This is a genomic window from Microbulbifer sp. 2205BS26-8 (assembly GCF_030731025.1).
In the GTDB taxonomy this organism is placed as follows: Bacteria; Pseudomonadota; Gammaproteobacteria; order Pseudomonadales; family Cellvibrionaceae; genus Microbulbifer; species Microbulbifer spongiae.
This window is the reverse complement of sequence record NZ_JAVAMR010000009.1, coordinates 1-57,671: the sequence shown is the minus strand read 5'-3', so window position 1 is coordinate 57,671 and position 57,671 is coordinate 1. Positions and strand designations below refer to the sequence as shown.

The following is a 57,671-nucleotide window of genomic DNA, read 5'->3' as shown; positions in this document are numbered from 1 at the left end:
GTCTGGACAGGCGTTCTCTCTTTCGGGGAAACCGGTTCCCAAATAATCAACAACTGGTTTAGTCAGCACCTGCTCTTTTCAAAAGTGGGCACACAGTGGACGCCTCTGGCATGGTTGATCGGCGCAGTAAAAATTGTGATTGCGATCGGACTCGGCCAGCGCAATCGGCACAGCAGGAGTTATCAATGGTCTGCACTGGTCGCTTTTATACTGCTGATTGCTCCCACCACGTTTCTCCTGACAAACCCGGTGTGGGTAGCGTCCTACGGCGGTTTCCCGTTTATTGGTTCGGGCCAGGGGATCATAAAGTACTTCTCCATGGCTGGTGTGGCCCTGTATTTGTACGCCTCCAGTACGTCTTCACAAGTGTGTCGGCGCATTGCCATTGGGCTGTGTATTTTTGGCGTCGCCATTGTGATGGGGTGGATTGGCGCAATGAAATTCACTGCCTATGAGGCGCAGGGTATTTTTCCCCTGATGAGTACCAATATCTTTTTTTCCTGGACTTACATTGTTTGGGGCACCCAGGGAGCCTCAAATTTCATTGGCATCGTCGAGTTAATTTTTCTAGTATCGCTGCTACTTGCACCGGTATCCAAGCGCATTGGATTGTTCGGCTTGGCCGGTATCCTGGCCACAGCGATCGGAACAACCACTTTTCTTTTCAATACTCCCGGGTATGATCTCTTTATTCTCGATCTGAATACAACTGGTCAGTTCATTATCAAAGACTGGCTTCTGTTTGCAGCCGCATTAATCTTCTACAGTGCTGTGACACGTCGGCAAGAATCCACCACCTAACGGAAGTATGCAATGGGCAGAGCCCCTTGGGGCTCACTGCAGTTTTATTGCATTTTTTGCCCGCAAAGCAATCAAGGGCCGCCAATTGAGGCGGCCACCCCTTAACGATTTGGCTCGAGAGCACTCTATTACCGATCAGAAAAGTGACCGGGCTCGGGGATCAATCGTTTTGTGAAAACGCTCCGCCGTCGACACCTGTGGTCAAATTACCCTATGTGGCTACCCAGTATTTCCCCGAGTCTTACACACCGAAAAAATCTGCCTGTGCAGCGGATAATTTTATGCTGCAGCAACTGTTTTCCAGTGCAGCATCCTGGAAATAAGGATTGTTACCCAATCTGGCAACATCACCCGCACAACCGCCTAACCCAATAGCAGCCAGGCTGTACCTGCAATAATCAACGATGCCGTTACACTCAGCACCGCACCCTCACGCACCATATCCTGCATACGCACTTTTCCGGTGCCGTAAGCGATTGCATTGGGTGCCGTGGCCACCGGTAACATAAAAGCACAGCTGGCACTCATGGCAGCGGGTATCATCAACACCATCGGATCAAAACCTGCAGAAGTGGCCGCCACTGCAAGTATCGGCATCAGTAGCGTGGCTGTAGCGGTATTACTGGTAATTTCCGTGAAGAAGGTGACACTGAGACAAAGCAATAGCAACATTACCCACAGGGGCATGGCAGTCAGAAAGGAAAGCCCGCTGCCCAACATACTGCTCAGGCCCGAGACGGAAAAGCCTTTGGCCAGGGCGAGACCACCAGCGAAGAGCAGCAACATGCCCCAGGGGATTGTCTCTGCAGTCTGCCAGTCGAGCAAGCGGCCACCTTTTCCATCGGGAATCATAAACATGGCCACCACAGCGGCAATAGCCACTGTGCTGTCTCCTGCAGATGCAATACCCAGCCACCCGCTCCAGCCGCCAAAGGGTGCATTGCGAGTAACCCAAAAGCCTATGGCAAGGCCAAACACCAGGAGTGTGCGCTTTTCCTCCGCACGCCAAACGCCAACCGCCGGCGGTTGAATTGCATTTTTAAGATGAACGCTGCGAGTAAGCCAGAGTGCCATAATCGGCAGAGTAGCCAACACAACAGGAAGACCGATCTTCATCCAGCCCACGAAGCTGAATGTCCGACCGGTTAACTCCTCATAAATCCCCATAAAAATCACATTCGGAGGCGTACCCAGCGGCGTACCCACACCCCCGAGACTGGCGGCATAAGCGATCCCCAAAATCAGCGCAATGCTCAATCGTTGATTTTGAATACGGGAGAGAATTGCCAGGGCAATGGGCAGCATCATCAGGGTTGTGGCGGTATTCGAGATCCACATACTGAGAAAACCGGAGGCCAGCATAAACCCAAGAACCAACCGCCGACCAGAGGAGATGCCAACGATGCGCAGCATATACAAGGCCAGGCGTTCATGGGCCCCACTCTTTTCCAAGGCCTTAGACAAAATAAAGGCTCCCATAAGCAGCATTATCACATGACTTCCCAGCGATGCCGCCACTATTTTGTAATCGGCCACCCCGAACAAGGGGAGAAGTATAAAAGGTACCAGAGAAGTTGCCGGAATAGGCAGTGCCTCAGTAATCCACCAGATCACTGTCAGCAATGTAATAGCCGCAGTGACTGCAGGCAAATATGCCATATCCAGCACACGCAAAAACACATAAAAAAGAACGGCCAGTAACGGCCCAAAAACGATAAAGCGCCGACGCGCAATCGACATACTCACCCCCCAACAGGCTAGCCCCCAGGCCCTATGAGTACCGGAGGAAAATGTATTCTTTTTCTGCAACCAAAGCGCCGGTCACTGCCAATCCAGATTTAAGGTTCCCTCACAACCAAACCCCCCAATCATAAGCCCCCTAAAACACCGTCCTAATCAGGCGAAGAGACTCTCGTTTAGAGGATTTGCGGCCCGTAGTGCCATAGTATTTTCCTGTCTCAGGACACCCCGTCCCGATCTGGAAAATTCACCCACACGAGCATTGTGTGCAAAGAAACCCCAGAAAATGCAAAAGCAGTATAGCCAATAGGGGTAAAATCTGGAAATAACAATGCCCGATGAATGACGCCAGCAAATACAGCCACCTCTGCATGCCGAGCGGCGATGGGGAATCTCTACGAAGCAAGGTTACTGGCGTTTGTCCAGTTTCTCATCTCATTTTTTCCGGTCGATTGGATGAATCTTATCGGATTAAGCAGGACAGTGTCGCGCTGACCCCAAAGAAAAGTTTACGGATATCCTGCCACCTGAAGAGCAAATCTGCAGTTGTACCATTCGGCAGATAGCCTGCACCCGGCCATCTATTTAAAAGCACGAGTAGCGTTTTGTACTCCCGCCTGGCCTTGAGCTGGTAAGGATACTATCAGTGAGAGACAAGCGGAACTACTTTTGTCAAATCAATCGAACATCCTGCAAAAGCAATATCAGACATCCCTCTCCCGGCATCATCACAACAGGTAAGAGCAGCGGACTGCCGTTGCTGTACAAAACCATTGATTGGAACAAGACTCCACTGACGACTCTATAAATGTAAGGCACACCCCTTATAATTAACCGATGTGTTAATCTGGCACCTTCACCGTTAAATTATTTTTATGGGCATAATCTGGGTCACCACCAAGCCGTTTATTGCCATTCAGGCCGTTGATTTCCCTGATTTCACTATTGCTCAAACTAAATCCTGTCAGTAAGAAATTGCTACGCATGTTATCCAGCTTTTCCGCCTTGGGAATCACAATTCGATGCTGTTGTACATTCCACTTCAAAATTACTTGTGCCGGAGATACAGAGTGACTTTCTGCGATTTTCACAATCAGTGGGTCCACTATCGGTTTTTGGCTTTGTGACACGCCACTCCAGGAGGATCCGGTACCCAGAGGGGACCAGCAGCTGATGGCAATTTTGTGAAACTGGCAGTAATCCACCAGTGGCTGCTGGGTGAAATAAGGGTGCAATTCAATTTGATTACAGACCGGGCGCACCTCGGCGAATGTGGCAATTTGTTCGATATCCGCCTTGCGAAAATTCGATAAACCCAGGGCCCGTACCTTCTTCTGCTGATACAGCACCTCCATAGCTTCCCAGGTTTCCCGGGTATAGGCAGGCACCGGCCAGTGAATCAGGTAGAGATCCAGATATTCCAGTTGCAAACGTTCCAGACTGCGCGCAAAAGCATCGTGGGTTTTGCTGCGCCCCTGCTCAGTATCCCAGAGTTTACTGGTTATAAAGAACGTTTCCCGCGGCAGGCCTGATTCCCTGATTGCCCGCCCCAGGGCACGCTCATTGCCATACACAGAAGCCGTATCAAACTGTCTATAACCGATCGATATGGCCTTTAAAATGGTGTCGGTGACATATTCGTTATCTTGCTGCCAGCCACCTACAGCAGCCAGCCCCATGCCAACCTGAGGAATCTGCACGCCGTTATTTAACTCGATAAAATACATGATCGAAATCCCTTCCAACTGCTGCAATATGCACTGAAAACCCTCTGTCGTGGCCACGGCTATCCGGCCTGGGGGTCACCAAGCATCAGAGATAAGCCCTATTTCTCCGAAAATCCTACTGTGTGCCGGCAAAACTGTGTCATTTTTTCATTCGCAAGACACTAAAATCCCCTTCCGAACTGGCTTCCTTTGCGTATGAGTTCAGATTTTATTTGGGCGGTAGAGAACCAGCAAATTGTACGCCGCGGTTTACCCAACTGTCGAGGTCTTCGGCAACGGCATCCTCCTCGACATACACCATCCCCTTCAGGGGACGTCCGGTATAATCCATTGGCCGGGTATACCGCTCCGCCAGTGCTTCCTGATAGTGATCAGGCCCCACCCTAACCATCAGTTCTTCGCCGATGACACCACAGGCCATGTTGCCATTTAACATAAACGCCAGGCCCCCAAACATCTGCTTCTCACTGAGCCCCTGGTTTTCCTGTAACAGATTGCGCACCTTTTCTGCCAGGGTTTTGTTATACGCCATAACAATCTCCTTAATTCCTTTTACTAAGCGGTATGACTCATCTTCACAATCGCTGCATACCGCACAAATGCAACCTTGAAAAGAGCAATCTCTGCTGAAGACAATTCGCTGGAATAATCCTCCTCCTTGGGCCACTTCAGCAGGTAATAAACAAATCCCAAATGGAGAGAGTCGATATCCCCCCGTGAAGAAAACACAACGATTCCCAATCCTGACAGCTTGCAAATAGACCTTTACAGAATCGCGGCCTGCCACCACAACTGATAGGGTCTTGAAAGACGGAAACTCTTCCCATACCCTGTATAAGTAGCTGCATCCCGATAAAAAAATTTATAATGAACGATCCTTCAAGTGTAGCAGGTAATGGCAACACTTTTTAATGGGTTGTCAACACAAGAGAAGCACCGCAACAGTAAAAGTGAATTTTAACGACAAGTGCCTTTTGAATACACCGCCAAGTCAGTGCGTCATTCAGAACTTTTTTAAAAGGCTATAACGGGGATTGTGGCAGTCGAGAATTTCCTGTAATTACCTGGCTGTATCCAACCTTGTCAGCCTTAACATACCTTTTACCCGGATTATTGTCAGTAACTCAAAACCACGCTTTCGGCACTTTTGGCAATACCTGGATTTTCCGGACGGCAACTTATTGGTAGAATATCCATACATTTCACATAAGGATATGTGGTTATTATTGGGTTGGATTAAGTCCATTTTGCGTTCAGTGCTTATTTGAAAACAAAAAGCACCGAAAGGTGACATTTATGATCTGGGCCTGGGCCGACAGAACCTCTACTGAACACGCAATGCCTTTTCGCACTCGTGGTATATTGCAACTGCTACGCCCCAATCCATATCTGGTAATACCTTGTCACAGCGCTCTTCCCTTCAATCAAAGTGATCGAGGGTTTCCACTGTAATTCGGCGTTTGGCGGTAGCGAATGCCCCTGTGTGGCCGCAACGCCTTTTTGTCAAAAGATTTCGTGCAGCGGACAATAGGGTCTGATCTGTTACCGGAATCAAACATCACAGACAGGGGATTGGAAATCTGATTGGTCCCGCTGATACCAGTGCAACTTCTCGTGTAAGCTGACAACACCTCCAATGATGGTCAAAGTCGGTGCCCGAACGGCCTTTTCCTTCGCAAGGGTCGGCAGTGTCTTGAGGTCACCCACAATAACCCGCTGTGCCGGCGTTGTACCCTTTTCAATCAATGCCGCTGGCGTTTCCGCCGGGAGGCCGTGGCGGGCAAGTTCGGTGCAAATAGTCTCCAGGCCAGTCAAGCCCATATAGAAAACTAGGGTCTGGCCATCAGAGGCCAATTCGCCCCACGGCAAATCGAGGCTGCCTTCCTGTAAGTGCCCGGTAATAAACCGCACCGACTGGGCATAATCACGGTGCGTCAAAGGAATACCTGCGTAACTGGCACATCCAGACGCAGCGGTAATACCCGGCACCACTTGAAACGGAATTCCGTGTTCGGCCAGTTTGTCGATTTCTTCACCACCCCGGCCAAAAATAAAGGGGTCCCCCCCCTTCAGGCGCAGAACTTTTTTGCCTTTGCTGGCTAAATCCACCAACAACTGATTGATATCGCCCTGGGGAACCGAATGAAACGCTTTTTTCTTGCCAACATAAATGCGCTCGGCATCCCTGCGCACCAGATCCAGAACTGCCGGGGATACCAGGCGATCATAGAGCACGGCATCGGCCTGCTGCATCAGACGCAGGGCGCGAAAGGTCAGCAGATCGGGATCTCCCGGTCCGCCGCCCACCAGGTATACCTCACCAGTGGGCGGGGACCTACCCGCCCAGTCCTGCAGGGCATTGAGCAACGCGCTTTCCCCCTCCGCCAGCTTCCCCGCCTCCACACGGCTGGCGACCGGCCCCGAGAAAACCCACTCCCAAAAGCCTCTGCGTTGGGCTTCGGGCAGTGCGGCTTTTACCCTGCTGCGCACACGAGCGGCGAGCACCACCAGGCTGGCGAGCCCGGGGGACAGCAATGCTTCGATCTGAGCGCGGATACGCCGGGCGAGCACCGGCGCAGCACCACCGCTGTTGATACCAATCGCCAGATCGCCGCGTTCCACCATTGCGGGAAAAATAAACGTGCACAGTTGCGGCGCATCCACCACATTGACCGGCAGATGCCGGGCGCGCGCATCGGCAGAGACCTGCGCATTCACCTTCGCATTATCGGATGCCGCGATCACCAGTTCGGCGCGGTGCAGATAATCGGCGCAGTAGGTTGCTTCAAACAGGGCCCCGTTTGAATCGTTCACCAGTTGCTTAAGTTCAGCGACAATCGCCGGGGAAACCACCCACAAGCGGGCACCCGCCCTGTAGAGCAGGCGGGCTTTACGCGTGGCAACAGCACCTCCACCCACGATCAGGCAAGGGCGGTTTTGGACATCAAACGCGATTGGGAGATAGCGCAACGTCTTCTTCCATTCCGCGGCAGGCGGGGGACAGCTTTCCTCCAAGAAACCAAGGGGTGGTTATCCGGCTGCCATCCAGACTGCCGTATCAACATTACGGCAGGGAAGCCTCAATCACTTCCCTGCCGCCCATATAAGGGTGCAACACGGTGGGAATTTTCACACTCCCGTCTTCGCACTGGTAGTTCTCCAGAACCGCGACCAGGGCTCGGCCCACCGCGAGACCGGAGCCATTCAGGGTGTGCACCAGTTCCGGTTTGCCGGATTCCGGATTGCGCCAGCGGGCCTTCATCCGGCGCGCCTGGAAGTCACCCACCAGGGAGCAGGAGGAAATTTCCCGGTACCGGTCCTGAGACGGAATCCAGACCTCAATATCGTAGGTCTTGCGCGCGGCAAAGCCTATGTCGCCACCACAGAGCGCCACAATCCGGTACGGCAGCTGCAATTTTTGCAGAATGGTCTCTGCATGCTGCGTCAGGGCTTCCAGTGCTTCTTCAGACTGGTCCGGGCGGGTCACCCACACCAGTTCCACTTTTTCAAACTGGTGTTGGCGAATCATGCCGCGGGTGTCGCGGCCGTGGGAGCCGGCCTCGGAGCGGAAACAGGGTGTGTGGGCAACCAGTTTGTGTGGCAGCGACTGGCTGTCTTCAACAATATGGTCGCGGTACAGATTCGTAAGTGGCACTTCTGCGGTCGGAATCAGATAGAAGCCACGCTCGTCATTCAGTTTGAACAGGTCTTCCTCAAACTTCGGCAGCTGCGAAGTGCCATAGAGGGATTCCCCATTGGCAATAAACGGCACATTGGCCTCTGTGTAGCCGTGCTCTTCGGTGTGAATGTCCAGCATAAACTGAGCCAACGCACGGTGCAGTCGCGCTACCGCTGCGGTCATTACGGCAAAGCGCGAACCTGTGAGCTTTGCCGCCATTTCAAAGTCGAGACCCCCAAGCCCAGTACCCAGATCGACGTGGTCCTTGATGGCAAACTCAAAAGAGCGCGGTTGCCCCCAGCGCCGGATTTCAACATTATCGTCCTCGCTCTCGCCCTCCGGTACCGACGCATCCAGCAGGTTCGGGATCGCAGACAGAATAGCAGCCAGTTCCTGCTGCAGTTCAGCCAGCGCCTGCTTGGCACTATGTAACTCGCCGCCCAGGGACTCCACCGCTGTCAGCAGCGGGGCGATATCTTCTCCAGCAGCCTTTGCACGCCCGATATTCTTCGACTTTCTGGTGCGCTCATTTTGCAGATGCTCCGTGTGGACCTGCAGCGCCTTGCGGCGCGCCTCAAGCGCCTTCAGTTTGACCGTATCCAGTGCCACACCACGCTTTTTCAACACCGCAGCTACCTGGTCCATATCCGTGCGAATCAGTTTGGGATCGAGCATTGTCTCCAGTTCGCCTGCACCCAGGCGCCTACCACAAAATATTGAATGGATTCCGTTTAAAAATAACGTGCCGCTAGGGCGACAGCAGCTCCCGTGGCAGCCAGGCAGCAGACAAGGCTGCCGAGAATATAGCCAATAGCCACGAAAGGTTGGCCATTGTGCCACAGTATCAGGCTTTCCAGGGAGAAAGTGGAGAAGGTTGTAAGCGCACCAAACAGGCCCGTCATAAGCAGGAGCCGCCACTCCTCCCCCAGCATGGCGCGGTGGGCGATCAGTATGTAAGCAATTCCAATTAGAAAGGATCCGAGCACATTGACAATCAGTGTACCCAGGGGAAACTTACCGCTGAAAACCGGGTAACTCCAGACGGTGATCAGGTGGCGAAGCATTGCCCCCAAAGCGCCACCCAGGGCAATTGCCAGCCACTGCATTTCGCTTCCCCCACAGCTCAGGTGTTATCTGTGTAACGCTGAACGGCACTGCTGCGGTTCAGGCGGCGCAGTGTCTCCAGTTTCTCTGCAATTTTCAGTTCCAATCCGCGCGATACCGGATGGTAGTATTGCCGATCGGCAATGGCCTCGGGAAAATAATTTTCCCCTGCGGCAAAAGCATCGGGCTCATCGTGCGCATAGCGATACTCGGTGCCATGGGAAAGGCTTTTGGCCAGCTTGGTGGGCGCATTGCGCAAATGGATGGGCACCTCGTAACTGGGGTCGCGACGGACATCCGCCACCGCGCGCTTGTAGGCGCTGTACACCGCGTTGCTTTTGGCCGCCACCGCCAGGTAGAGAATCGCCTGGGCGACGGCCAGCTCCCCTTCCGGGCTGCCGAGCCGCTCCTGCACATCCCAGGCATTGAGCGCCAGCTGCAGTGCGCGGGGGTCCGCATTGCCGATGTCCTCACTGGCCATACGCACCACCCGGCGCGCGATATACAGGGGGTCGCAGCCGCCATCAAGCATACGCACAAACCAGTAGAGCGCCGCATCGGGATCGGAACCCCGCACGGATTTGTGCAATGCCGAGATTTGATCGTAAAAATAGTCACCACCCTTGTCGAAGCGCCGCACATCGGCGCTGAGCACCTCGGCGAGTACAGCTTCGTCGACCTGCAGCGCACCGCCCTCCCCTGTGGCCATGTCACAGGCAACTTCGAGCAGGTTCAGGGCACTGCGCGCATCCCCATCAGCGGCGCGCGCAATCTTTAGCAGCACCGCTTCTGACACCCGGACATTGCGATCCGCCAGTGCGTTGTCGGTTTGCAAGGCGCGCTGCAGCAAGGCCTGTAAATCCGCCTCGGAAATACTGCGCAGCAGGTAGACCCGGCAGCGGGACAGCAGGGCGTTATTCAGCTCAAAGGCCGGATTTTCCGTGGTGGCGCCAACGAAGGTTACCGTGCCCTCCTCGACATAGGGCAAAAAGGCGTCCTGCTGGGCCTTGTTGAAGCGGTGCACTTCGTCCACAAACAGAATGGTGCCGCAACCGGATTGCACACGGCCCTGCTCAGCCTCCGCAACGGCCTGACGGATATCCTTGACCCCGGCCAAAACCGCGGAAAGTGTCGCGAAACGGGCCTCGCACGCCTGTGCGAGAAGCCGGGCAAAAGTGGTTTTGCCAACCCCCGGCGGTCCCCACAAAATCATCGAGTGCAACTGGCCGCGCTCCACTGCTTCGCGCAGCGGTTTCCCCTCCCCCAATAAATGTGACTGGCCCACATAACCGACCAGGGAGCTGGGCCGCATCCGGGCAGCCAGGGGCTGGTAATTGCGGGGGGACTGAAACAGATCACTCATCTCTAATAACGTCAGTGCCCGCGGGTGGTTTGAAGTTGAATACCGAGGCGGGAAGCTCGGGATTGGCCTGAATGTCACTGAAAGTGATCTCGGTGGTCTGGCCCATATTGTCGCGCACCGTGATCGCTGCGGGCAGCCCATTTTTGGCAAAGCGTATTTCCATGGCTTTAAAGGGCGCCGAGGGATTTTTTGGAGCCAGGTGATAGACTCCGTCTTTCAGGCTGACATTAAACGCATTGCGGATCTCTTCCACCCTGCCGCCGAGCAGGAGTGCCGGAGTCTCCTGGATGCGCTTGTCCACCGGTCGCACCGTCACCTGTTCCAGATCCGGATCGTAAAGCCACAGGGTTTTATTGTTGGTCACCAATAGCTGGGCGTAGGGGTCCCCAGTTTTCCAGCGCAGCTTACCGGGTCGCTGCACAGAGAAGCTGCCACTGCTCTTCTGGGTCACCTTGCCGCGCTCATCAAGCAAGGTCTGCTGAAAATTCCCTGACAGCGCAGCGAGGGGCTTAAGCCGCTTGCTGAGATCATCGGTGGCATCGGCCCAGGCCCCTGCGGCGGCAAGACTCACCAGAATCAGCAGGCTGTGCAGAATGCTTTTCATAATTGGGTTCCAGTAGGTTATGTTCCCGAAGCATAGTGGTGGGCCGGTGAACAGGCGCTTAACCCTCTCCCTACCCGTCCGATGGCGCGCTCATTCAAGGGGGTGGGGGCGCCAATACCTCACGGTTGCCGTTGTGTCCGGCCGGGGACACAACCCCTGCGGCTTCCAAGGCATCAATAATACGTGCGGCGCGATTGTAACCAATACGCAACTGGCGCTGTACAGAGGAGATGGAAGCCTTGCGCGATTTCGTTACAAAGGCCACGGCCTCATCGTAGAGGGCATCCGCTTCCGGATCCTCGCCCTCCCCTTCATCGGACTGCAGCCCGGGCACCGGTATACTGTTGTTACTGTCGTCGACAATACCATCAATGTACTCCGGTGCACCGCGGCGGCACCAGTCGGCCACGACCTTGTGTACCTCGTGATCATCCACAAAGGCCCCATGCACCCGCACCGGCACTCCGCTGCCCGGCGGCAGGTAGAGCATATCGCCATGACCCAGCAGCTGCTCTGCCCCACCCTGATCGAGAATGGTGCGGGAGTCCACCTTTGAGGAGACCTGGAAACCGATACGGGTGGGCACATTGGCTTTGATCAAGCCGGTGATGACATCCACCGAGGGGCGCTGGGTGGCCAGCAGCAAGTGAATGCCCGCCGCGCGGGCTTTTTGCGCGATCCGCGCGATCAGCTGCTCCACCTTCTTGCCGACAATCATCATCATGTCGGCAAACTCATCGATTACCACCACGATGGCCGGCAGCTTGTGCAATGCCGGAGCGGTTTGTTCCCCTTCCGGGATGCTGGACATGGGGTCCGGCTGCCAAAGCGGGTCGACAATGGGCTCTCCGGCCCCATCGGCTTCCTCCACCTTGCGGTTAAAGCCCGCCAGGTTGCGCACTCCCAGTGCGGCCATCAGCTTATAGCGGCGCTCCATCTCCCCGACACACCAGCGCAGGCCGTTGGCTGCGTCGTTCATATCCGTAATGACCGGCGTCAGCAAATGGGGGATACCCTCGTAGACCGACAGCTCCAGCATCTTCGGGTCCACCAGAATCAGGCGCACCGCTTCGGGTGTCGATTTGTACAGCAGGCTGAGCAACATTACGTTGATGCCCACGGATTTACCGGAGCCCGTGGTGCCCGCCACCAGCAGGTGTGGCATTTTGGCCAAATCCGCCACCACTGGCTGGCCGGAGATATCGTGCCCCAAGGCCAGGGTCAGGGGGGATTTGGCATTTTCGTAAATATCGGCAGACAGTACCTCACTCAGGCGGACAATCTGGCGGTTCTCGTTGGGGATCTCAATCCCCACCACCGATTTACCCGGGATGACCTCGACAACACGGACACTGATCACCGCCAGTGAGCGCGCCAGATCCTTGGCCAGATTGGAAATTTTGCTGACTTTAACTCCGGGTGCCGGCTGAATTTCAAAACGGGTGACCACCGGACCAGGCAGGACAGAAACCACCTCTGCCACCACACCGAAGTCCTTGAGTTTCAGCTCCAGCAGACGGGACAACCCCTCCAGGGATTCCCGTGAAAAACCCGCCTTTTTATTCTGGTCCGCCGGGTCCAGCAGGCCCAGCGGTGGCAGGGCGCCGGTGACCGGGCCGATTTTGAACAGCTCTCCCTGCTTTTCTTTGCTCGCACGGGGACTCTGTTTTGGTTTTGGCGCCAGCGCTTCGATCTTCGGTGGCATTCTCTCCTCGCTGCGCCGCCTCTCCTCCTCTAGAGCGGCTTTGCGCACCACAATGGCCTCCCGTGCCACACGCTGTTCGGCGCGTTTCTGGCGCCGGTGTTTGTAAAACCGGGCGAACAGGGCGAAAAACCCGAGCGCGATACAACCAATGGACTCCGCCAGCCTGAGCCAGGACAGCCCGGTAAACACGGTGATACCGATGGCAAAAATTGCCAGCAGTAAAATGGTTGCCCCTACATAGCCAAGACTGGCACCCGCGGCACCGGAGAGGGCCGCACCGACAATACCGCCATTGGAGAAGGGCAGTAAAGTCTCTGTCGGCGCAAAACAGAGGGTTGCCAGCGAGGCCCCGCTGGCGAGCACCAGCAGCAGGCCAAACACCCGCAGCAGGAATAGGGGCCCGTGAAAACGGGCACTGCGATTGCGCAGAATACGATAGGCACGCCAACCGATCAGCAGGGGCAACAGGTAGGCCATCCAGCCCAGCAGGGACAGGCCTACATCGGCAAGCCAGGCCCCGGTGGGCCCAATCGCATTTTGGAACTGATCGGTTTGCCCCACATGGGACCAGCCGGGGTCCTGTGCATCGTAACTCAGTAGGCTGATCGCCAGTAGCAATGCCCCCGCCAGCAGGGCGATTAGGGCCCCCTCCCTGATTAAGCGGGAGATCAGCGGGTCCGGCTGGGTATCGCTGTTGGCAGCAGTTTCCTCGGTGGCACTCTCGACCTTCAATGACTTTCCTCAATACAGTGTTGTTGTTGCCAATTAACCCCACAACCGGATCGGTTGCGGGGTTAATCATAAAAGAATTTAGTCTCCAGCGGGTATGCCTCCCCCCTTAGGCACCCTGTCGGAGTGGACAATTTGGTACAGCAGCGGCAAAACAAACAACGTCAGCAGTGTCGAAGAGATAATGCCGCCGATCACCACCGTCGCCAGCGGTCGCTGCACCTCGGCGCCGGTGCCGGTATTCAGTGCCATGGGAACAAAGCCAAGGCTCGCCACCAGTGCGGTCATGAGTACCGGGCGCAGGCGAATCAATGCACCATCGACAATGGCCATTTGCAGTGCGCCACCCGCCTGGCGCAGCTGGCGGATAAAGGACAGCATAACCAGGCCATTGAGAACCGCCACACCGGATAGGGCAATAAAACCCACCCCTGCAGAGATAGACAGCGGCATTGCGCGAAACCACAGAGCCAGCACACCCCCGGTGAGTGCCAGGGGCACGCCGGTGAAAATGATCAGTGCATCCCTGAGTGTGCCAAAAGCCATCACCAACAGACCGAGAATCATCATTAGCGTCAAAGGTACAACGACCAAGAGGCGCTGGCTAGCGGATTCCAGTTGCTCAAAAGTACCGCCGTATACCAGCCAGTAGCCCGGTGGCAAGGGCACTTCCCGCTCGACCCGCGCACGCGCTTCCTTCACAAAGGAGCCGAGATCCCGGTTGCGCACATTGGCGGTAACCACGACCCGTCGCTTGCCATTTTCCCGGCTGATCTGGTTGGGGGCCGGGCTCATTTCCAGCCTGGCCACTTCAGACAGGGGGACATAGGTGCCCAGCGGGCTGCCAGGGGGCAGGGGTACAGGGAGATCCCCCAGTTTTTCATAGTCTCGGCGCAGGTTCTCCGGCAGGCGCACCACCAGAGGAAAACGGCGATCGCCTTCATAAATCAGGCCGGCCTCCTCTCCGCCAATGGCCGTAGCCACCAGATCCTGCAGTGTTCGCAGGTCGATACCGTAGCCTGCCAGGGCCAATCGTTCCGGCACCACCGACAGTACCGGCAACCCTTCCAGCTGTTGCACGCGGGCATCGGCCACCCCATCAATGCCGTTCAATACCCGTAAAATTGCATTGGACGAGGCCTCCAATTGTTCCAGATTATCGCCAAACACCTTGATTCCCAAGTCTGCCCGCACTCCGGAAATCAATTCATTAAAGCGCATCTGGATTGGCTGGGTAAATTCGTAGTTGTTACCCGGCAACTGCCGCACGGCCTTTTCGATATCCGCCACCAGTGCTTTCTGAGGCAGTTTCGGGTTGGGCCACTGATCCCGCGGTTTCAAAATAACAAAATTGTCGGCCACATTCGGCGGCATCGGGTCGGTTGCCACCTCCGGCGTACCGATTTTTGCAAAGACCTTGTCCACCTGGGGGAACTCCCCGATACGCGCCTCCAGCAGGCGCTGCATTGCCACCGACTGCGCCAGTCCGGTGCCGGGGATACGCAGGGCATGCAGGGCAATGTCCCCCTCGTTGAGCTGCGGAATAAATTCAGACCCGAGGGTGGTTGCCAGCCAGCCGCAAAACAACACCAGTGCCACGGCCCCACTAAGCACCCACCAGCGCACCTGCAAGGCAGCCAGCAACAGCGGTCTGTAGAGCGACTTGGTAGCGACAATCATCCGGTTCTCCCGCGCACTGATCCTGCCGGTCAAAAACACCGCCACCGCGGCGGGTACCACGGTCAAGGAGAGCACCAGTGCTGCCAGCAAGGCCATCACCACCGTGGCCGCCATAGGGTGGAACATCTTGCCTTCCACCCCCGTGAGGCTGAACAGCGGTATGTAAACCACAGTGATGATCAGTACACCAAACAGACTCGGGCGAATCACTTCATTGGTAGCCAGAAATACCAGTTCCAGGCGCTCCTTGAGCGGCAGCTTGCCACCATTGCGATGCTGGGCCTCTGCCAGGCGGCGAATGGCGTTTTCCACAATGATCACCGCGCCATCGACAATCAGGCCAAAGTCCAGCGCACCCAGACTCATCAGGTTGGCGGACACTCCCACCTGTACCATGCCGGTAATGGTGGCGAGCATGGAGAGGGGAATCACCGCTGCAGTAATAACGGCGGCACGGATATTTCCCAATAAAAGAAACAGAACCCCGATCACCAGAAGCGCCCCTTCAACAAGGTTCCTGCGCACCGTGGAAATGGCTTTATCCACCAGCGAGGTACGATCGTAGACTGCTTCTACCTTGATACCTTCAGGCACGGTGGATTGCACCCGCTCCAGGGCCTGTGCCATATTGCGTGCGACCTCGCGGGAATTCGCCCCCACCAGCATCATGGCGGTACCCAGCACGGTCTCGCGCCCATCGCGGGTGGCGGCACCGGTGCGCAGCTCCTTCCCGATCGCCACCTCCGCCACATTGGAAATTTTGACCGGCACCCCCGCGCGACTGGTGATCACCACATCCTCGATATCGGCAATAGTGGCCAGCTGTCCCGGAGAGCGCACCAGCAACTGACGGCCGTTATTTTCCAGATAGCCGGCACCGCGATTCTCGTTGTTGCGCTCAAGGGCTGCGACAATATCCTGCATGGACACGGCAAAATTGAGCATCTTGCGCGGATCGGGCGTGACGTGGTACTGCTTGTTATAACCGCCGATGGTATTCAACTCGGTGACACCGGGTACCAGGGACAACTGCGGTTTAATAATCCAGTCCTGGATTTCCCGCAATGCCGTGATGTCGTAGGGTTGCCCATTTGGCTGGGTAGCACCGGGCAGGGCCTCCACCGTATAAGTGAAGATCTCCCCTAATCCGGTGGCAATAGGCCCCATCTCCGGTGCGAGACCGGGGGGCAGTGCACTCTCAATTGCGCCAAGGCGGCTGTCGATCAGGTTGCGGGCAAAGTAGAGATCGGTGCCTTCTTGAAATATCACCGTCACCTGCGACAGACCGTAGCGCGACAGAGAGCGGGTGTAGGCCAGGTTCGGCAATCCGGACAGAGCGGTTTCCACCGGATAGGTGATCCGCTGTTCCGCTTCCAGAGGGGAATAGCCCGGCGCCTCGGTATTGATCTGTACCTGGACATTGGTGATATCTGGCACCGCGTCAATCGGCAGTTTCTGATAACTCCAGACACCCAGGCCCACCAGTACAAAAACCAAAGACAATACAAAGTAGCGCCGCTCAATGGAGAAGCGCAGGATGCTCTCAATCATCTCATGGCCTCACTCAGTGGCTGTGCGCAGCTCCGGACCTTTCAAGATCCGCTTTGATCAGATAGCTGTTTTCTGTGACATAGCGCTCACCCACAGTGAGGCCGCTAAGCACCTCTGTTACAACGCCATCGCTGCGGCCCAAGGCCAGCGGGCGAGCCTCATAGGTTTCCCCGACTTTGACAAACACCACCGTAGTATCGCGCAGCAGTTGCAGTGCGCGGTTCTCCACCACCAGGGGAACCCGGTTTTCACTGATCACCACCTGGCCCTGTACCATCAGATCGGTGGTCCACAGGTTGTCGGGATTCTCAATCCGCGCACGGGCTATGGCAAAAGGTTGGCCGTTGCCCCCGGGAGCGAGACTGGCGATGGTGGAATCCACAGTGCGCTCCCCGGCGATGATGAACACCCTCTGCCCGCGGCTGATCTTGCCGCGACGCCCGGGGAAGACCCTCAGTTCCGCCCACAGGCGGCTGTAGTTGGCAATGGTAAACAGCACCCGCTCCCCGCTGAACTCGCCGAGGCTGACCTGTTTGTCGATAACCTGTCCGGGAATTGGCGCCACTAAAGGATAAACTTGCAGGCTGTCATTGGATTCAATAGCCGCGAGCTTTTGCCCTTTTTCCACCAAATCCCCAAGCCCTTTCTCGATGGCCACAAGGGTCCCTGGATAGCGTGCACGCACATGGCTGATACTGCGGTGATCAATCGCGGTTTTACCGTACAAGGTGATACTCTCCTCAATGGTGCCGGGGCCTGCAAGAGTCGTTCTGATACCCGCTTTGTACGCGGTTTTATCCGCAATCTGTACGCGGTCTTCACGGAATTCATGCGCCCCGTGAGCCCGCTCGCCGAGGTGCGACACCTTTTCGCGAGCGTGGCTTTCGTAAAGGGTTTGCTCTGCTTCTGAGGTATGGTTCTGACCTGCGACCGAGAGCCCCGGAAAAAGAAGCGGGAGTATCAATAGCATCCGCTGAAAGAGTTTCTTTGTTCTATACATTGCTCAATCCAAAATTATTGACGGCTTTCCAAGCCCAGAGGCCCAAGCGGCCTCGCGGTCAGTTGTTCGATCTCCGCACCGAACAGCAGCACGGATCGCGCTGCCTCAATCCGGGAGCGCTCCGCATTGAGCAGCATCTCCCGCGCGGCAATCAGATCGGTATAGGAATCTCGCCCGCGGCGGTAGGCGCGTTCCACCTCCGCCAGTGCCTGGCGAAGATTTGGGATGACGGAATCCTGCAGCATGGATACGGTGCCGAGGGCCTGCTTGCGGCCGGTAACGGCGAGGTAAAGTTGTGGATAGAGTTGCAACAGCGCGGCTTTTCGACGCAGTGCCACGGCTTCCAGTTCCGCCTCAGCACCAATCAGGGCACCCTGGTTGCGGTTGGCGCTAAACAAAGGCAGGTTAAAGCCCGCCAGTGCCGTTGTTTCGTCCACCGCCCTGTTGATTAGAATACCGGCGTACCAGCCCAGATCAGGGCTGGATTTGGCCTGGACCAGGCGCAGTTGCGATGCCTGCAGTCGCTCCTCGGAAGCGAAGCGGGCAATCGCCGGGTTCTCCTGTGCATGGGCATACAGTTCCTCAAAGCTGGCACCGGGTGCAAAGCGGTATAGCGCGCGGGTGTCCACCGCGAATGCCTGCTCCGGTTGCCCCCAAAGCGCAGACAGTGCGTACTTGCGGTAAACCAGCATGTTCCGCTCGGACTGCTCGGCCATAATTGCTTTGGCCAGCGTGGCCTCTGCGCGCATGCGCTCTGAAGCAGGACTGGCTGCAGCAAGTACCCGCTCACTGACCATCTTCAGTGTGTCCCGTACCAACGAGACTCTCTCTTTGGCGAGTACCACCAGTTCCTCGGCAGCGAGCACCTGCGCGTAGCGTCGGATCACTTCGCCGAGCAGATCCAGTGCCCTGGCCTGTTCTTCGGCAATCAACACATCGAGCTGGGCACTGACCACATCGACACGCATCTGGCGCTTGCCGCCCAGCTCAATCACCGAAGACAACGCCACCACCAGCTCCAGCTCATTTGCGGCGGCGTCCTCGGGATCGGGCGCCTCATCCGGTTCATCACCGCCGAAATGCTTGCGTTCTGTCTCAAACCTGAAGTCGAAGGCAGGGCGCAAGTCCGCCATTCGCGCGTCGCCAGCCAGTTTTTTTCTCTGTAATGGAAATACGGCGAGTTCCGGATTTTGCGCCAGCATCCGCGCAATCGCATCCGGCAGTGTCAGCAATTCCCCCTTTTGCGCAAGCACAGCCTGCGCAGGCAAGTACAAAATGCCCACTACGAGCGGCCAGGCGACTCGGCGGCAGGTCACGCCCGCAAAGAGCGCGTGGAAAAAATCCATGCATATCTCCCAAATCACATCCCGGTTGGCGCGAGCAGGCCTTTCGGTGCTCTGTTCCCGCGCAGCAATACAGCAATCAGACTTGGGTTATAGGTGGGCGCAGAAGGGGTGCAAAGTAACCACTGGGCACAGCGACGCGTGCTAACTCGCGATAAATAATGCCGCCAGGGCGTATTGGTAGAAAGGACTGCCCCAGCAACCCGGTAAAGGCATTTCCGTGGCAGTGACAACAGTGATTGCAAAAATCCATAAGAGGCCCTGAGCGATCGGGCTCACCGGCAGTGGACACACCCCCTAATTGGGCATGGATGTGGGCACTGCCCGGTTGATCCACAGAGGACTCAGAGGATCCATCCATCGGGTTCTGGTGGTGCAGGGAAGAATGGCTGGAAACAGCCCGCAAGACCTCGTGACTGTCATAGAAAGAGACTGCCGTCTGTAGGACCAGAAGCGCAACCAGCAAAAATGACCATCGGGCAACGTACATGAAGACAGCAGATCATAAGACTCTTACGCTGGACTCTAGCAAACAAGTCCGGACAGCTCAAACAAACCCGCCATCAGCCGATAGCCTCAATGAATAAAATGCCAAGTCGGCCACCAGCAATCCCACGGCTATACCCGCCTACCAACCCTTTGCAGCCACCTTTCAGGCATCAATTCACCACCACTTGGGAAAATCTTCTACAGCGCTTTGTAACAAGGGTATTTCGAATGTCTGTCACCGTGGGATTGGCGGGGGTACTGCAGAAACTGAATAAATGGGATGTTTTCAGAATCAGCCGCTCTGAATAGGCAGACTATTTTTTGGTGTCCTCAGGCCCGCCTTTCACATAGGATTTACTGATTCGACGCAGTATTTTCAATTGTTTGCCAAAATTCCGGCATGGTGTGCACATCGCCAAATGCAACCCGAGCCGGGCCTGCTCACGCACTTTCAGGCTGCGTTCCTGAGATTCAGACATCAGCCGTGTGGCTTCCCGACACGATTTCATGACACTCAACCCTCCACGCCAAACCAGTTATCTTCAAGACATTCGCGCAAACGCAATCGAGCGCGATGGAGTGTCACGTTCAGGTTGCTCACGGAAATTTCTGCCGAAGCACATATTTCGTGGCTCTCCAGTTCTATGAACTCCCGCATCATAAAAATCTGTGCCTGGCGTGCGGGAAGATGGCTGAGACAAGCTTCAAAGATTCGCCAGAAATGCTTGTCATATATTGCCGACTCGGGATCAACCCATTTTTTCGGGCGCTCGCTCTTTTGCCAGTGGTCAGTCTGATCAAACAGTTCATCGTGATTGTGCGCCTCCCTATCCCCCCGTACCAGCTGGTCTGCATCGACAAAGCGCCGGCGCTGTCGCAAGATATCCGCAATCTTGTTCTTAAGGATCGCAAATACCCAGGTCTTCAGTGCCGAATAGCCGCTAAAGCTGCGGGAGTTCTTCAAAGCCCCCATCAAAGCCTCCTGCACAGCATCTTCCGCCAGTTGGACGTCTTGCAGTTGCAGGCGGGCAAATCGCAGCATCTGCTGGCGTAAATCCACAAGGAACTGTGAACTTTGCAGGGATGCTTGCGCACTTGATCCAGAAGAGGTGTCAGGGGTAAGGTGGTCGCTCAATTACGTTCCCTCATAATCTCAATGCGGAATCTGAGGATAGTAACCAAAAAACCAGAATTATCTAATAAACGGCCTCAACTGGCATCAAAAGGCAACTTTTCCCTTTTGACAGACACAATGAGTTAGTCGTGTAAACACTGCGATTGTTACAGACGCTAGGCAAGGGCATCAGGACGCGCACCGGGGCGCACTGCTGCCCAATACAATCACTCCGGGAAAGGTATGGATTGATGCACGAAATTGTACAGGATTACTACGGACGCCAACTGAAAGGCACCTCGGACCTGAAAACCGATGCCTGCTGCGATGCCAGTGCCGTACCCGCCTGGCTCAAACCACTGCTGGCAAACATTCACCCGGATGTTCTGTCACGCTACTACGGCTGTGGACTTGTGTGCCCGCCTTTGTTGGAAGGCTGTCGGGTGTTGGATCTGGGTTGTGGTTCCGGTCGCGATGTGTACCTGCTGTCGCAATTGGTGGGGGCTTCCGGAGAAGTGGTTGGCGTAGACATGACCGATGAACAACTGGACATAGCCCAGCGCTATTGTGCGCACCACGCCGAAACTTTCGGTTACAGCAACGTCGCTTTCCTGCACGGGTACATCGAACAGCTGGCGGATCTCGACCTGTCCCCCGGCAGTTTCGACGTCATCGTATCCAATTGCGTCGTGAACCTGTCCACCGACAAAGGCGCAGTGCTGCGCGGTTTGTACCGGCTGCTGAAAGAAGGGGGCGAATTTTATTTCTCTGATGTCTATGCAGACCGGCGGGTACCCGCCACTCTGCGCTCGGATCCGGAGCTCTTTGGTGAGTGCCTAGGCGGTGCCCTCTATTGGAATGACTTCCTGACCCTGGCGCAGGATAGTGGCTTCCGGGATAGCCGACTGGTGGAGAGCCGCCCACTGGCAGCAACCAACCCCGCCCTCTCCGAGCGCTGTGGCTCTGTGGGCTTCTACTCCGCCACCTATCGCCTGTTTAAGCTGGCACAGCTCGAGAAGGACTGCGAGGACTATGGCCAGGCGGTGATCTACAGAGGCACTATCGCCACCAGCCCAGACAAATTCACCCTTGACGAGCACCATATTATCGAGAAAGGCAGGGTTTTTCCCGTGTGTGGCAATACATGGAGGATGCTGGCCGAGACGCGACTGGCCCCGCACTTTGATTTTATCGGCGACTTTTCCCAACACTACGGGATCTTCCCCGGGTGCGGTCGCGACATGCCATTTGGCAGCAGAGGCAATCAGGACGCCGGGTCAGGGAGCCAGTGCTGCTGAGGTGCTGCGGGGCCAAAAGACACCGGCAAAAACCCCGCTTTGCCCAGATTGGCGGTTTTCATTGATTTGCCCGCCGATCAGCAGCTTTGCCAGGGTAGACCCAGTAGTCATTAGCGCAGCCTTACACGGGGATTCCCCCCGATCACCGAACAGAGGAAGCGGGGGATCGTCTCTTCGAGCCAGTAGGTTGGTTGCCACAGACTGCCACTGACAAAGCCCACATGTCCTCCCCGCTCCGACACCTCAAGTCGCACCGCCGAACTGACCTCCCGCTGGGAGGGGATGGCCGAAGGGCATACAAAGGGATCATCAATTGCGTTGATGATCAGTGTCGGTACGCGAATATCTCTCAACAGGGGCTTGCTGGAGGCCTGGGTATAATAGTCATCCACACTGCGGAACCCGTGCAGAGGCGCGGTAAACACATGATCAAAACGCCGGAAATTGACGAAACTGGCTCCGTCATCCACATTCGGCAGGGCCGCTGCCATACCGGGGTCCGCCGCCTTCTGCCTGAGGGTCATCCGCAGACAGCCCAGCAGGTGGCGCTGGTATAATTTCGACAACCCGGTATTGATCCGGCGGCTGCAGGCGTGCAGGTCCATCGGTGAAGACACCGCTACCGCAGCGACAATTCTGCTGCAGGCCCCATCCTCCCCCAGCATCTTGAGCAGCACATTGCCACCCAGGGAATAGCCGACAACCATAATGGGTGTGGAGGGAAACGCTTCCTGCAATTGGTCAACTAACCAGCGCGGGTCTTCACTGTCCCCACTGTGGTAAGCCCGGGGCAAACGGTTGGGGATCCCGCCACAGCCGCGGAAATGCATCACCGCAACCTGGAACTGACGCTCCAGCAGAGATGCCATCAAGCCCTGGACATAAGGCGACGCAACTGACCCTTCCAATCCGTGCAGTACCAATACCAATGGGGAGGAGGGGTCATCTTCCAGAAGGTGGGGGGCGTGCAGTGCAAGGCAGTCGCCGTCGGGGGTTTCATACCACCGACAGTCGGTGCCTATCCAGGGGGAGGGGCGGTGGAACCGGCCAAAAACTGTTTGCAGATGGCAATTGCCGAGGCCTGCGGCGGGTGAAAACTTCTCCGTCATATATCCGGCCCAACTGGAGCTTGGGTCTCCCGTATATCCGTCAGATGGCACCATCGGCAGTGCGCTTGGGAACCTGTTGCATAGACGCAGATTCAAACACCGACCCATAATGCAGAATGACTGAGCAGAACAGATTTCGCATATTTCCGGGCACTCCGGTTGTCCCTCAAACCATATACGAGCGCATTGAGTATATAACGAACGCACCCCGGCTGCCGCAGGTTGGCCTGCAACTGGCTTGATATAATCAATCAGTACCCCAACGGGCACCGAGGTACAGCGGTGCCCACCAATGATATTGGCGCAACAGCAAAGACCTGCGTTGATCTTCAGGGCTCTGTGATGTACCACCGGCACTGCCTATCTACCCTGGTTCGCTTAGGCTTAGGTTAATCTCATCCGGCAGGCCTGGTTAGGCACTGCCGAGCCAACGCGCCAGGGTTTCACGCAGCAGGTCTTTGTTGAGGGGTTTGGTCAGATAATCATCCATTCCAGCCAGTAGGCAACGACCTTCAAACTGCTCTTCCGTCGTACTGGTGAGCGCGACGATAGGCAGGCGATCGTTCGGCCTGTGTTCTGATTCCCAGCGCCGAAGCACCTCGATGATCTCTGCACTGTGGTCCGTATTCTGCTGACAGTCCACGAGCACCAGGTCATAGTAACTATCGGAAAGGCGTATCAGCGCCTCTTCGACATTGACAGCGACATTCACTTCATAGCCCAGCGCCTGCAGCATATCCTCTGTCACCCACTGGTGCGGACGGGATTCCTCCACCAGCAGCAGGGAAAACTGGCGCGGCTGGTCAGCACTACCAGCTAGAATGCGGTTGCGGGCCTTTTTCTCGCCACCGAACAGGCACGCCACCACAGTGTCGTGTAACTCCTTGCGGGTGGCTGGGCGCCCCAGGCCCTGGGCAGATGGCAGCACCGCTTGCAAGCGGGCAAACGCCGTCTTCTGGCCAGAGCCCATCAGGCACACCAGAGGGCATGTCTTTCGCTCGGCACTAACTTTTGTGAAGAAACGGGTCAACGAATCCAACAGGTGGGTGTCTTCCATCGTGGGTGCCAAAACAACCAACCGGTTACGCTCAATAGCCTGTTCCAATAGCTGGTATAAATCATTTTCATAGCCAGTACACCAGCGCCAGGACGTCACTTCCATGCCAAAGGAGCGGAACATCTGTGCGAGACCAATAATAAACAGCCCTTTTTGGTGGAGCAGTAGCGCTTCTCCGTCCTGTAAACGCCGATCCGGTGTGAGGTAAGTCCGCTGGTTTGGCTCCACGGTGAACTTGATGATCACCTGATAGCGGTTGCCATCCGGGGTTGAATTTAACTGCAGATAGCCGCCCATGGCCTCGGCCAGGCCTTTGGCAATCGACAGGCCCAGGCCTGTGGTCACCTGGGTGGTATCCACACGGGAAAAAGCGCCGAAGAGTTCACTCTCGTCAGGAAGAATCTCACCCCGTCCGTCGTCCATCAGGGAAATACTCAACTGTCCCTCAGCTGCGGTGATCGGGGTGAAACTCACTTCACCCCAAAGCTCGCCACGCTGGGCGATGCCGATTGCGGAGTCCACCAGGTTGCGGATCAACTGGGCGGTTTTGCGGTTATCCCCGGTCACCAACACAGGCAGGTTGTCATCGATCTGGAAATTGAACTCCAGATTGTGGCCGTGGGCAGCACGGGCAGCAAACTTGAAGGATTTCTCCAGGGTTTTGACCAGATTAAACGGCCCCTCGCGCAAGCGGATATGCTTGCGCGCCACACGGGTGAACAAACCCACATTGTCCACCAGCTTGAGCTGATGGCTGCCGGCGCTCTTGGCCAGTTTCACCCACTCGCGCTGACGCTCGTTCAGGGGTTCTGCCTCCAGCAGTGCCAGTGCTCCCAGGGCCTCCGATAACTGGCTGCGAAACTCCTGACCGATATTGGCGATAAACTCATTGGTCAGCTCTACCGCCGCCTCGGAATGCGTGCGTGCCACGGCGAGTTTGCTGGCGCGCTGCTGCAGTTCCTGCATGGCAGACAGCCCTTCCCAATAGTATTTCGATTGACCCCGCGCCTGGTGGGCAGAAAGCCATATAAAGGTGAGTGTGAGAGCACCGTAAATGGTGCCCAGAAATAATCCGGAAAAAAGTGCCACCAATGAAGCGGGCAACAGGGCGCCTGCGGTAATCCAGGTGAAGACCCGGTGGTAGGGAGAGAAGACCGGGAACACACTGGAGAAAAGGATAACGCTGTAAAGCCAGAGAAAGTGTGTTTCAGGCGCAAACCCCATCAAGTACACATAGCAAACCAGTATCAGTCCCCACCAGCAGGTAGCGAGAATGGTGATAACGAAGTAGCGCTGGCGCCAGCGGCTCGGCCCGGCACTGTAGAGGCGGTCGAAACCGAATACAAACCAGCCCCGCATTATCGTAAATACCATCAGCACAATCCCCAGGAACAATAGCAACTGGGGGTGCTCCAGGCGCATATCACCAATCATGGCAGCGATCACAAAGGCGCTCAGCGTAAGGATGATGCCTCGCCGGCTGTACTTTGCAATCCGCGCGTCGGTGGCGCGACAGAGACGCCGGTCCTTTTGCACCTTGAGTTCAGGGCGATCAATAATAGGCATAGCAACCTTCCCTGGAATTCTGTGTATACCGTGGCATAACAGTCACTTAACCTATTCCAAGTACTTCGACCAGTACCGTTTTTATAATAAATCCCAGCAGCCCAAGACCCAGCGCCAAAAATAGAATAAAGGTCCCAAACCTTCCCGCCTTGGAGTCCTTGGCCAGGCTCCAGACGATAAACGCCATAAACAGGATGAGTGCCCCGATCCCCAACCAGAGAGAATAGTGTTCAAACTGCTCAAATGTCATGCGGACTTCCGCCTGAAAAGTGGCGCGCATTGTACAGTGCTTGAAAACCACTGGTAAGACTTTTCAGAATACAGTCGAGCAAGGCCGTCAATACTCATGACCAATAATTCACACTTCCCGATGACAGTCGCCCTTTTCCTGGGCCTCTGTACCACAGCGCAGGCGGCGCACTTCCTTCTCGCGGTAACGACTGTCATGCCAGCACCTGGGCAGAGGTTCGCCGGACAGAAAACACAGTTCCGTTTTGTCAAATACCTCGGGGTCCTGCACCTCTTCACCCCAAAGATAGCGGCCCACCACCGTCAATTCATAGGGGTTTGACAGGGTTACAACATCCGCCACCTCTACCAAGTGCCTGGTGGTTACGTCTTTGAACAGCATAGTGGCACCTTTTTCCACTTTCTGGTTTCAGTATAGGGTTTCAGGTGGCGATTCCGGATAACTATGCCGATATCCTCTGGCATGAGGCCATTGCCCACGGTGCCTGCCCTCGGAAACTGACCCATGGTTTTCCAGTAAAAAAAGGTAGAAGGGACTGGAGGCCTGTGGGAACCGTCCCGAATGACAGCAAGTGGCGTACAAAACCGCGATCAGCCCTCGACAGTCAGGCGCGCAGAGACCATGCCCTGTTCCGGGAGAGCGTCCATATTGATGGTGCGCACAGTGAGTTGTGCCTGTATCAGCTGATTTATCCAGGGCTGAAGATCCTGGTAGCGAGCCTCCTCGATCCACAGGCGGATGCGGTTGTCTCCTTCCGGCTCGAAACGCTTGATGGTGACCTGGTGCTGTTTGGCAGCGCCGGTCACCCGTTGCAGCAGGGTGCCCGATGCCCTGGTGCCGGTGCCGGCGGGTTTGATACGTTCCAGTACCGGGCGCTGAGACTGCATCCAGCGGATCAACTCCCGGGATTCCTGCGCGCGGACGCGGGCTTCATCGAAGAAACCCTTGGCCGGAGCGAACAGGCCAAAGACGATAAATAGTGTGCCTGCAAAAAAGCCGAGAATGCTTAGGGCACGCTGGTCACTGGGAGACAGTGTCCGCCATTTCTGCTGCCACTGTTGGATCTGTTCTTTCATTTTGCACTACTGCCAAGCATGTTCTGTATTCCGGCAAGTTACCCGGTTATCCACCGGCAGCCGAGGTTTGCCGGATGCATTAAAGATCAACGCAAACGCACGCGACCGGATACCCCATCCTTCAGTTCATTGGCCCCGAGTAGATCGGCACGCAGGCCATTGCCGGACAAACTGCTGACAAAGGTATCCAGATCCGACAGGGTGGACGCCTGCAGTTGTAGTACCATCTCACCGCGCTGCCCGTCAAAGCGCAGGGACTGCAATTTGAGTTCTTTACCCCTGTGCTGAGTCCATACCGTGCTCAGTTGCTGCATCTGCGTAGAAAAGGCACCACCCTGGTTACCGGCATTCTTGAGCAATCCCTCGAGTTGTCGGCGCAGTTGCGCCGTGGGGCGGGTATTGGGGAGCAACTCCGTGAACAGGGCACGGGCTTGGCTTTCAGCCTGCCCTGCCTGCCACTGATAGTAGGCGCCGGCACCCACAAAGAAGAGCAGTTGGGCGGCAAAGCAGAAAGCGGCCACCTTGGCCGGTTTCAGCCACCAGATACGCTCCGCCTCACTACCCGACAGTTGGTATTCCCCGCTCAGAAGATTGCCGAGTCTGCCCGGTAGAAAACGCTGCAGAAAAACCGCTTCCGGCGCTGTGTGGTTGCACTGTAAACGGTCGCCGAGGAGGGATTCCAGTTCAGCCACAATAAGACCATCATCCTCCCCGGCACCCAGCAGCACCAGGTTCTTCTCTCCCGACTCCCCGTTGGTCTCCCCTTGTTCCTGCTCCGGGGCGCTGTCGTCCAGAATCGAGCCGAGCAGTGGTTGCAGATATTCTCGACGGAGTGTCAACCCCTGGCCACTGTGCTGCCAGAGATGGACCTGTTCATCCTCGAGCCACAGGACCAGGTCAACCCCGAGCAGATCCAGCACCTGATATTCCGCCACAGCCGCTACCAGCGGCCATTCCAGTCGCTCCACCTGCGTGTGCAACGCGGCCATTTTGTCCCTGCCAACCGCAGAGATACTGCATTGGTCCCCCTCTCTGGGGACACAGGTAAAGTGCAGGTTCTCCACCTCCTCGGCCAGTCGCTCCTCCACCATATAGCCGATTGCATTGGCCTGACGCCGCGCGGCCCTGGGTATTGTCTCGACACCGCTCCAGACCCAGTTTCCAGGCAACAGCAGTAGTGCCTTTGCACCGTCGGGAATACTCAGCGGAGCCATCGCTTCGGGCGTGTCTGTGACTTCATAGCCGGGGTTGAACGCTGAAATAAAAACTGCATCGAGCGCCACCTGCTCCCAGGCACCGTCTTGCCATTGGAACAGTTTCAGGCTTTTGTCCGCGTCCTCGGTGAGCCGCAGCAGAACCAGAGAGGGTCCCGGCGGGGTGGCAGGCGTGCCGATTTCATTCAGGCTTTTCTTTTTAAACATACGATCTTACGGGCTATCCACTCTCTTCATTCTCGGGTGTCATCGCCGTCGAGCAGCTCCTGCATCATTGCTAGGGAAAAAGTCCGGCGCTGGCGCTGGAGCACTTTGGCCTTTCCATCGGAGTCATCCAGCCACAGGGCCGTCTCCCAGTACTGACGGTAATCGCCGGTATCTCCCAGTTGGACAGCAATACGGGCGATAAAGTACTGGCTGTGAACGTCAAAACGGTTGGCATTTGTGCGGATATTGTACAAGGGCAGGTCTCCGGTGCTGCGCAGTATATCTCCGGATTCACGCGACTGCTCCAGCTTGCTCCAATTTACCGCCGGCTCTACCGCCTCGATCAGTTCCCGCGGGGCCAGGTTGATATTGATCAGAGTGTCGCTCTTGGGCAGTGCACAGAGGAAAGGGGCCAGTTTCTGCCAGTCCTCCGCTTCCATTCCCTGCACCACAGACAACTCGGATATATCACTGATCAAGGTATCCGGGGTGCGGTGGGCTATTTCCCGCCCGAGGTAGCCATCATCTTCGGTGCCCGTGGAGAGAGGGATGTCCCCAGTGTCAATCCAGTCGGCGATAGCCCTGGCCAAATCCGACTTGCCGGTAACATTGCGTACCAACCGCTGGAAGATTTTAAACTCAGCTGAATTGGGGTTGCTGCTGTCGCGCAGAGTATTGACGTTAAAACATGAATTCAAGTCCTTGATATTGATACGGATTTTCCCATTATCGGGATTGAATTGCAGCGCCGGTGCAGCCCAGGCCTCCAGTGCGTGGTCCGCGGCATCCGTCGCAGCTTTGTCTTCTTCGAAGTCCTTTTCCAGGGCGACTCTGGCCCAGGCTTCGGCGCCCGCCACGAACTCGGCCAACTGGGTGTTGGCGAGCAGCGCGCCACTGCGGGTGATGGCGATCTGGTCGCGGGTGATGGCGTGGGTGACTGCAGCAATGGCAATCACCATCACCAGCAGCACTGTGATCAGGGCGACGCCCCTCTGGTGGCAGAAAACATTCACTGTGTTAACCCTTTTTGTCGCCATCGCTTCTACCTGGGCCGCTCCCATCACCAGAATTGTTTCCCCCACCAGAGCCGCCCCCACCAGAGCCGCCCCCTTGAGCAGCGGGTTCGGCAGTAGCCAGGGGGAAGATCCTGCGGATTTCACCATTCTGGCGGGTGAGGAGCACAAACTCGATGGCCTTTGGCAGGCGGGTATCGGCGGCGGATAAGTTGGGAGGGTTGGGGGAGCCCACCGGTGGCCACTGGGTAACCCAGGCATCACTGGCGGGATCGAAATAGCGCAGTGACAGGCTCTCCACTCCCATCATCAGAGGCTCCACCAGCGGTTCCGAGTCCGGGGCTCTGTCCAAAACCTGCCAGCGGCTGCGCAGCAGCAGGGCACCCGAGTCCTCCTCCTTCGAAAAGGCACTGCGCTCATCGGCTTCCGGATAGCCAATACTGTAGGCGAGGCGCTGTAACTCACCCCGTGGTTCAGCGGTGAGATTTGCCGCACCCAGCCGGGTAAACTCGAACTCATCTTCATCCCCACGCAACGCCGGTTTATAGCCGCTATAGGCATCTTTGACCGGTCTCGCGGTCAACTGGCGCAGGTCGTCTTCAAGGCGATACAGGGCCATGGAGAACCGGCGCAGCGCTTCCACACGCTGTTCAACCAACCGGTCGGTACTGTTAAAAATGTCCAGCAGTGCGAAGGAGCCGACACTGATAATGGCCACCAGTACCAACACCACGAGTACCTCGACCAGGGTAAAGCCGGACTGGCGTTTGCATAAGGGGGAATGCGTCACACCAGCTACTCCCTTGCCGCCCAGGCATCCAGGGTGAGGACCGGGTTTTCCGCATCGGGATGACCCACCTGGATAATGATATGGCGCAAACGCTCTTCGCTGGTGTCCTCCACCCGCGCAGCCACCGCCCACTCGCGCAGAGCAAAAGTGACTTCTTCTGTCTGCTCACCCACTGGGGGCCAGGGGGTCTGTAAACGTATTTGGGACAGCACCTGTTGCGCCACCCAGTTGGCGGCGAGGCGCTCTTCCATTACGCGCTGCTGGCGCACACTGCGCTGCGTTGCCTGCAGTACGCTGGCGGCGATAACACCAAAGATCACTACAGCAACCAGTACCTCGACCAGGGTAAAACCACCCTGGGGCGCACAATGCCTGCGATTAAAATGCATCGGCCTGCCACTCCAGCTGCAAGCCGTACAGGCTGTTGTAGGAAATCGTGGCCCCCCGGACAAAGTCGCCGTCCTCCACCAGGTAAACCGCCAGCTCCATCGGCAGGACCTCTCCGCTGGAGAGGGCCACAAACTGGGGCCTAGCGCTCGCCGCCTCGTCACTCTCCTCCTCGGCAAATTCCGTCGACTCCACTGCGGGGAGTTCCGCCTCCGCAATGACTTCCAGGCGCACATTGGGGGGAAATTCATGCGCTACAAAACGCGTTGCACGGGCACCGGCCAGGACGCTATCCGGGTCCTGCCAGGCCATTGTGGCGGGATCAAAACGCACCACGCGGTAGGACTCGGCCTCGAGGACCACGCCGTAGTGAGCCTTGTCGATCAGGGCGCGATCCGCGACCAGTTGCAGCAGTGCGGAAAGGCGCTGGACCTCGCCGGTCCAGACCCGCGCACCGGAACTCCCCAGGGAGAGAATGGCCATCCCCGCCAGTGTGGCAATGATTACGATCACCACCAGTATCTCCACCAAGGTAAACCCGCGGCCGTGAGCGGGTTCTGTTCGACCGCGAGCACTCAACATGCGCAACTGTCCGAGCTTTGTCTACAGATCAGCGACAAAGACATCGGCGGCTTCACCCTCGCCACCAGGCTTGCCATCGGCACCCAGGCTGAAGAGATCAAAGGCGCCGGCACTGCCGGGACTGATATACTGGTATTCGTTGCCCCAGGGGTCCTTGGGGGCTTTTTTCAGATAGGGTTCGGTCCAGTTCTTGGCCTCCGGGAAGCCCGACGGGCGGGCAACCAGTGCTTCCAGCCCTTGGTCGGAGCTTGGATAGACGAAATTATCCATACGGTACAGATCCAGGGCCGTTTCGATTGCGCGCAGGTCTACCCGGGCCGCCTTCATGCGGGCCTCTCCGGTTTTGTTGAGCACATTGGGTACCACCAGGGCACCGAGAATGCCGAGAATCACGATAACCACCATGATCTCAATCAGAGTAAAACCGCCGCTTCTACGTACACTGTTCATTATCTTCTCCTCTTCGCCCGGGTTCAGGGTGGCCGTGGTTAAACAACCAGTTCATTCATGCTTAATATCGGCATCATAATGGCCATCACGATAAATAGTACGATACCGGCCATCACCAGCAACATGATCGGTTCGAACAGGCTCACAAAAGCGGTCACCGCCCCCTGTAAATCCTGCTCCTGGGATTCTGCCGCGCGGTGCAGCATCTCATCCAGGGTACCGGATGACTCACCGCTGGCAATCATATAGATCATCATTGGCGGAAAATACCCGACATCTTCCAGGGCCCGCCGCAGACTGCCTCCCTCGCGCACTGTCTTTTGAGCGGCCTGTAAGCGCTCCTTGAGAAAATCATTGGTCATCACGCCGCCGGCAATGCCCATCGCCTGCACCAAAGGCACACTGCTGCCGGTGAGGATGGCCAGGGTGCCCACATAGCGCGCGCTCTGACCACCGCGCACGATCCAACCAATCACAGGCAAATCCAGCAGGCGGTGATGAAAGCGGTACCGCACTGCCGGGCGGCGCAACATCAGGACAACTCCACCTGCAACCACCCCCAGTGCGGGCGGCACCAGCCAGCCCCAGGCGGAGATAAAATCACTTAGTGCAACCAGAATACGGGTTGCAAATGGCAGCACCTGACCGGTCCCGGTAAATACCTCGATCACGTCCGGCACCACATACACCATCAGCCCAGTCACCACCAGCACACAGATAACAACCAATACTACCGGGTAGATCAACGCCAATTGTACCTTCTGGCGAAACTGCTGCTGTCCCTCGGTATAGTCACCGAGGCGCTCGAGGACAGTGTCCAGGTGCCCCGAATGCTCACCGGCCTCCACCGTAGCGCGGTAGAGTTTGGGAAAAGCACGGGGAAAACTGCCCAGTGCCTGGGCAAAGCTGTGCCCCTCCAGCACTTTGCCGCGCACTGCCAGCACCACCCGGCGAATCTTCTGATTGCGGCTCTGGTTGGCGATGGCTCCCAGTGTCTCTTCCAGGGGAATACCCGCACGCAGCAGGGTGGCAATCTGACGGGTCAACAGAGCCAGGTTTTTGATACTGAGGCCGGGACTGCCGGACAAAAAACTGCTTGCCCCCTTTTCAGTCCGTTCAGTGGCCGGGGCCACCTCCAGAGGCACCATACCCTTTGCGCGCAACTGCTGGCGCGCGGCGCGGGCGCTGTCCGCTTCCAGGGTGCCCCGGCTTTTGCGTCCGGAAGCTGCGAGGGCGGTGTATTCAAACGCGGCCACGGTCAGGACTCCTGGGTGACTCGCAGCACTTCCTCTAGGGAAGTCCTGCCCGCCAGAACCTTGGCGATACCATCATCGCGAATACTCGGCCCCAGCTTGCGCGCCTCCACTACCAGCTTGCTTTCCGAAGCGCGGTCATGGATCAGCTGGCGCATGGTCTCATTGAGGGGCACCAGCTCATAAATACCGATCCGCCCCACATACCCACTGTGGCTGCAGGCTTCACAGCCGTTCGGGCGATAAATGATCGTTTCCGCTTGCGCATCGACACCGAGCACCTTCTGCTCGCTCTCATCGGCCCTATGGGGCTGCCTGCACTGCGGGCAAAGCACCCGCACGAGGCGCTGGGCGAGCACACCAATCAGGCTCGAGGACAGCAGGAAAGGCTCGATGCCCATATCCACCAGGCGAGTCACCGCCCCCAGGGCGGTATTGGTATGCAAGGTGGAGAGGACCAGGTGGCCGGTCAGGCTGGCTTGGATGGCGATCTGCATGGTTTCCAAATCGCGAATCTCACCGACCATCACCACATCTGGGTCCTGTCGCAGGATGGCGCGCAGGCCGCGGGCAAACGTCATATCCGCCTTGGTGTTGACCTGGGTCTGGCCTATCCCTTCCAGGTTGTATTCCACCGGGTCCTCTACGGTGAGAATATTTTTCTCGCGGCTGTTGATACTGCCGAGGCCCGCGTACAGGGTGGTGGTTTTGCCGGAGCCTGTGGGCCCGGTCACCAGAATAATTCCGTGGGGATGGGCGAGCAGATCGGTCATGACGCGCAGGTCCTCTGCCGCCATGCCCAGCTTGGCCAAGTCCATCTTGCCTGCCTGCTTGTCGAGCAGACGCATCACTACCCGCTCCCCCGCGGAGGAGGGCATGGTGGAGACCCGCACATCCACTTCGCGCCCCGCCATCAACAGGGAGATTCGCCCATCTTGGGGGATGCGCTTCTCGGCGATATCCAGTTTGGCCATCACCTTGATACGGGAGGCCAGCAGCGGCGCCAGTGCGCGCCGGGGCTGGAGGACCTCGCGCAGTACGCCATCGACCCTGAAACGCACCACCAGGCGCTTTTCAAAAGTCTCGATATGGATATCAGAGGCACCCTGTTTCAGCGACTCGGCAAAAATCGCGTTGATCAGTTTGACGATGGGTGCATCGTCTTCCTGCTCCAGCAGGTCTTCGGTCTCCGGCAGGGCATCGGCCACTGCGGCTAAATCCAGGTCCTCACCGAGACCCTCGACCTCGGAGAGATTACCCCCCTCACGGTTCTCGTAGAGGCGCTGCAGTGCCACTTGAAAGGCCTCGTCCGCAACTGCCTGTAGGCTGACAGGGCCGCCAAAAACGCGCTGAACCTCGGCAACTGCCGCGGGGTTCGCCGGCGCCACATACTGGCACAGGGGCTGCCCCTCCTGCTCCACCAGCAGCACCCGGTGGCGCTTGGCGAAAGCGTAGGGCAGGCGGCGCACGGATGGAACCTCCAGTGCTGTTTCAACCGTCATTTCCCCTCCTCGATCTCCAGCACCTCAACCGGCACCTCGTCCAGTAATTCCACAGCCCCACCATCAATGGAACCATCCACGGGCGCGGGGCTTTCGTTGTAGGTACCCGTTGGCGGCATCAGGTCGGGCAGTGCATCGCCCCGGTGCCAGTCCCACAACAGGCTGGTCCTGTCTTTGAGGAAAATCTGCTTCTGCTGCATATCCATATAGTATTTGCGGGTTTCCTCATAACCGGCCACCTGGGTACTCAGGATCTTGGGGCGCAGGAACACCATCAGGTTGGTTTTGTCGACTCTTTTTGTATTGTTACGGAAAAGGCGACCGATACCGGGTATGTCCCCCAGTAAAGGCACCTTCTGGATGCTATCGGTCACTTTGTCTCGCATCAGCCCGCCCAGCACCAGGATTGCACCGTCATCAATCAACACCTTGGTGCGGATTTCGCGCTTGCTGGTGATAATATCCGAAGCTCCAGTTTCTTCTTCAGCTTCAGCAGGTAGCACATCTTCCACCTTCTGTTCAATTTCCAGTGTCACAGAATTGTTGTTATTCACCCTCGGGGTAACTTTCAGGCTGGTCCCCACGTCTTGGCGCTGAATGGTGGTGAAGGGGTCATCATTGCTGCCGGAGAGCAGTTGCTCCCCGGTAATAAAAGGCACATTTTCCCCAACAAGGATTTCCGCCTCCTCATTGTCCAGTGCCATAATCGTCGGGGTAGACAGGATATTCGCATTGGCTTCCGTGGCCAGTGCGTTAATGGCCAAGCGGATATCCGTGCCGCTCAAATATCCCAGGTGCAAAGCATTTAGCCCGGTAAGACTGCTAATAGGCAGCGAGAAGGGGTTCGGGTTGCCCTCAGCATCTACACCTGCAGTATTGTTCCACCCCGCAACCACATTGTCGTCGGCACCGGCAATCCAGCTTATACCCAGTTCATTGGTAGTGCCCTCGGTCACTTCGACGATCAATGCCTCAATCAATACCTGGGCACGGCGCACATCAAGCTTCGCAATCACCCCCTTCATGGTTTCCAGCAGCGCTGGCGGCGCGGTCAGTACCAGGGAATTGAGGGATTCGTTCACCTGAATGCTCACCTCGACATCGGCAGCCTGCTGATCCTTTTCCGCATTCTGGATACTGCCGCTCATGCCCTCGAGAATCGGTTTCAGGTCCGCAGCATTGGCGTACTGCACATAGACCACAGCGGTGTTGCCATCGCCGTCCAGTGGCTGGTCCAAACGGCCGATCACGGTCTTGATCTGCTGGCGGGTTACCGGGTCGCCGGTCAGGAGAATGCTGTTGGAACGCTCATCCACGGCGATACGCAGCGGCTGTACTTCTCTACCTGCCTGCTTGCCGCCACCGGACTGCAGCAGCTCATTGAGCACCTGTTTCACCTCTTTGGCAGAGGCAAACAACAGTGGTACCACTTCAATGTCGATGGCGCCGGCGCGGTCCAACTGCCGCACCAGACGTACGATCTGATCGATGTTCGCCGCACGGTCGGCAATGATCAGGGTATTGGTATCGGCATAGGCGGCCAAATGACCGGTCTGTGGGATAAGCGGCCGCAGCATGGCGATTAACTGGGCCGCGGAAATATTTTCAACCCGCACAGTGCGTACAACCAGGGATTCGGCGGGGGCTAAGGTATTTTCGTCGGCCACAGGAATCGCTTGCTGCTTGGCAAGCGCATCGGGCACCACTTTCCAGGTACCGCCTTGCTCTACCAGGCTGAAACCATTCACCTGAAGCACCGACATAAACACATCGAAGGCCTCATCGTGGGTCATGGGATCACCGGCAACCACCGTCACCTTTCCCTTGACATTAGGGTGAACAATAATATTTTTTCCAGTGAAGTCCGCCGCCCAGTTAATTAAATCGCGAATATCTGCGTTGTCGAGAGAGAGCGTCACCCTTTCGGGGCCCTGAGCCAGCACTGCAGTAGATACCAAAAAACTCAATCCGACCACAATCAGCCGTCGATACAACATTTTAATCATTATTTATGGGGCTCTAGTAAATGTAAAAAAACCAAATCGATCAGTTTGGCAGGCTCATTGAGGCTGAAGCTGAGCGCGGCGCTCGCGGGCCAGTTCGCGCAATTTTTCCATCCGCTCCCGAATGCTCTGTTGGTTTTCCGCTCTTCTTACAGTGCTCCTGGCACTATTTTGGCTGGCCCTGCGTGCCAGGTTGGAGTAATTTCTTATGGGAACATCCGGACGCCCATCCACTTCCGGATAGGTCAATTTCTCCATCCTGCCATTGCGACGAAGAACCACGTGATCCACCTCAACAGAATACAGCTCCGCCCCGCCCGGCAGGGCATCCCCCACATACAGGCGCTTTGCCGGTTTGCCCTTCTCGGCCACCAGGGCGCTGGCATTGCCCTTATTGCTACTGTCCAGCACACCGGAAAGCACAATATTCAGTTGGGTGGCAGGCAGGTTGGCGAGGTCAACTTCAGGGACAACCTCTTTTTTCTTGGTTTCCGCGAGACCAAAGAAAGGGGTATTCGGAATAGAGGCCGGCTGGGATACGTTCGCGTCGCGGGGTGTGCGTTCCGCCAACAGGGACACTTGCGGTTTGGCAGGCATGAACAGGGCGCCATAGGCAAACAGATTGCCGGACAGCCACAACAGGCCCACAGCGGAGGCTGCCATGGTACTTCTGGACAATGCCTTGCGCGGCCCACCCTGGCGAAACCTGGTGCCAATTGAGCCAACCGCTCGCGGTAACGGGAACATGGATATACCCACTTTCAAATCCAACTTTCTGAAGTAATTGGTTTTTGGCGTCTATTTTCTTGCTTCAGCCCGGTAAAGGCAACGCTCTCGCCCGATTAAACACGGAAAACACCCCACTCCTCCCACCCTGATAGCACGCTAGTTCCACCTAAAAACGGAAAAGGCGGCTTATCGCCGCCTTTTCCATGATTGGTCAGTATGGTCGTTAAGGATTACAGTTTTGCTTCAAGCTCGGGAACCGCTTCAAACAAATCCGCCACCAGGCCGTAGTCCGCAACAGAGAATATAGGTGCTTCCTCATCCTTGTTGATGGCTACAATCACCTTGGAGTCCTTCATACCCGCCAAATGCTGGATGGCGCCGGAAATACCGACGGCAATATAGAGATCAGGAGCGACGATCTTACCGGTTTGACCCACCTGCATATCGTTGGGCACAAAACCGGCATCTACTGCAGCGCGGGAAGCACCGACCGCCCCACCGAGCTTGTCGGCCAGCTTGTACAGCATCTCGAAATTTTCGCCATTTTGCATTCCACGCCCACCAGAGATGACCACACGGGCCGCAGTAAGTTCCGGACGGTCGGACTTGGCGAGTTCTTCGCCAATAAAAGAGGAAACACCCGCGTCATCAGCCCTGTCAATGGACTCAATGGGGGCGCTACCCCCCTCAGTGGCCACGGCTTCGAAGGCAGTGGCACGGACCGACAGCACTTTGATGGTATCGCTGCTCTGTACAGTTGCAACAACATTGCCGGCGTAAATCGGGCGCTTGAAGGTATCTGCGCTCTCAACGGCAATAATGTCGGAAATCGGCTGCACATCCAGTAGTGCAGCGGCGCGTGGCAGCATATTTTTGCCCGTAGTGGTGGCAGAAGCCAGGATGTGACTAAAGTCTCTGCCCAGGTCGACAACGAGCCTGGCAGTATTTTCAGCCAACTGATGCTCGTAAGCGGCATTATCTGCCAACAACACCTTGGAAACGCCGTCTACTTTCGCTGCCGCGTCTGCAACGGCGGCACAACCAGCACCGGCAACCAATACCGCAATATCCCCACCGATGGCCTTGGCCGCGGCAACGGTATTGCATGTTGCCCCCTTCAACTCGGCATTATCGTGTTCTGCAATAACCAGGATGCTCATCAGATTACCTTCGCCTCGTTCTTAAGTTTCTCTACCAGCTCGGCCACATCGGCCACTTTCACCCCGGCCTGACGTTCCGCCGGCGGCTCAACCTTTAGAGTTTTGGTGCGCGGAGCAATATCCACACCCAGCGCGTCCGGTGTGGTGATATCGAGAGGCTTTTTCTTCGCCTTCATGATATTGGGCAGGGATGCGTAGCGCGGTTCATTCAGGCGCAGATCCGTCGTTACAATGGCCGGCAGTGTTAACTCGACAGTTTGCAGGCCGCCATCAATCTCACGGGTAACCCGGACGATATCCTCCTCTACAACGACCTCCGAAGCGAAAGTGCCCTGCCCCATACCGGTCAGTGCCCCCAGCATCTGACCAGTCTGGTTGTTGTCTCCATCAATAGACTGTTTACCCAGAATCACCAACTGCGGCTCTTCCTTTTCAACAATGGCTTTCAGGCATTTGGCCACCGCCAGGGGTTGCAGCTCGGCATCAGTTTCCACCAGGATACCGCGGTCGGCCCCCAGTGCCAGCGCGGTACGAATTTGTTCCTGGCACGACTTGGGACCCATGGAAACGGCAACTATCTCGCTGACAACACCTTTTTCCTTCAGGCGCACCGCCTCTTCCACTGCAATTTCGCAGAAGGGGTTGATAGACATTTTGACATTGGCAATATCAACGTCAGAGCCATCCGCCTTGGGGCGAACCTTGACGTTGTAGTCGACAACGCGTTTCACAGCTACAAGAACTTTCATGGAAATCCCGTCTCAAATATGCGTTTTAACAGCCGCGACTGACGATTCACATCGCGAACGGATATGGCGTTCCGGTCAAACAAGTGTTTGAACGGCGTGTATGGTGGCGGTTCTATAGCGTAAAATCAATAGCCAAATAGAAGTCGCGCCTGCCATTCATAAAATCTATTTCCCAGGATAAAAACTCTTGCTCCCTCTCCCCAACCCCTTGAAATACAGCGTATTTGCCATAGCAAATGAGTAGTCATGCAATTGGTAGGGATGATTAAACGCCTATATAATCTGCCATCAATAGCATGGCCAAGTGGCCGTAAAAGTGGACTACAACCGCCGAGGAGAGTGCCGTGGAACGGGAGTCAATGGAATACGATGTAGTGATCGTGGGTGCCGGTCCCGCCGGACTGGCCTCAGCCTGCCGTATCCGCCAGCTCAACGAGGAAATCTCTGTCTGTGTAGTGGAAAAGGGCTCCGAGGTGGGCGCCCATATTCTCTCAGGGGCAGTCTTTGAGCCAACCGCGTTAAATGAACTTTTTCCCGACTGGAAAGCGCGCGGGGCCCCCCTCAATACCGAGGTCACAGGCGACGATATTTACGTGTTGCGCAGTGACGAAACCTCCATCAAGGTCCCCAACCTGTTTGTACCCAGCACCATGCACAACGAGGGCAACTACATTATCAGCCTGGGCAACCTGTGCCGCTGGCTGGCCGAGCAAGCGGAAAACCTGGGGGTAGAAATTTTTCCCGGCTTTGCCGCTGCTGAAATTCTCTACAATGCGGAGGGTGCCGTAAAAGGGATTGCCACCGGTGATATGGGCATTGGCATCAATGGCGAGCACAAAGAGGCCTATATGCCGGGTATGGAACTGCACGCCAAGTACATCCTCTTCGCCGAGGGTTGCCGCGGCCACCTGGGCAAGCAATTGATTGAGCACTTTAAGCTGGATGCTGGCGCCGATCCACAGCACTATGGCATCGGCATCAAGGAAATCTGGAAAGTGCCCACGGATAGGCATCAGCCGGGTCTGGTAGTGCACAGTGCTGGCTGGCCCTTGAACCAGAGCGGCACTCACGGCGGCGGCTTCCTCTATCATTTGGAGGACAACCAGGTTGTGGTCGGCCTGATTACCGACTTGGCCTACAGCAATCCGCACGTCGACCCATATGGGGAGTTCCAGCGCTACAAACACCACCCGGTGATCAGGCAATATCTGGATGGTGGACAGCGCATGGCCTACGGCGCACGCGCCATTGTCAAAGGTGGCCTGCAGTCCCTGCCCAAAATGACCTTCCCCGGCGGCCTGCTGATCGGCGACAACGCCGGCACCCTGAACTTCGCCAAAATCAAGGGTAATCACACAGCGATGAAATCCGGCATGATCGCCGCTGAAAGTGTGGCGGAAGCCATTGCCGCTGGGCGTAACAATGCAGAGCTGACCAATTACAGCACCAAATACCGTAATAGCTGGGCCTGGAAGGAGCTGCACATGCAGCGCAACTTCGGCCCGGCCCAGCACAAGTGGGGTAATATCCTCGGCTCTGCATACGCATTTGTGGATATTAACCTTTTCAGAGGTAAACTGCCCTGGACACTACACGACGCCAAGGCCGATCACGCCCAGTTGAAACCGGCAGCGGACTGTAAAAAGATCAATTACCCAAAACCCGATGGCATTCTCAGCTTCGACAAGTTGTCTTCCGTGTTTATCTCAAACACCAACCACGAAGAAGACCAGCCCTGCCACCTGATTTTGAAAGATGCCGAGGTTCCGCTAAATCACAATCTGCCGATCTACGACGAGCCGGCGCAACGCTACTGCCCTGCCGGTGTGTATGAAGTGGTTGAAGATGCCGGAGGGAAACGTTTCCAGATCAACGCGCAGAACTGTGTGCACTGCAAAACCTGCGACATCAAAGACCCCACCCAGAATATTGTATGGGTAGCACCGGAAGGCGGCGGCGGGCCCAATTATCCGAATATGTAGCCTGTGTTGTTCATAGAAAAATGGCGCATATAAATACTGCGCCATTTTTAGTTGAGATCAGTACTCAAAAAGGCATAAACAGCTCAACAACCTTAACCTTCTGCGGGACAATCAAATTTAAATCTTATTGGCAATAAATTACTTAGCAAAGCTGACCTTTGGCAAAGTATAAAAATGCTGCAAAAGATAAATCCTGTCCCAGTTTGGCAAAGTCTGATAATGATAAAGTCAGATACGCATTAGAATTTGTACTCTACATTGAGTGCAAAATTTTGCCCAGGCGCTCGCTCAAATACGATCACCCCATCCCGCTCAATCTCTACCGACTGGTCAAGCAAGTTTTGCATTTTTAGCTTAACTGTCACTTCTTCAGTGGGATACCAGAAATAAGTCATGTCTAAGGAGTGAAAAGGCTGCTCAAAAGCATCGGGAGAACCCAGTCGACCCGCAAGGTATAAGCGTTCACCAAACACATTATAACCCATAGTTGCAGAATGATTACCATCTGGAGAATCAAATCCTACCAGTATATTAACCACATAATCTGATGCTCCAGCCATAGATCGAACATCGTTGGTAGGTGAATCCGCTTCAACACCTGCAACCAGTTCAGCATCTTGTACCGTAACGTTACCTTGCAGGAAGAAACCATCCATGGTCTCCCCAAGGAAACCCATGGTCTTCAAGCCCTCAAGCTCAACACCTATAAGTTCGCCAGACTCTGCGTTTATGATCTCACGCCCAATATCTGTATCACTCGTTGCCTTCTCAAAGAACTCAATTGGGTCAGTGATTTCTTTGTAGAAAGTAGAAACTGTCAGGCTGTCTCCGCTACCGAAGAACCATTCGGCACGGATATCAAAGCTGGTTACTTCGGATGGGCGAACGCTAGAATTGCCACTAACGCGTTCACCGGTAATAGGATCAAGGTATACGGCATCGGTGATCTCGCGCAGATCTGGACGAATCGCTGTTTGCGATGCCGCGAGACGCAGCTGGAAAGTCTCAGCCCAAAAATCACTCGTATACGTAAGAGAGAGAGCCGGGTAAATTTTATCTTCTCTAAATACAGAGTTGACCAGCTCTTCAGGGTCAGTAGTGACCTGAGGTTCTTGTATAGTGTAACCATAGGGGTTCCAGTCCAGCGCGACCTGATTATAATCCTCCCAGCGTGCACCTGCAGATACGCGCCAGACTTCATTATAGGTCCAGTCAACTTTACCGAAGACTGCGTCGGTAGTCGTAGCGGCGATATAGCTCCTATTGTCAATACCCGCACGCACAAGGCTGTAGTTATTTTCGGGATTCAGTATGTTTTCATCACTGAAAACCGCATCAAGAGGACCTTTTAGTATTGCATCATCAGAAACTTCTAAAATACCCAAACCAAAGCGAGTCTCTTTATACATTCGACCTTTTTCTCTGTAGGCATAACCGCCACTTAACTCGAGCACAGAAGCACTGAACTCGATGGGTAGAGTTGCAGACCAGCCATAGCTGCGGACCTCATCTTCAAGTTCAGTAAAACGAAAGCTCGCACTACCGTTATTCATGCGTATAGAAGAATCGAGAACCTCCCCGGTAGTCGGGTCATTGTCTGTAAAAGCCTGAACAACCACTTCGTTAGGAATATCTGTAGTTGCTGTCGAATCAGAGAAATACCAGTCTAATACCAAATCCTCAGGCACCCAGTTCAACATATTGCCAAACAAGGACTTGGTTTCCTCACCAATTGAGTGGGTGCCTTTTAGTTGATTAACAAAGAGCTCCCGTTCTTCATATCGTATTGAGTAATCTCTAAACCCAGCGCCATCCGACTTGGAAGAGTTCTCATTGAAGAAATCTTTTATATATGTCGTATCATCAGTATTTCGCAGAAATAAACTGGTCAGTCCAATAGTGTGCTCAGCAGAGTAACTCACGCCGACATTCAAGCTGCCTGTGATATCAACTGTTGATGTAGATTCAATCTTAATACCGTACTGTTCTTTCGGATCACCGTAGATACGCTGGGTGGTTTCCCCCTCTCGCCACCTGCTCTTATAAGAACCACTGGCTAGGAATCCCAGCTCCCACTTGTCATCAATATTAAAGCGATTGCCTACGCTCGCCCTAATGTCTGAGTCAGGGTTAGTGGATTCCTCTTCAATCGCGATATCCCGATTCAACTCTAGCGCTAGATTTCGATTCAAACTCTCTGCCGCTGCACGAGCCTCTCGTGGAGATGAATATACATTTCCCTCCGTAATCAGAGTGTTGCGAATACTGTTGACATCTAAACGTCCCAAGAAGCGATCAAGCGCTGCACTGAGTTCTTTAGGCATAGCCCGAGAGCTATCATCGGTACCGAACACATCGTCACCCCCACCAGAATAACTCAGAGCTTCTCCATCAGTTTCACTATTAAAGCCAATGCCAACTTCCAGTGAATATGTAAGTTGATCTGGAATATCCTTAGTACGGATATCCACGTTACCTCCACCAAAGCTCGCAGGCTTATCCGCTGAATAGCTTTTTTGCACAACGAGAGAGTCAACCACTGAAGTTGGGAAAATATCTAAAGGAATAACGTTTCGCGTCAAATCTGGTGACGGAACCGCTGCACCATTCAGAGTGGTACTAGAATATCTCTCTCCTAAGCCCCGAACATACACAAACTTGTTATTTACTAATGACAATCCCGGAATTCGTCTTAGAGCCGCAGCCACAGTAGAGTCGCCGACACGGCTAATCATTTCCGAACCCAACATATCGGTCAGAACTTCTTCTTCAAGCCTCTCATTGAGTAGTGTCTGTGCAGAATCTTGCAGACGCCCTTGAATGAGTACTTCCTCGATTGCCGGAATACTAATGTGCGGTTCTGAAGCGGTAGGAATGTTATGCTGTTCTTCCTGTGCATAGGCATTAGAGACAAACGAAGAGACCGCGGCAATAGCCAGTACCAGCGGCGCTCTTCGAAATATTTCATTTTTAATCATTACTCAGTCTCTTACAGTTTCTGACTAATAAGGTAGTACAATGAAATAGGACGCCGACTCCATCAGCGAAGGCGGCGCTCAAAGAAATCAGGGTGTAATCCTACTGCATCACCTATCTTAATTGGCGATCCAAAGATTTTTATCCAATCCTACAGCCCAACCTCGGGTCCAATCGAGATTCGCCTCGCTCTCACTCAGAGCACCCAAGTACGCACGATTGCCTTTTGGAGTAATGGTAATCGGAACATCATTTACCACCATGTCCGAAATGTTCACACTAAAGATTGGCAGAGTTGCACCTTGAAGAACTTGCAGGTCAGTACTTGCATTTGTAGTTGGGTCAACCGCACCCGTAACATCTGCAAAAATATTTTCGTTGGCAACAGCCCACGCTTGAATAGTTTGACCACCCGGAAGTGCATCACCATTAGTCTTTTCTTCACAAACAAAGATATTCGACTCAAGAACAATATCACCATCCTCTGCACCCTGCAGAGTCTCTTCATTATCTATGCGCAAGCAGTAGTTATCGTTCAAAGATTTGGTGTCTGCAGCAATGAAAGTAGCCACAACCATAGAGTTTATTACAGTTGGGAAAATGGCCTCACGGAAACGCCAGCCTGCACCCGGATCGTCAGAACCATCAACCGGAGAAATAATACAGGTTAAGCCATCGATTGTTGGGCGGCTATTGAGGCCGCGAGCAATGAAGTCTTGGATAGTATCGTCGTCTTTACTTGAATAGCTACCAATACCATCAGACTCGATACAGTTTGCACCTTCTGACTGGCCCTGAATGACCAGAGAGTTGGTAATAGTGCCACGATAACCTTCATCAATATCGATACTGTCATCGTTAACAAACATGGCAACATAGTTAGTCATGTTTACAGCGCCACCGAAAAACTCAACCCCATCATCTTGAGTAGAGTAGGCTTGAATATTTTCCAGAACTGTACCGGAGCCAACAGCACCAAAAGTAATACCATTCAGTTCATTACCTGGCACTACATCAAACCCTGTGTGTTTTACACGAAAATAACTCAGCTTGCCTGAGTTATCAGCATTATTCTCTCCACCATAATTTGATACGGCATCACCAATGAGGCCCTCTACGTCAACATTACACTCACCGTCAGCCATTGCCAGATCACCATCATCTACAGATCCAGTGTATTCACATTTATTAGTGACACCGAAACCATTGACAACCATCCCACCCCACTCACCAACGGCTTCCGGATCAGAGATCTCACCGTTCACATCAGATAACGAGGTAACAGTAATTGGCGCGCTTGAAGTACCCACCGCAAAAATCTGAGAGCCGCGGTTAATCACCAGTGATTCCGCGGCGGAGTTAAATGCCACTGTAACACCTGGCTCAATAGTCAGTTTGGCACCATCACCGCCCTGGGTGATACCAGCTGCTTGCATATCAGCGTGGGAATCGTAGTTTTGACCAATTACTAAACTCCCAATAAATACATGAGCTCCGCCGTCAGCCAAAGTGGCCAAAGTGATATCGTGCATCAAAGGGTTGCCAGCATCTACGAAATCACGCTGGTACTCACAATTACCTTTTGACTCGTTGTAGTCACCGTGAACAATAGTGCCATCCCCTTGTTCATAGTAAGCACAAGGACCATCATAGGAAGTTACGGGTGTGTTTGTTCCCCCGCCGGTGTTTGTCGAATTGTCAACAGTGGTCGGTTCAATATTAATCCCACCACTATCACAACCAGCCATAAGTGCTGCAATGACAGCAACCAGCAAAAGCCTATTCTGTACGCGCTTCATGTTTCCCCCTACAGGAATCTCACCCATTGATATGGGCAGCTCATAAGCATTGAGAGGACTGATAACCATCAAACCAAACAACACACTTTTTGATTGCCCGAAAATTACGTTTGCTTTTTCACCTAAGTGATATGAGCGCGGAGGAGTGTAGAAACGCCATGTTGCGGATTTGTTAAATTTTTATATTTTTAATAATTTTTCCAATAAAAACACATAGGCTTGCATTTTTTTTGAATTTTTTATTGCATAAAAACTTCAGTAATGCTTCAAATAAATGAAATGGCAACAGGGAATGCCTGCTTTTCCCGTCATAAACACAAAACTTAAATGGGCAGCGGTAAAGTCAGGGTGGGATCTTTCTTGAGAAGTGATGAACTCGTGCAGAAGCCCAGAGTCAGCGAAATACTGCCTCTCACTTTATAAATAGCATAACATCAATTATAAGAACCGAGTAAATAGTCTTTACTGGCACTCCGAACAAACAGTTTTCCGGTACCTTCGCAATCATTGTTATCCTCTTCAGCCCAATCGACTAACTGGTAGAAGACATCACGGGAGACCCTCGCTTGAAGACCACCGCGAACTTCCAGATAAGGGATTAGTCGGGAAGGGGTTCCGAACTGCTGCAAGCGCCAATTAGATGCTTCATCCAGCGCAATAACATCACCCACATTGGTGGTAAACAACAACGTCTGCGCATCGCCATTCGCATTGCGTGCCACCTGAGTCGCTACAAAAGGCACGTCTTCTACTTGAATGCGCATCTTCTCCACAGGAGTTACCAGAAAGTACTCCCCCCCTTCCCGCTTCAAAATCCCGGCAAACAACTTGACCAGTGATTGGCGGCGGATCTCACTGCCCTCGTGTACCCATCGGCCGTCGCGCTTGATGACCATATCCATATCGCCGCATAAATCTGGATTCCACCGTTCAACCGGGGGGTGTCCTTGAAACGCCTTCTGCAACGCCTGCAACTGCTGGAAAAGTGGTTCAGCCAAAGGACGGGCCCGCGATGTCACCAGAATGGCTGGTTTCCTGGGGCTTGCGGGCAGAGATATCGCCGATATGGACACCCACATCCATAATGAACTCCATCAGGCCCTCTCTATCCTCAATCACATCGGCGAACGACTTGGAATGGTAAAGCTCTACAGCCCCCTGAACCAAAGCCCAATAGGTAGAGTAGTAATAGTAAGCTGGCACCCTCTTGATCATGCCCTGCTCCATCCTGCGCTCAAATACCCGGTTCAGTGCAGAGGCAATGGCATTGCGGATTGTATGGAGCTCGGCGATCATCTCAGGGGCCTGGTTCAGGGCGATGATCTTCTCTTCCAGGCGCTGAAAGAGTCGATCCTTGCCGGGATCGGCCATACGGGACTCAAAGTAGGCCCGAGCCGGTGCAGCAATATCCCCCCGTTCAGCATTACCCACAGCCACCTTGAGCCGTTCGGCAAGAGACCGCTCATAATCCATCAACAAGCGCATATAGATTTCCGTCTTTGAAACAAAGTGCTTGTAGATAGTGCCTTTGCCGATATCCACACGATCGGCAATCTGCTCAACAGTGACCTTTTCTTCACCGTGCTCCAGCAGAAGCTCCAGAGCTGCATCCAGGATGCGCTGCTCTCGTGCGCGAAACCTCTGAACCTTCTCTTTTGCCTTATCCATATTTCCAACCCTTTCTGCCCGTACTATTGGGAACTGAAATTGACTATTTGTTCATGAATAATAGGCAATTCGAGTCGCTTGGAAAAGCAAATCGGGAAATTAGTCTAGTTAATACGAAGAAAGACAAGCCATTATGTATGAATTTTGATCAATTCATCCAAAAAAAGCCCTAACCCTTACTCCCCGATCCCCCTTTAAGCAGACAAAAGCCTACCTGGCGTCCACTTGCTCGCAGATCAGTGGCTGAAGGCCTGTTCAGTAAGCAGGTGGACAAAACTATGACTATTGATGTTTTTCGCGTCATCTACTGTTATTATTCCCGCGCTGAGCAACCTATGTACGCCCTCCCGGACAATCCCGACTATTCCTATTATTAGCCTGTCGGCCAGTCCAATTGTGAGTGAATCCAACTCGGGAGCCAGAGATACAAGTAACCCCGGGCAGTTGCGCTATTTCTGCCAGGCGACAGTCAGCCAGAGTATGAAGGGCCCATTGGATATCCCGGTGAACAGGTAACCTTGTCCATGTCTGAAACACTGAACAAACTACTCGATGTCGAAGAGCTGGATCGCAACCTCTTTCGCAGCCGCCACCATGTGGAAAACTATCGAAAAATACTTTTTGGCGGACAAGTGCTGGGCCAGGCCCTGACTGCCGCCAGCCGGACGGTAGAAAGCCGTCTGCCCCACTCCCTGCACGCCTACTTTTTACGCCCAGGCTCTAGTGAATTACCTGTTATCTATGAAGTTGATCCCATCCGAGATGGTGGCAGCTTCACCACCAGGCGGGTTGTTGCCAAGCAACGGGGGCGGGCCATCTTTAACATGTCCGCTTCGTTTCAAATCAAGGAGGCAGGCTTCGATCATCAGACGGATATGCCCAACGGGGAGATTCCGGCGCCGGAGAGCCTGAAAAACACCCAGCAGCTGGCGCTGGAAGCGGGGCTTGTCAGCCCACAGTACGATCAGCGGCGCTATATGATCGACTTTCGCCCCGTTGACCCCCACAGCTACTTTGCTACCGAAATCCACGAGCCCAAGTGCAAGTTCTGGCTGCGCGCAGAGGGCGGCATGTCCGACGACCCAATGGAGCACCGCGCCGCCCTCTGCTATGCATCGGATATGGGCCTGCTGGGCACCTCTCTGCAACCGCACCATACCTCCCTGTTTGACCCCCACCTGATGCCCGCCAGTATCGACCATGCCATGTGGTTCCACCGGGATTTCCGCATGGATCAGTGGCTTTTGTATGTCACCGACAGCCCTTCGGCCAGCGGCGCGCGCGGATACACCCGCGGCCAGATCTTCACCCGCGATGGTCTCCTTGTAGCCTCCACCGCGCAAGAGGGGCTCATACGGAAAATTAAACACTAAACCTGTTTAAATGCCGGGGACTTAGCCCGTTGCCACAGGTTGAGACAAATCTGGATCGAACTTCAGCGACATTGTTTACTTTTTAAAGTCAAAAGCCCTTTAGGCATATTGTTGAGATTTACAAATCATCACTTGCTATTTTAAATTCACTTGGCTGTATACAATTTACTCCCACTCGATCGTCGCCGGCGGCTTGCTGGATACGTCATATACCACGCGGGAAATTTGCGCTATCTCATTGATAATGCGATTGGAGACTTTCTCGATCAGTTGGTAGGGCAGATGCGCCCAGCGCGCTGTCATAAAATCCACGGTTTCCACAGCGCGAAGAGCCACCACATATTCGTAGCGACGACCATCACCCACCACACCGACTGATTTCACCGGCAGGAACACGGCAAATGCCTGGCTGGTTTTGTGATACCAATCGGACTTGTGCAACTCCTCGATAAAAATTGCATCTGCCTCACGCAGGATATCCGCATATTCCCTCCTCACCTCCCCTAGGATACGCACACCCAGGCCCGGACCCGGAAAGGGGTGGCGGTATACCATATCGTAAGGCAGCCCTAGCTCCAGCCCGATCTTGCGCACCTCGTCCTTGAACAGCTCCCGCAGGGGCTCCACCAGCGCAAATTGCATGTCCTCCGGCAGGCCGCCCACATTGTGATGAGACTTGATAACATGTGCCTTACCTGTCTTGGCGGCAGCGGACTCAATAACATCTGGATAGATGGTGCCCTGGGCCAGGAATTTTACATCCCGCAGTTTGGAGGCTTCCCGGTCGAACACCTCAATAAAGGCATTGCCGATAATCTTGCGCTTGGACTCAGGCTCAACCACACCCGCCAAGCGAGAGAGGAAGTAGTCTTCAGCGTCTGCACGAATTACACATACCCCCATGTTCTCGGCGAACATCTGCATTACCTGGTCGCCTTCGCTTTTGCGCAGCAGGCCATTGTCCACAAATACACAGGTCAGCTGATCACCGATCGCCCTGTGCAGAAGTGCTGCCACCACGGAGCTGTCGACACCGCCGGACAATCCCAGCAGTACCTTGCACTTGCCCACCTGTTCACGCACTCTGGCGACAACGTCTTCAATAATGTTCGCAGGCGTCCACAGTTTTTCGCAGCCACAAATATCTATCACAAAGTGCTCGTAGATACGCGCACCCTGCAAAGTGTGCGTCACTTCCGGGTGAAACTGCACGCCGAAGAAGTTCTTCTCTGCGTTGTACATACCTGCAATGGGGCAGGAATCCGTAGAAGCCATACGCATAAAGCCCCCTGGCATCTGTACCACTTTATCCCCATGGCTCATCCAAACATCCAGCAGTGCATTACCATCATCGCTGAGGTGATCCTTGATATCACGCAGCAAACTTGAAGTGCCTTCAACCTTAATCTGGGCGTATCCAAATTCGCGCACACGGCTACCCTGCACCGCACCGCCAAGCTGATGCGCCATGGTCTGCATGCCGTAACAAATGCCCAATACCGGCACTCCTAGGTTGAAAACCACTTCCGGCGCACGAGGCGAGCCCGTTTCCGGCACAGACTCGGGACCACCGGCCAGGATAATGCCTTTTGGGTTGTACTCGCGAATCTCCTCCTCACTCATATCAAAAGCGCGGATTTCGGAAAAAACACCCAACTCGCGTACGCGACGGGCAATCAACTGAGTGTACTGGGACCCGAAGTCCAGGATCAGTATTCGACTGGAATGGATATCTTGGCTCATGATTGACTCGATACAATGAAAAAATAGCGGCAAACGGACCAAAAGGTCCGTTTGCCGCTTGTTTTTGAGGCTGTGGTTTGTCGTCTGGGGGCAGCTTCCAGTCCCTACCGTCCACTCACCGGGTAATTGGGCGCTTCCTTTGTGATCTGCACATCATGCACATGGGATTCGCCCATACCTGCAGCAGTCACTCGGACAAATTCCGGGCGGGTGCGCATGGTTTCAACATCCACACTGCCGGTATAGCCCATGGCCGAGCGCAGCCCACCCATCATCTGGTGCACGATGACAGACAGCGGCCCCTTGTAGGGAACGCGTCCTTCAATACCTTCGGGCACCAGTTTCTCTGCGCCCTTGCTGACATCCTGAAAATAGCGGTCAGATGAGCCCTGGGTGCGCGCCATGGCACCGAGAGAACCCATGCCTCGGTAGGATTTGTAGGTACGCCCCTGGTACAGTTCCACCTCACCGGGTGCCTCTTCCGTACCGGCAAACATCGAGCCCATCATAACCGAGGAAGCGCCGGCAACAATGGCCTTGGAAATATCACCAGAGTAGCGGATACCACCATCGGCAATCATCGGGACTCCGGTACCTTCCAGTGCCCTGGCAACCTCTGCAATCGCAGTCACCTGGGGCACACCGATTCCCGTCACGATACGGGTAGTGCAGATAGAACCCGGACCAATGCCCACTTTCACCGCATCGGCACCAGCCTCAAGCAAGGCCCGTGCAGCTTCACCAGTAGCAATATTGCCCCCGATCACATCCACCTGGGGGTGCATCCTATTGATCCGCCGCACTCGATCAATCACGTTACGAGAATGGCCGTGGGCGGTATCCACCACCAATACATCCACGCCGGCCTCCACCAATGCCGCTACACGGTTATCGGTGTCAGGGCTTGTGCCCACTGAAGCGCCTACGCGTAAGCGGCCATCGGAATCCTTGCAGGAATTAGGGTACTGCTCCGCCTTATTAAAATCCTTAACCGTAATCAGGCCGCGCAGCTCGAAATCATCGTCCACCACTAGCACTTTTTCGATGCGGTGCTGGTGAAGCAGCTCGCGCACCTGGTTGGGGGATGCGCCTTCATGGGCAGTTACCAAACGCTCCTTCGGGGTCATGATGCTGGCCACACTGACATCTAAGTCGGTGAGAAAGCGCACATCACGGCTGGTAACAATACCTACCAAGTCGCCTTTATCCATCACCGGAACACCGGAGATATTGTGGTGCGCGGTGAGCGCTATCAGCTCGCGCACAGTGGCATCAGATTCAATGGTAATGGGGTCCTTGACCACACCGGCTTCGAATTTCTTCACCGCGCGCACCTCAAGGGCCTGCTTCTCTATAGACATGCTTTTGTGAATAATGCCAATACCGCCCTCCTGAGCCAGAGCAATAGCCAGCCGCGCCTCTGTTACCGTATCCATGGCAGCGGATACCATGGGGATATTCAGGGAAATGTTGCGGGACAGTTTGGTTTTGAGACTGACATCCTTGGCGGTCACCTCGGAATAACCGGGTACGAGCAGAACGTCGTCGAAAGTGAGGGCTTCGCGCGCGATGCGCAGACTGGATTCAGACATTGACACTCAAACCTCGAAAAAATAGGCGGGATTGGGTATCGGCGCGATTATACCTCCAAGCGCCCAAGACGCAAACGGCAATTTGCTGAAAACCGAAATTATCGGGCAAAAGGTTTTACCTCTCGCGGCGTTACTGCAATATTGCTGCCCCAACCTTCTCGTGAGAGCAACCAATGCAACCGGCCTCCCTACCCCCAGGTACCAAGCGAAGTGTCCTGTCAGTCAGCGAGCTGAACTGGGAGGTAAAGCACCTGTTGGAGAACAGCGTACCCTTGTTGTGGGTCAATGGGGAAATATCCAACTTTGCCAAACCCAGTTCCGGACACTGGTATTTCAGCCTCAAAGACGCCCGCGCACAGGTGCGTTGCGCCATGTTTCGCAACCGCAACCGCAGCGTTGCCTTCCAACCGCAAAATGGTCGCGAGGTGCTGATCCGCGCAAGAGTGAGCCTGTATGAAGGGCGTGGGGAGTTCCAGCTGGTAGTGGAGCATATGGAAGAGGCCGGTTTCGGTATACTGATGCGCCAGTTGGAGCAGCTCAAAGTCAAGCTTCGGGCAGAGGGGCTGTTCGACAGTGCGCGCAAGCGCCCATTGCCCTACCTGCCTCTCAATATTGGCATTATCACCTCACCTATCGGCGCAGTCATCCACGACATGATCCATGTCCTACACCGGCGCCATCCGGCTGCAGAAATAGGATTGTGGCCAGTGGCGGTACAAGGCCAGGGAGCAGCGCAGCAGATTGCCGAAACGATTGAAAAAGCCGGGCGCAGTCAACGCCATGACCTCCTAATCGTGGGTCGCGGCGGTGGCTCTCTTGAGGATCTATGGCCATTTAACGAGGAAATTGTGGCCAGAGCACTGGCCGCCTGCCCGATTCCCACTATTTCCGCCGTGGGGCATGAAACCGATAACTCTGTCACAGACCTAGTTGCTGACTTGCGTGCCCCTACCCCATCGGCTGCAGCAGAAATTGCCAGTGCCAATAGTCGCGAATTATTCCAGCGGCTGGAAAGTGACAGGCGCCGCTTGTTTCGAGCCCTACAGCACCAGTTACACCAGCTGCACCAGCGGGTAATGCTGAAGCGCAACCGCTTGCGCCATCCCAAAGAGCAACTGCTAAACCGTGCCCAACGCCTGGACCATCTCGAGATACGCCTGATCGCAGTGGGGCAACAGCAGGTGCAACAGCGCCAAACCAGGCTCTCTACAGCTCGGCGGGCCTTAGCCCATTGTCATCCCAAGCACCATATTCACGACAAGCACAGGCAGGTTGAGCAGGCCCAGCGCAGCCTCCAGCGTGCAGCCAAACAACAACTCCAGCACAGCCGCGACACCTTTTTGCATATTGCTCAGCTGCTCAATAACGTGAACCCCCTGGCAGTTTTGCAGCGGGGTTACGCCATTGTTATGGACCTGGAAGGCGGGGCGTTGAAAGACAGCTGCGCCCTGGTTCCCAAGCAAAAGGTCAAAGTCAGGCTGGCCCGTGGGCACTTTACCGCACAAGTCGAATCCACAGAGGGCTGAATTCACCCCAGATATTTTGGAATTTTCCTATTGCTGCTTAACCGTTGAGTTCCATTATTCCCTTCGAGATTGTCACCTCCTGTTGCTTGGGGCAACTACTTGAAAACCGACACATCGGCGCGGATAGAACCTCCCAGGTGCTGCATATCGCCTCCCCCTGACAAAGCCTCGACAGGGATCATCACCAAGGAGTTACTGTACCGTCGTCGCATGAATAACTAGAAAAAACCTGGGACTCTGCCCTAGTTAGGCAGACGCATTGGCCCACTGCCCGAGTTTCGAAAGGAGCCCCTTTTTAGGTACTGCTCCACGACTAATATAAAGCCGGGTTATACAGTGAGCACGATTTTCCCAATGACTTTACCGGCTTCCAGCAGTCGGTGCGCCTCTGCCACCTGCTCCAGCGGAAACTGCGCCGCTATCTGCGGGCGGACTTTGCCGTTCGCAATCAACGGCCAGACCCGGGCCTCCAGTGCGTGCGCGATTTCTGCTTTAACTTGTGCCGTGCGGTGTCTCAGGGTAGAGCCGGTCAATATCAAGCGCTTGAGCATGACCGGCAGCATGTTGACCTGCACCTCAGCGCCCCGCTGATAGGCAATATTGACAATCCGGCCATCGTAAGCCGCCACACTTATATTGCGGTCAATATAGTCCCCTCCCACCATATCCAGGATGACATCAGCACCGTGATCTCCAGTGGCTTCTCGCACGACTTGCACAAAGTCCTCCACCCGGTAATTGATTGCCCTTTCCGCACCGAGTATTTCACAGGCCGTACACTTTCCCTCTGAGCCCGCTGTGGTAAAAACCCGTGCGCCCAAACGATATGCCAATTGGATCGCCGTAGTACCAATACCGGAGGAACCGCCATGTACCAACAGCGTTTCTCCACTTTGCAATTTGGCCCGGTCAAACACATTGGTCCAGACAGTAAAGAAATTCTCAGGCAGAGCCGCCGCTTCAACCTCAGAAAGTCCGGCCGGAATCGGCAAACACTGGCCTTCAGCAACAGCGGCATATTCTGCGTAACCACCTCCGTTCGTCAGCGCACATACCCTGTCGCCCACTCGCCAGCGCCGCACCGCCTCACCCACAGCAACCACTTTTCCGGCCACTTCAAGACCCGGGATTGGCGACGCGCCTGGGGGGGCTGGATATTGCCCCTTGCGCTGTACGATATCCGGGCGGTTAACTCCGGCCGCCGCCACTTTAATCAACACCTCGTCTGTCGCAATCCCCGGTTTGGCCAATTCCACCAATTGCATCACTTCCGGGCCACCATACCCCAACAACTCAATCACACGCATCATCCCCTCCTCTAAGTATGCGCCAGACATGGATGTCTGGAATTCTCTCTCAACAGCCATCAATTTGGTCAATATGACACAGCAGCGAGGAGCATTCATTATTCAATGGTCAAACAGCTCAATTTGCCGAGCACCTACCGTATCATCTCAAGTCACCTGGGGAGAAAACCTGAAATCCACCGGGGGTCGACAGGGTAGGATTAAAGGCAAAATAGCCCACCTCGTGGAATTGACGGACTTGGCGCCCCACACAGCAAAATCAGGCCCACAAGCAAGTGGATATAGACGCAGCCCCCTAATGCCGAACCGGCAAAGGCAACTATTTTTCGATTAGGGCTTGCAAACTTCTGCCTAGCGCGGCAGAATTCGCGCCCAGCTGGACGTTGAAGAACTGGGAATATTTGCTAACTTACGGATTTTTAAGGAATTTCTTATAAAACCACTTGACTGGAAAAACCCGATTCTCTATAGTTTGAAGCCATAACGCGCTCGTAGCTCAGCTGGATAGAGTACCTGGCTACGAACCAGGCGGTCGTAGGTTCGAATCCTACCGAGCGCGCCAATAAAATCAAAGGCTTACATCAATCGGTGTAAGCCTTTTTTTGTTGTGGTACCAAATGTGGTACCAAATAAGGGAGGCAATCACAAAAAACTGTATGTTTATTCAGTACACAGTTATCAGCTTATTCCTGCCTTTTCTACTCCCTCATCTGTGCCAAACTCTGGGCAGATTCTTGCTCCGAAAAGCGCAGTCCATACTTCTCAACTATCGCCATAAACCTCTGAACATAGATGGCTTGCACTGGCTCATAAGGTGGCATCCATTCGTCATAGCAAGATGGGTATAATTGGGCGCATGACAATTTCTCTTCTGTTTTGAATATTGTACAGAAAACTATTATTATTACTTTCTTAATAATGGCTATGATGATCATTTCCTTTACGATTTTCTGCAGAGAGCTTTCACCACATTAGTTCATGTTCAGGCTGGGCGTAAATAAAGCCATATATTGAATAGAACGGCAAACATAGTTTAGGTTATGAAATATGAATCGAATAATTATCTACACATTTACATTCTTAGCATTGCAACTCGTTGGCTGCGCGTCAGTTCCAAAGAAAGATAATACTGAATTATCACTAAGAAAATCTCTACCTATACAAATCTTCATGGGAACCTGTGTAGTAGGTCGTGCCAGCTCAGACGCGGTAGCCAGTCAAGCATTGGAAATGGGGTTCAGTGAGGCTCGAAGCAACGTCGCACAAAGCTATTTGAGAGGAAATTCCGGAAGAGCTTGGCATTTGAAAAACGAACAAGGGGAGTTTGGTCTAACAGCACTAAATAACAGTCTTTGCTCTGTTTTTATTCATCAAGGTGAACCGGAAAAATTGCAAGCAAGCATGGAATCATGGCTCCCGCCTGGAAACAGCGGCTTCAGTTACAAAAAGGAATTAGTTTCACAGTCAGAGTATCTTACTACCACCTCGTATCAGCTATTTCGCGCAGGGAAACTGGTGGAGCAATGGGTAATTACCCTCAATTCACAGCCCGATGCCGAACTCGTAGCAATAATGTCCTATGATAGTCCGTGAGCCTAATCAATTAAAAGAGGGCCTCTAGCCCTCTTTCACTCCCCAATCACCACCCGCAGGTTCACCGTGCGCTGGATGCACTCCATGCGCCAGGCTCATTTATTGATCTCCTCACTCTCGGTGCCCTCTGCAACAGCGGAGGCCTGCAGGGTTTCCACCTTGCCCGGTGTCTGCCAGGGCGTGCCGTCGGCATTGCTGCGCACTTGGTTTGCTTTTATTATTGCAGAGAGCGCACTAAATAAGCATCCTGATGGCGGCATTATCTTCTTAGTCAGAGAGAGCGGTATAACCCATGGTTACTAGTTTAAGAGAAATCTACCAACTGAAAATCCAGTTAAATGATATACGACCACCAATTTGGAGGCGACTTTTAATTTCCAGCACCTCTTCTCTTGAAGACTTTCATCATACAATACAAATTGTAATGGGATGGACGAACTCTCACCTGCATCAGTTCGTTTGCGGAAGTTCACGCTATGGGAATATAGATCCAGAATTCGACATAGATCCAGGATTTACATTACACGATGAAATAAATTTCAGGGTAAAGGACCTCCTAAAAAAGGAAGATGACTCAATTCTATACGAATATGATTTTGGTGATGGTTGGGAGCATAAAATAACACTGGAAAAAATACTCCCCTACAAAAAGAATCAAACTCTGCCGTTTTGTATAAAAGGAAAACGAGCCTGTCCACCTGAAGAGGTTGGTGGGGTTTTTGGGTATTTTGATTTTCTTGAAAAATGGAGCAATGAAGCTCACCCTGAATATAAAGATATGCGTGAATGGGCAGGAGATCATTTTGAATCAGAAAGTTTCTCTCCATCCGAAACAAACGAGATACTCCGAGAAGTATTCACCAGAACATAATCAAGTAAAGGAGGAGGCGATAGAGCCTCTCCTTTACTCCCCAATCACCACCCGCAGATTCACTGTGCGCTGGATGCATTCCATGCGCCAGGCACCTTTATTGACCTCTTCATTCTCGGTGCCCTCTGCCATTGCGGAGGCCTGCAGGGTTTCCACCTTGCCCGGTGTCTGCCAGGGCGTGCCATCGGCATTGTTGCGCACCTGGTTATCCGTGGTG

Annotated in this window: 46 protein-coding genes and 1 tRNA gene (1 of these 47 running past the window's edge); 8 read left to right on the top strand and 39 right to left on the bottom strand. The window is 54.6% G+C overall.

What is annotated here, in order from left to right; all coding sequences use genetic code 11:
* Nucleotides 1-801: the 3' portion of a DUF417 family protein gene (locus Q5Y71_RS04995; RefSeq protein ID WP_306040590.1), read on the top strand. The gene continues 78 nt to the left of window position 1, outside the view; only the last 801 of its 879 coding nucleotides appear in the window; the start codon falls outside the window, past its left edge; its stop codon occupies nucleotides 799-801.
* 363 nt (nucleotides 802-1,164) lie between these two features.
* Here Q5Y71_RS04995 and Q5Y71_RS04990 read toward each other — a convergent pair whose 3' ends face one another.
* The 14 genes from Q5Y71_RS04990 to Q5Y71_RS04925 all read right to left on the bottom strand — a co-directional run bounded on the left by Q5Y71_RS04990 (nucleotide 1,165) and on the right by Q5Y71_RS04925 (nucleotide 20,650).
* Nucleotides 1,165-2,541: an SLC13 family permease gene (locus Q5Y71_RS04990; RefSeq protein ID WP_306040588.1), complete on the bottom strand. Its 1,377-nt coding sequence runs from the start codon at nucleotides 2,539-2,541 to the stop codon at nucleotides 1,165-1,167.
* 842 nt (nucleotides 2,542-3,383) lie between these two features.
* Nucleotides 3,384-4,268, bottom strand: coding sequence for an aldo/keto reductase (locus tag Q5Y71_RS04985; RefSeq protein WP_306040587.1), 885 nt, complete (start codon nucleotides 4,266-4,268; stop codon nucleotides 3,384-3,386).
* A 208-nt stretch (nucleotides 4,269-4,476) separates the two neighbouring features.
* Nucleotides 4,477-4,800 carry a TfoX/Sxy family protein gene (locus Q5Y71_RS04980; RefSeq protein ID WP_301418210.1) on the bottom strand — a complete coding sequence of 108 codons (324 nt, stop codon included), beginning with the start codon at nucleotides 4,798-4,800 and terminating at the stop codon, nucleotides 4,477-4,479.
* Nucleotides 4,801-5,819: 1,019 nt separating this feature from the next.
* Nucleotides 5,820-7,238: a siroheme synthase CysG gene (cysG, locus tag Q5Y71_RS04975; protein WP_306040586.1), complete on the bottom strand. Its 1,419-nt coding sequence runs from the start codon at nucleotides 7,236-7,238 to the stop codon at nucleotides 5,820-5,822.
* 94 nt (nucleotides 7,239-7,332) lie between these two features.
* Nucleotides 7,333-8,622 (bottom strand): serine--tRNA ligase, encoded by a 1,290-nt coding sequence (gene serS, locus Q5Y71_RS04970; protein ID WP_306040585.1) that lies wholly within the window; start codon nucleotides 8,620-8,622, stop codon nucleotides 7,333-7,335.
* 56 nt (nucleotides 8,623-8,678) lie between these two features.
* Complete coding sequence (gene crcB, locus Q5Y71_RS04965) at nucleotides 8,679-9,053, bottom strand: fluoride efflux transporter CrcB (protein WP_306040583.1); 375 nt, start codon at nucleotides 9,051-9,053, stop codon at nucleotides 8,679-8,681.
* Between the two features lie 17 nt (nucleotides 9,054-9,070).
* Complete coding sequence (locus Q5Y71_RS04960; protein WP_306040581.1) at nucleotides 9,071-10,414, bottom strand: replication-associated recombination protein A; 1,344 nt, start codon at nucleotides 10,412-10,414, stop codon at nucleotides 9,071-9,073.
* Entirely contained in the window at nucleotides 10,407-11,018 is a 612-nt protein-coding gene (lolA, locus tag Q5Y71_RS04955) for an outer membrane lipoprotein chaperone LolA (protein WP_301418201.1), read from the bottom strand. Before lolA ends, Q5Y71_RS04960 begins: the two co-directional genes overlap by 8 nt.
* A 94-nt stretch (nucleotides 11,019-11,112) precedes the next feature.
* Nucleotides 11,113-13,455 carry a DNA translocase FtsK gene (locus tag Q5Y71_RS04950; RefSeq protein WP_306040578.1) on the bottom strand — a complete coding sequence of 781 codons (2,343 nt, stop codon included), beginning with the start codon at nucleotides 13,453-13,455 and terminating at the stop codon, nucleotides 11,113-11,115.
* A gap of 78 nt (nucleotides 13,456-13,533) precedes the next feature.
* Nucleotides 13,534-16,683, bottom strand: coding sequence for an efflux RND transporter permease subunit (locus Q5Y71_RS04945; RefSeq protein ID WP_306040576.1), 3,150 nt, complete (start codon nucleotides 16,681-16,683; stop codon nucleotides 13,534-13,536).
* A gap of 13 nt (nucleotides 16,684-16,696) precedes the next feature.
* Entirely contained in the window at nucleotides 16,697-17,683 is a 987-nt protein-coding gene (locus Q5Y71_RS04940) for an efflux RND transporter periplasmic adaptor subunit (protein ID WP_306040574.1), read from the bottom strand.
* Between the two features lie 14 nt (nucleotides 17,684-17,697).
* Complete coding sequence (locus tag Q5Y71_RS04935; RefSeq protein WP_306040572.1) at nucleotides 17,698-19,029, bottom strand: TolC family protein; 1,332 nt, start codon at nucleotides 19,027-19,029, stop codon at nucleotides 17,698-17,700.
* A gap of 800 nt (nucleotides 19,030-19,829) precedes the next feature.
* Complete coding sequence (locus tag Q5Y71_RS04930) at nucleotides 19,830-20,024, bottom strand: zf-HC2 domain-containing protein (protein WP_306040571.1); 195 nt, start codon at nucleotides 20,022-20,024, stop codon at nucleotides 19,830-19,832.
* Between the two features lie 5 nt (nucleotides 20,025-20,029).
* The gene (locus tag Q5Y71_RS04925) at nucleotides 20,030-20,650 is read right to left on the bottom strand and encodes an RNA polymerase factor sigma-70 (protein WP_301418189.1); all 621 of its coding nucleotides are present in this window, start codon (nucleotides 20,648-20,650) and stop codon (nucleotides 20,030-20,032) included.
* A gap of 230 nt (nucleotides 20,651-20,880) precedes the next feature.
* Between Q5Y71_RS04925 and Q5Y71_RS04920 the strand changes: the two genes are divergently transcribed.
* On the top strand, nucleotides 20,881-21,927 hold the full coding sequence (locus Q5Y71_RS04920; protein ID WP_306040569.1) for a methyltransferase domain-containing protein: 1,047 nt from the start codon (nucleotides 20,881-20,883) through the stop codon (nucleotides 21,925-21,927).
* Between the two features lie 110 nt (nucleotides 21,928-22,037).
* Here Q5Y71_RS04920 and Q5Y71_RS04915 read toward each other — a convergent pair whose 3' ends face one another.
* The 17 genes from Q5Y71_RS04915 to Q5Y71_RS04835 all read right to left on the bottom strand — a co-directional run bounded on the left by Q5Y71_RS04915 (nucleotide 22,038) and on the right by Q5Y71_RS04835 (nucleotide 39,024).
* Nucleotides 22,038-23,036 (bottom strand): hydrolase, encoded by a 999-nt coding sequence (locus Q5Y71_RS04915; RefSeq protein ID WP_306040567.1) that lies wholly within the window; start codon nucleotides 23,034-23,036, stop codon nucleotides 22,038-22,040.
* Nucleotides 23,037-23,448: 412 nt separating this feature from the next.
* On the bottom strand, nucleotides 23,449-25,659 hold the full coding sequence (locus tag Q5Y71_RS04910) for a hybrid sensor histidine kinase/response regulator (RefSeq protein ID WP_306040565.1): 2,211 nt from the start codon (nucleotides 25,657-25,659) through the stop codon (nucleotides 23,449-23,451).
* 46 nt (nucleotides 25,660-25,705) lie between these two features.
* A complete protein-coding gene (locus tag Q5Y71_RS04905) occupies nucleotides 25,706-25,939 on the bottom strand; it encodes a DUF2788 domain-containing protein (RefSeq protein WP_371876997.1) in 234 nt (77 codons plus the stop codon).
* Nucleotides 25,940-26,017: 78 nt separating this feature from the next.
* Nucleotides 26,018-26,290 (bottom strand): acetyltransferase, encoded by a 273-nt coding sequence (locus Q5Y71_RS04900; protein ID WP_306040564.1) that lies wholly within the window; start codon nucleotides 26,288-26,290, stop codon nucleotides 26,018-26,020.
* A gap of 209 nt (nucleotides 26,291-26,499) precedes the next feature.
* Nucleotides 26,500-26,985 (bottom strand): type II secretion system protein M, encoded by a 486-nt coding sequence (locus Q5Y71_RS04895; RefSeq protein WP_306040562.1) that lies wholly within the window; start codon nucleotides 26,983-26,985, stop codon nucleotides 26,500-26,502.
* An 86-nt stretch (nucleotides 26,986-27,071) separates the two neighbouring features.
* Complete coding sequence (gene gspL, locus Q5Y71_RS04890; protein WP_306040560.1) at nucleotides 27,072-28,406, bottom strand: type II secretion system protein GspL; 1,335 nt, start codon at nucleotides 28,404-28,406, stop codon at nucleotides 27,072-27,074.
* Between the two features lie 26 nt (nucleotides 28,407-28,432).
* Nucleotides 28,433-29,488 (bottom strand): type II secretion system minor pseudopilin GspK, encoded by a 1,056-nt coding sequence (gene gspK / locus Q5Y71_RS04885; RefSeq protein ID WP_306040558.1) that lies wholly within the window; start codon nucleotides 29,486-29,488, stop codon nucleotides 28,433-28,435.
* Nucleotides 29,424-30,209: a type II secretion system minor pseudopilin GspJ gene (gene gspJ, locus Q5Y71_RS04880; protein ID WP_306040556.1), complete on the bottom strand. Its 786-nt coding sequence runs from the start codon at nucleotides 30,207-30,209 to the stop codon at nucleotides 29,424-29,426. Before gspJ ends, gspK begins: the two co-directional genes overlap by 65 nt.
* 5 nt (nucleotides 30,210-30,214) lie before the next feature.
* A complete protein-coding gene (gspI, locus tag Q5Y71_RS04875) occupies nucleotides 30,215-30,598 on the bottom strand; it encodes a type II secretion system minor pseudopilin GspI (RefSeq protein WP_306040554.1) in 384 nt (127 codons plus the stop codon).
* Entirely contained in the window at nucleotides 30,588-31,178 is a 591-nt protein-coding gene (gene gspH, locus Q5Y71_RS04870) for a type II secretion system minor pseudopilin GspH (RefSeq protein WP_306040552.1), read from the bottom strand. The genes gspI and gspH overlap by 11 nt, the downstream gene beginning before the upstream one ends.
* 21 nt (nucleotides 31,179-31,199) lie before the next feature.
* Nucleotides 31,200-31,628, bottom strand: coding sequence for a type II secretion system major pseudopilin GspG (gspG, locus tag Q5Y71_RS04865; protein ID WP_306040550.1), 429 nt, complete (start codon nucleotides 31,626-31,628; stop codon nucleotides 31,200-31,202).
* 38 nt (nucleotides 31,629-31,666) lie between these two features.
* Entirely contained in the window at nucleotides 31,667-32,884 is a 1,218-nt protein-coding gene (gspF, locus tag Q5Y71_RS04860) for a type II secretion system inner membrane protein GspF (RefSeq protein WP_306040548.1), read from the bottom strand.
* Between the two features lie 2 nt (nucleotides 32,885-32,886).
* Complete coding sequence (gspE, locus tag Q5Y71_RS04855; protein WP_306040546.1) at nucleotides 32,887-34,383, bottom strand: type II secretion system ATPase GspE; 1,497 nt, start codon at nucleotides 34,381-34,383, stop codon at nucleotides 32,887-32,889.
* Nucleotides 34,380-36,389 carry a type II secretion system secretin GspD gene (gene gspD, locus Q5Y71_RS04850; protein ID WP_301418161.1) on the bottom strand — a complete coding sequence of 670 codons (2,010 nt, stop codon included), beginning with the start codon at nucleotides 36,387-36,389 and terminating at the stop codon, nucleotides 34,380-34,382. The genes gspE and gspD overlap by 4 nt, the downstream gene beginning before the upstream one ends.
* 54 nt (nucleotides 36,390-36,443) lie before the next feature.
* The gene (locus Q5Y71_RS04845) at nucleotides 36,444-37,133 is read right to left on the bottom strand and encodes a type II secretion system protein N (protein ID WP_301418159.1); all 690 of its coding nucleotides are present in this window, start codon (nucleotides 37,131-37,133) and stop codon (nucleotides 36,444-36,446) included.
* Between the two features lie 212 nt (nucleotides 37,134-37,345).
* Nucleotides 37,346-38,275: an FAD-binding protein gene (locus tag Q5Y71_RS04840; protein ID WP_306040544.1), complete on the bottom strand. Its 930-nt coding sequence runs from the start codon at nucleotides 38,273-38,275 to the stop codon at nucleotides 37,346-37,348.
* A complete protein-coding gene (locus tag Q5Y71_RS04835; protein ID WP_306040542.1) occupies nucleotides 38,275-39,024 on the bottom strand; it encodes an electron transfer flavoprotein subunit beta/FixA family protein in 750 nt (249 codons plus the stop codon). Before Q5Y71_RS04835 ends, Q5Y71_RS04840 begins: the two co-directional genes overlap by 1 nt.
* A gap of 359 nt (nucleotides 39,025-39,383) precedes the next feature.
* Between Q5Y71_RS04835 and Q5Y71_RS04830 the strand changes: the two genes are divergently transcribed.
* Nucleotides 39,384-41,006 (top strand): electron transfer flavoprotein-ubiquinone oxidoreductase, encoded by a 1,623-nt coding sequence (locus tag Q5Y71_RS04830; RefSeq protein ID WP_306040647.1) that lies wholly within the window; start codon nucleotides 39,384-39,386, stop codon nucleotides 41,004-41,006.
* Nucleotides 41,007-41,245: 239 nt separating this feature from the next.
* On the opposite strand, the gene Q5Y71_RS04825 is transcribed toward Q5Y71_RS04830, so the two are convergent.
* The 4 genes from Q5Y71_RS04825 to Q5Y71_RS04810 form a co-directional block, all read right to left on the bottom strand.
* Nucleotides 41,246-43,984 carry a TonB-dependent receptor domain-containing protein gene (locus Q5Y71_RS04825; protein ID WP_306040540.1) on the bottom strand — a complete coding sequence of 913 codons (2,739 nt, stop codon included), beginning with the start codon at nucleotides 43,982-43,984 and terminating at the stop codon, nucleotides 41,246-41,248.
* A 117-nt stretch (nucleotides 43,985-44,101) separates the two neighbouring features.
* Nucleotides 44,102-45,865 (bottom strand): serine/threonine protein kinase, encoded by a 1,764-nt coding sequence (locus Q5Y71_RS04820; RefSeq protein ID WP_306040539.1) that lies wholly within the window; start codon nucleotides 45,863-45,865, stop codon nucleotides 44,102-44,104.
* 350 nt (nucleotides 45,866-46,215) lie between these two features.
* A complete protein-coding gene (locus tag Q5Y71_RS04815; protein ID WP_306040537.1) occupies nucleotides 46,216-46,779 on the bottom strand; it encodes a DUF1285 domain-containing protein in 564 nt (187 codons plus the stop codon).
* Nucleotides 46,772-47,449: a TetR/AcrR family transcriptional regulator gene (locus tag Q5Y71_RS04810; RefSeq protein WP_301418145.1), complete on the bottom strand. Its 678-nt coding sequence runs from the start codon at nucleotides 47,447-47,449 to the stop codon at nucleotides 46,772-46,774. Before Q5Y71_RS04810 ends, Q5Y71_RS04815 begins: the two co-directional genes overlap by 8 nt.
* Nucleotides 47,450-47,973: 524 nt before the next feature.
* Here Q5Y71_RS04810 and Q5Y71_RS04805 point away from each other — a divergent pair.
* Nucleotides 47,974-48,822: an acyl-CoA thioesterase II gene (locus Q5Y71_RS04805; RefSeq protein WP_306040534.1), complete on the top strand. Its 849-nt coding sequence runs from the start codon at nucleotides 47,974-47,976 to the stop codon at nucleotides 48,820-48,822.
* 165 nt (nucleotides 48,823-48,987) lie between these two features.
* Here Q5Y71_RS04805 and guaA read toward each other — a convergent pair whose 3' ends face one another.
* Nucleotides 48,988-50,565, bottom strand: coding sequence for a glutamine-hydrolyzing GMP synthase (guaA, locus tag Q5Y71_RS04800; protein WP_306040532.1), 1,578 nt, complete (start codon nucleotides 50,563-50,565; stop codon nucleotides 48,988-48,990).
* 104 nt (nucleotides 50,566-50,669) lie between these two features.
* Nucleotides 50,670-52,157, bottom strand: coding sequence for an IMP dehydrogenase (guaB, locus tag Q5Y71_RS04795; RefSeq protein ID WP_306040530.1), 1,488 nt, complete (start codon nucleotides 52,155-52,157; stop codon nucleotides 50,670-50,672).
* Nucleotides 52,158-52,330: 173 nt separating this feature from the next.
* On the opposite strand from guaB, the gene xseA reads away from it, so the two are divergent.
* Nucleotides 52,331-53,683 (top strand): exodeoxyribonuclease VII large subunit, encoded by a 1,353-nt coding sequence (xseA, locus tag Q5Y71_RS04790; RefSeq protein WP_306040529.1) that lies wholly within the window; start codon nucleotides 52,331-52,333, stop codon nucleotides 53,681-53,683.
* 329 nt (nucleotides 53,684-54,012) lie between these two features.
* On the opposite strand, the gene Q5Y71_RS04785 is transcribed toward xseA, so the two are convergent.
* Entirely contained in the window at nucleotides 54,013-54,993 is a 981-nt protein-coding gene (locus tag Q5Y71_RS04785) for an NAD(P)H-quinone oxidoreductase (protein ID WP_371876996.1), read from the bottom strand.
* A 482-nt stretch (nucleotides 54,994-55,475) separates the two neighbouring features.
* Here Q5Y71_RS04785 and Q5Y71_RS04780 point away from each other — a divergent pair.
* The 3 genes from Q5Y71_RS04780 to Q5Y71_RS04770 all read left to right on the top strand — a co-directional run bounded on the left by Q5Y71_RS04780 (nucleotide 55,476) and on the right by Q5Y71_RS04770 (nucleotide 57,454).
* A tRNA-Arg gene (locus Q5Y71_RS04780) sits at nucleotides 55,476-55,552 on the top strand.
* A 485-nt stretch (nucleotides 55,553-56,037) separates the two neighbouring features.
* Entirely contained in the window at nucleotides 56,038-56,583 is a 546-nt protein-coding gene (locus Q5Y71_RS04775) for a hypothetical protein (RefSeq protein ID WP_306040527.1), read from the top strand.
* 292 nt (nucleotides 56,584-56,875) lie between these two features.
* Nucleotides 56,876-57,454 carry a plasmid pRiA4b ORF-3 family protein gene (locus Q5Y71_RS04770; protein WP_306040525.1) on the top strand — a complete coding sequence of 193 codons (579 nt, stop codon included), beginning with the start codon at nucleotides 56,876-56,878 and terminating at the stop codon, nucleotides 57,452-57,454.
* A gap of 33 nt (nucleotides 57,455-57,487) precedes the next feature.
* On the opposite strand, the gene Q5Y71_RS04765 is transcribed toward Q5Y71_RS04770, so the two are convergent.
* A partial coding sequence (locus tag Q5Y71_RS04765) for a hypothetical protein (RefSeq protein WP_306040523.1) occupies nucleotides 57,488-57,671 on the bottom strand: 184 nt, incomplete at its 5' end.

Excerpts from the sequence above, each read along its gene's own strand:
- Q5Y71_RS04770 (WP_306040525.1), top strand. The coding sequence starts at position 56,876 with ATGGTTACTAGTTTAAGAGAAATCTACCAACTGAAAATCCAGTTAAAT.
- Q5Y71_RS04920 (WP_306040569.1), top strand. The coding sequence starts at position 20,881 with ATGCACGAAATTGTACAGGATTACTACGGACGCCAACTGAAAGGCACC.
- gspE (WP_306040546.1), bottom strand. The coding sequence starts at position 34,383 with ATGACGGTTGAAACAGCACTGGAGGTTCCATCCGTGCGCCGCCTGCCC.
- Q5Y71_RS04805 (WP_306040534.1), top strand. The coding sequence starts at position 47,974 with ATGTCTGAAACACTGAACAAACTACTCGATGTCGAAGAGCTGGATCGC.
- Q5Y71_RS04785 (WP_371876996.1), bottom strand. The coding sequence starts at position 54,993 with ATGATGCGTGTGATTGAGTTGTTGGGGTATGGTGGCCCGGAAGTGATG.
- gspI (WP_306040554.1), bottom strand. The coding sequence starts at position 30,598 with ATGCATTTTAATCGCAGGCATTGTGCGCCCCAGGGTGGTTTTACCCTG.
- guaB (WP_306040530.1), bottom strand. The coding sequence starts at position 52,157 with ATGTCTGAATCCAGTCTGCGCATCGCGCGCGAAGCCCTCACTTTCGAC.
- Q5Y71_RS04825 (WP_306040540.1), bottom strand. The coding sequence starts at position 43,984 with ATGATTAAAAATGAAATATTTCGAAGAGCGCCGCTGGTACTGGCTATT.
- Q5Y71_RS04910 (WP_306040565.1), bottom strand. The coding sequence starts at position 25,659 with ATGCCTATTATTGATCGCCCTGAACTCAAGGTGCAAAAGGACCGGCGT.
- Q5Y71_RS04840 (WP_306040544.1), bottom strand. The coding sequence starts at position 38,275 with ATGAGCATCCTGGTTATTGCAGAACACGATAATGCCGAGTTGAAGGGG.
- Q5Y71_RS04895 (WP_306040562.1), bottom strand. The coding sequence starts at position 26,985 with ATGAAAGAACAGATCCAACAGTGGCAGCAGAAATGGCGGACACTGTCT.
- crcB (WP_306040583.1), bottom strand. The coding sequence starts at position 9,053 with ATGCAGTGGCTGGCAATTGCCCTGGGTGGCGCTTTGGGGGCAATGCTT.
- Q5Y71_RS04835 (WP_306040542.1), bottom strand. The coding sequence starts at position 39,024 with ATGAAAGTTCTTGTAGCTGTGAAACGCGTTGTCGACTACAACGTCAAG.
- Q5Y71_RS04900 (WP_306040564.1), bottom strand. The coding sequence starts at position 26,290 with ATGCTGTTCAAAGACGTAACCACCAGGCACTTGGTAGAGGTGGCGGAT.
- gspH (WP_306040552.1), bottom strand. The coding sequence starts at position 31,178 with ATGTTGAGTGCTCGCGGTCGAACAGAACCCGCTCACGGCCGCGGGTTT.
- Q5Y71_RS04960 (WP_306040581.1), bottom strand. The coding sequence starts at position 10,414 with ATGAGTGATCTGTTTCAGTCCCCCCGCAATTACCAGCCCCTGGCTGCC.
- gspG (WP_306040550.1), bottom strand. The coding sequence starts at position 31,628 with ATGAACAGTGTACGTAGAAGCGGCGGTTTTACTCTGATTGAGATCATG.
- Q5Y71_RS04915 (WP_306040567.1), bottom strand. The coding sequence starts at position 23,036 with ATGACGGAGAAGTTTTCACCCGCCGCAGGCCTCGGCAATTGCCATCTG.
- xseA (WP_306040529.1), top strand. The coding sequence starts at position 52,331 with ATGCAACCGGCCTCCCTACCCCCAGGTACCAAGCGAAGTGTCCTGTCA.
- lolA (WP_301418201.1), bottom strand. The coding sequence starts at position 11,018 with ATGAAAAGCATTCTGCACAGCCTGCTGATTCTGGTGAGTCTTGCCGCC.
- Q5Y71_RS04985 (WP_306040587.1), bottom strand. The coding sequence starts at position 4,268 with ATGTATTTTATCGAGTTAAATAACGGCGTGCAGATTCCTCAGGTTGGC.
- Q5Y71_RS04935 (WP_306040572.1), bottom strand. The coding sequence starts at position 19,029 with ATGGATTTTTTCCACGCGCTCTTTGCGGGCGTGACCTGCCGCCGAGTC.
- Q5Y71_RS04905 (WP_371876997.1), bottom strand. The coding sequence starts at position 25,939 with ATGCGCGCCACTTTTCAGGCGGAAGTCCGCATGACATTTGAGCAGTTT.
- Q5Y71_RS04940 (WP_306040574.1), bottom strand. The coding sequence starts at position 17,683 with ATGTATAGAACAAAGAAACTCTTTCAGCGGATGCTATTGATACTCCCG.
- Q5Y71_RS04930 (WP_306040571.1), bottom strand. The coding sequence starts at position 20,024 with ATGAAATCGTGTCGGGAAGCCACACGGCTGATGTCTGAATCTCAGGAA.
- serS (WP_306040585.1), bottom strand. The coding sequence starts at position 8,622 with ATGCTCGATCCCAAACTGATTCGCACGGATATGGACCAGGTAGCTGCG.
- gspD (WP_301418161.1), bottom strand. The coding sequence starts at position 36,389 with ATGATTAAAATGTTGTATCGACGGCTGATTGTGGTCGGATTGAGTTTT.
- Q5Y71_RS04980 (WP_301418210.1), bottom strand. The coding sequence starts at position 4,800 with ATGGCGTATAACAAAACCCTGGCAGAAAAGGTGCGCAATCTGTTACAG.
- Q5Y71_RS04845 (WP_301418159.1), bottom strand. The coding sequence starts at position 37,133 with ATGTTCCCGTTACCGCGAGCGGTTGGCTCAATTGGCACCAGGTTTCGC.
- Q5Y71_RS04945 (WP_306040576.1), bottom strand. The coding sequence starts at position 16,683 with ATGATTGAGAGCATCCTGCGCTTCTCCATTGAGCGGCGCTACTTTGTA.
- Q5Y71_RS04775 (WP_306040527.1), top strand. The coding sequence starts at position 56,038 with ATGAATCGAATAATTATCTACACATTTACATTCTTAGCATTGCAACTC.
- Q5Y71_RS04810 (WP_301418145.1), bottom strand. The coding sequence starts at position 47,449 with ATGGATAAGGCAAAAGAGAAGGTTCAGAGGTTTCGCGCACGAGAGCAG.
- Q5Y71_RS04990 (WP_306040588.1), bottom strand. The coding sequence starts at position 2,541 with ATGTCGATTGCGCGTCGGCGCTTTATCGTTTTTGGGCCGTTACTGGCC.
- gspL (WP_306040560.1), bottom strand. The coding sequence starts at position 28,406 with ATGTTTAAAAAGAAAAGCCTGAATGAAATCGGCACGCCTGCCACCCCG.
- Q5Y71_RS04830 (WP_306040647.1), top strand. The coding sequence starts at position 39,384 with ATGGAATACGATGTAGTGATCGTGGGTGCCGGTCCCGCCGGACTGGCC.
- guaA (WP_306040532.1), bottom strand. The coding sequence starts at position 50,565 with ATGAGCCAAGATATCCATTCCAGTCGAATACTGATCCTGGACTTCGGG.